56 protein-coding genes and 2 pseudogenes (2 of these 58 only partly in view) are annotated in these 54,964 nt (G+C 65.1%); 15 read left to right on the top strand and 43 right to left on the bottom strand.

Annotated features, from left to right (window positions below; translation table 11 throughout):
- A protein-coding gene (locus AC1D3B_RS29745; protein WP_478194266.1) for an acyl-CoA dehydrogenase family protein crosses the window boundary here: on the bottom strand, nucleotides 1-525 show its 5' portion. 636 nt of this gene lie to the left of the window's left edge; the window shows 525 of its 1,161 coding nt (coding positions 1-525); the start codon lies at nucleotides 523-525; the stop codon falls past the left edge of the window.
- Between the two features lie 230 nt (nucleotides 526-755).
- Here AC1D3B_RS29745 and AC1D3B_RS29740 point away from each other — a divergent pair, with 230 nt between their 5' ends.
- From AC1D3B_RS29740 to AC1D3B_RS29730, 3 genes are all read left to right on the top strand, one after another.
- Complete coding sequence (locus AC1D3B_RS29740) at nucleotides 756-1,937, top strand: hypothetical protein (protein WP_478194265.1); 1,182 nt, start codon at nucleotides 756-758, stop codon at nucleotides 1,935-1,937.
- A 34-nt stretch (nucleotides 1,938-1,971) separates the two neighbouring features.
- A complete protein-coding gene (locus AC1D3B_RS29735) occupies nucleotides 1,972-2,703 on the top strand; it encodes an oxygen-binding di-iron domain-containing protein (RefSeq protein ID WP_478194264.1) in 732 nt (243 codons plus the stop codon).
- A gap of 89 nt (nucleotides 2,704-2,792) precedes the next feature.
- Nucleotides 2,793-2,993 (top strand): hypothetical protein, encoded by a 201-nt coding sequence (locus tag AC1D3B_RS29730; RefSeq protein WP_478194263.1) that lies wholly within the window; start codon nucleotides 2,793-2,795, stop codon nucleotides 2,991-2,993.
- 368 nt (nucleotides 2,994-3,361) lie between these two features.
- Here AC1D3B_RS29730 and AC1D3B_RS29725 read toward each other — a convergent pair whose 3' ends face one another.
- Nucleotides 3,362-3,907, bottom strand: coding sequence for a DUF2867 domain-containing protein (locus AC1D3B_RS29725; RefSeq protein WP_478194262.1), 546 nt, complete (start codon nucleotides 3,905-3,907; stop codon nucleotides 3,362-3,364).
- 255 nt (nucleotides 3,908-4,162) lie between these two features.
- Nucleotides 4,163-4,288, bottom strand: a complete 126-nt coding sequence (locus tag AC1D3B_RS29720; RefSeq protein WP_478194300.1) for a hypothetical protein — start codon at nucleotides 4,286-4,288, stop codon at nucleotides 4,163-4,165.
- A gap of 114 nt (nucleotides 4,289-4,402) precedes the next feature.
- On the opposite strand from AC1D3B_RS29720, the gene AC1D3B_RS29715 reads away from it, so the two are divergent.
- The 6 genes from AC1D3B_RS29715 to AC1D3B_RS29690 all read left to right on the top strand — a co-directional run bounded on the left by AC1D3B_RS29715 (nucleotide 4,403) and on the right by AC1D3B_RS29690 (nucleotide 9,367).
- Nucleotides 4,403-5,617 (top strand): lanthionine synthetase C family protein, encoded by a 1,215-nt coding sequence (locus AC1D3B_RS29715; protein WP_478194261.1) that lies wholly within the window; start codon nucleotides 4,403-4,405, stop codon nucleotides 5,615-5,617.
- A gap of 68 nt (nucleotides 5,618-5,685) precedes the next feature.
- A complete protein-coding gene (locus AC1D3B_RS29710) occupies nucleotides 5,686-6,012 on the top strand; it encodes an ArsR/SmtB family transcription factor (RefSeq protein ID WP_478194260.1) in 327 nt (108 codons plus the stop codon).
- Between the two features lie 52 nt (nucleotides 6,013-6,064).
- Nucleotides 6,065-6,790: an aquaporin gene (locus tag AC1D3B_RS29705; protein WP_478194259.1), complete on the top strand. Its 726-nt coding sequence runs from the start codon at nucleotides 6,065-6,067 to the stop codon at nucleotides 6,788-6,790.
- Nucleotides 6,787-7,209 (top strand): arsenate reductase (glutaredoxin), encoded by a 423-nt coding sequence (arsC, locus tag AC1D3B_RS29700; RefSeq protein WP_478194258.1) that lies wholly within the window; start codon nucleotides 6,787-6,789, stop codon nucleotides 7,207-7,209. Before AC1D3B_RS29705 ends, arsC begins: the two co-directional genes overlap by 4 nt.
- On the top strand, nucleotides 7,202-7,924 hold the full coding sequence (arsH, locus tag AC1D3B_RS29695; RefSeq protein WP_478194257.1) for an arsenical resistance protein ArsH: 723 nt from the start codon (nucleotides 7,202-7,204) through the stop codon (nucleotides 7,922-7,924). The genes arsC and arsH overlap by 8 nt, the downstream gene beginning before the upstream one ends.
- Before the next feature lie 201 nt (nucleotides 7,925-8,125).
- Nucleotides 8,126-9,367 (top strand): D-alanyl-D-alanine carboxypeptidase family protein, encoded by a 1,242-nt coding sequence (locus AC1D3B_RS29690; protein ID WP_478194256.1) that lies wholly within the window; start codon nucleotides 8,126-8,128, stop codon nucleotides 9,365-9,367.
- Between the two features lie 20 nt (nucleotides 9,368-9,387).
- Here AC1D3B_RS29690 and AC1D3B_RS29685 read toward each other — a convergent pair whose 3' ends face one another.
- The 3 genes and pseudogenes from AC1D3B_RS29685 to AC1D3B_RS29675 all read right to left on the bottom strand — a co-directional run bounded on the left by AC1D3B_RS29685 (nucleotide 9,388) and on the right by AC1D3B_RS29675 (nucleotide 12,636).
- The gene (locus AC1D3B_RS29685) at nucleotides 9,388-10,047 is read right to left on the bottom strand and encodes an ABC transporter ATP-binding protein (protein ID WP_478194255.1); all 660 of its coding nucleotides are present in this window, start codon (nucleotides 10,045-10,047) and stop codon (nucleotides 9,388-9,390) included.
- A gap of 41 nt (nucleotides 10,048-10,088) precedes the next feature.
- Complete coding sequence (locus tag AC1D3B_RS29680; protein ID WP_478194299.1) at nucleotides 10,089-11,342, bottom strand: DUF2252 domain-containing protein; 1,254 nt, start codon at nucleotides 11,340-11,342, stop codon at nucleotides 10,089-10,091.
- A 327-nt stretch (nucleotides 11,343-11,669) separates the two neighbouring features.
- A pseudogene (locus AC1D3B_RS29675) lies at nucleotides 11,670-12,636 on the bottom strand (AraC-like ligand-binding domain-containing protein).
- A gap of 140 nt (nucleotides 12,637-12,776) precedes the next feature.
- Between AC1D3B_RS29675 and AC1D3B_RS29670 the strand changes: the two are divergent.
- Nucleotides 12,777-13,820, top strand: coding sequence for a carbon-nitrogen hydrolase family protein (locus AC1D3B_RS29670; protein WP_478194254.1), 1,044 nt, complete (start codon nucleotides 12,777-12,779; stop codon nucleotides 13,818-13,820).
- Between the two features lie 7 nt (nucleotides 13,821-13,827).
- On the opposite strand, the gene AC1D3B_RS29665 is transcribed toward AC1D3B_RS29670, so the two are convergent.
- The 24 genes and pseudogenes from AC1D3B_RS29665 to AC1D3B_RS29550 all read right to left on the bottom strand — a co-directional run bounded on the left by AC1D3B_RS29665 (nucleotide 13,828) and on the right by AC1D3B_RS29550 (nucleotide 39,313).
- Nucleotides 13,828-14,139, bottom strand: coding sequence for a helix-turn-helix domain-containing protein (locus AC1D3B_RS29665; RefSeq protein ID WP_478194253.1), 312 nt, complete (start codon nucleotides 14,137-14,139; stop codon nucleotides 13,828-13,830).
- Nucleotides 14,132-14,485 carry a type II toxin-antitoxin system RelE/ParE family toxin gene (locus AC1D3B_RS29660; protein ID WP_478194298.1) on the bottom strand — a complete coding sequence of 118 codons (354 nt, stop codon included), beginning with the start codon at nucleotides 14,483-14,485 and terminating at the stop codon, nucleotides 14,132-14,134. Before AC1D3B_RS29660 ends, AC1D3B_RS29665 begins: the two co-directional genes overlap by 8 nt.
- A 99-nt stretch (nucleotides 14,486-14,584) precedes the next feature.
- Nucleotides 14,585-15,019 carry an acyl-CoA thioesterase gene (locus AC1D3B_RS29655; RefSeq protein WP_478194297.1) on the bottom strand — a complete coding sequence of 145 codons (435 nt, stop codon included), beginning with the start codon at nucleotides 15,017-15,019 and terminating at the stop codon, nucleotides 14,585-14,587.
- A gap of 5 nt (nucleotides 15,020-15,024) precedes the next feature.
- Nucleotides 15,025-15,561, bottom strand: a complete 537-nt coding sequence (locus AC1D3B_RS29650) for a MarR family winged helix-turn-helix transcriptional regulator (protein WP_478194296.1) — start codon at nucleotides 15,559-15,561, stop codon at nucleotides 15,025-15,027.
- The gene (locus AC1D3B_RS29645; protein ID WP_478194252.1) at nucleotides 15,561-16,334 is read right to left on the bottom strand and encodes an SDR family NAD(P)-dependent oxidoreductase; all 774 of its coding nucleotides are present in this window, start codon (nucleotides 16,332-16,334) and stop codon (nucleotides 15,561-15,563) included. The genes AC1D3B_RS29650 and AC1D3B_RS29645 overlap by 1 nt, the downstream gene beginning before the upstream one ends.
- 31 nt (nucleotides 16,335-16,365) lie before the next feature.
- On the bottom strand, nucleotides 16,366-18,000 hold the full coding sequence (locus tag AC1D3B_RS29640) for an ATP-dependent acyl-CoA ligase (RefSeq protein ID WP_478194251.1): 1,635 nt from the start codon (nucleotides 17,998-18,000) through the stop codon (nucleotides 16,366-16,368).
- Nucleotides 17,990-18,721, bottom strand: a complete 732-nt coding sequence (locus AC1D3B_RS29635; RefSeq protein ID WP_478194250.1) for an ABC transporter ATP-binding protein — start codon at nucleotides 18,719-18,721, stop codon at nucleotides 17,990-17,992. Before AC1D3B_RS29635 ends, AC1D3B_RS29640 begins: the two co-directional genes overlap by 11 nt.
- 34 nt (nucleotides 18,722-18,755) lie before the next feature.
- Nucleotides 18,756-20,540, bottom strand: coding sequence for a branched-chain amino acid ABC transporter ATP-binding protein/permease (locus AC1D3B_RS29630; RefSeq protein ID WP_478194249.1), 1,785 nt, complete (start codon nucleotides 20,538-20,540; stop codon nucleotides 18,756-18,758).
- Between the two features lie 59 nt (nucleotides 20,541-20,599).
- The gene (locus tag AC1D3B_RS29625; RefSeq protein ID WP_478194248.1) at nucleotides 20,600-21,655 is read right to left on the bottom strand and encodes a branched-chain amino acid ABC transporter permease; all 1,056 of its coding nucleotides are present in this window, start codon (nucleotides 21,653-21,655) and stop codon (nucleotides 20,600-20,602) included.
- Between the two features lie 58 nt (nucleotides 21,656-21,713).
- Nucleotides 21,714-22,871 carry an ABC transporter substrate-binding protein gene (locus AC1D3B_RS29620; protein WP_478194247.1) on the bottom strand — a complete coding sequence of 386 codons (1,158 nt, stop codon included), beginning with the start codon at nucleotides 22,869-22,871 and terminating at the stop codon, nucleotides 21,714-21,716.
- Between the two features lie 41 nt (nucleotides 22,872-22,912).
- Nucleotides 22,913-23,383, bottom strand: a complete 471-nt coding sequence (locus tag AC1D3B_RS29615; protein WP_478194246.1) for an aromatic-ring-hydroxylating dioxygenase subunit beta — start codon at nucleotides 23,381-23,383, stop codon at nucleotides 22,913-22,915.
- Nucleotides 23,380-24,705, bottom strand: a complete 1,326-nt coding sequence (locus AC1D3B_RS29610) for an aromatic ring-hydroxylating dioxygenase subunit alpha (protein WP_478194245.1) — start codon at nucleotides 24,703-24,705, stop codon at nucleotides 23,380-23,382. The genes AC1D3B_RS29615 and AC1D3B_RS29610 overlap by 4 nt, the downstream gene beginning before the upstream one ends.
- A 27-nt stretch (nucleotides 24,706-24,732) precedes the next feature.
- Nucleotides 24,733-25,875 carry an ABC transporter substrate-binding protein gene (locus AC1D3B_RS29605; RefSeq protein ID WP_478194244.1) on the bottom strand — a complete coding sequence of 381 codons (1,143 nt, stop codon included), beginning with the start codon at nucleotides 25,873-25,875 and terminating at the stop codon, nucleotides 24,733-24,735.
- Between the two features lie 115 nt (nucleotides 25,876-25,990).
- On the bottom strand, nucleotides 25,991-27,148 hold the full coding sequence (locus AC1D3B_RS29600) for an ABC transporter substrate-binding protein (RefSeq protein WP_478194243.1): 1,158 nt from the start codon (nucleotides 27,146-27,148) through the stop codon (nucleotides 25,991-25,993).
- Nucleotides 27,149-27,275: 127 nt separating this feature from the next.
- Nucleotides 27,276-28,007, bottom strand: coding sequence for an SDR family NAD(P)-dependent oxidoreductase (locus tag AC1D3B_RS29595; RefSeq protein WP_478194242.1), 732 nt, complete (start codon nucleotides 28,005-28,007; stop codon nucleotides 27,276-27,278).
- Nucleotides 28,004-28,819, bottom strand: coding sequence for a cyclase family protein (locus tag AC1D3B_RS29590; protein ID WP_478194241.1), 816 nt, complete (start codon nucleotides 28,817-28,819; stop codon nucleotides 28,004-28,006). The genes AC1D3B_RS29595 and AC1D3B_RS29590 overlap by 4 nt, the downstream gene beginning before the upstream one ends.
- Before the next feature lie 16 nt (nucleotides 28,820-28,835).
- Nucleotides 28,836-30,010: pseudogene (locus AC1D3B_RS29585) on the bottom strand (SDR family NAD(P)-dependent oxidoreductase).
- Complete coding sequence (locus AC1D3B_RS29580) at nucleotides 30,007-31,179, bottom strand: thiolase family protein (protein ID WP_478194240.1); 1,173 nt, start codon at nucleotides 31,177-31,179, stop codon at nucleotides 30,007-30,009. The pseudogene AC1D3B_RS29585 and the gene AC1D3B_RS29580 overlap by 4 nt, the downstream one beginning before the upstream one ends.
- Nucleotides 31,176-32,798, bottom strand: coding sequence for an AMP-binding protein (locus tag AC1D3B_RS29575; protein ID WP_478194239.1), 1,623 nt, complete (start codon nucleotides 32,796-32,798; stop codon nucleotides 31,176-31,178). The genes AC1D3B_RS29580 and AC1D3B_RS29575 overlap by 4 nt, the downstream gene beginning before the upstream one ends.
- 7 nt (nucleotides 32,799-32,805) lie before the next feature.
- Nucleotides 32,806-33,291 (bottom strand): aromatic-ring-hydroxylating dioxygenase subunit beta, encoded by a 486-nt coding sequence (locus AC1D3B_RS29570; protein ID WP_478194238.1) that lies wholly within the window; start codon nucleotides 33,289-33,291, stop codon nucleotides 32,806-32,808.
- On the bottom strand, nucleotides 33,291-34,604 hold the full coding sequence (locus tag AC1D3B_RS29565) for an aromatic ring-hydroxylating dioxygenase subunit alpha (RefSeq protein WP_478194237.1): 1,314 nt from the start codon (nucleotides 34,602-34,604) through the stop codon (nucleotides 33,291-33,293). Before AC1D3B_RS29565 ends, AC1D3B_RS29570 begins: the two co-directional genes overlap by 1 nt.
- Nucleotides 34,605-34,617: 13 nt before the next feature.
- Nucleotides 34,618-35,610 carry a PDR/VanB family oxidoreductase gene (locus AC1D3B_RS29560; RefSeq protein ID WP_478194236.1) on the bottom strand — a complete coding sequence of 331 codons (993 nt, stop codon included), beginning with the start codon at nucleotides 35,608-35,610 and terminating at the stop codon, nucleotides 34,618-34,620.
- 15 nt (nucleotides 35,611-35,625) lie between these two features.
- Nucleotides 35,626-37,119: an indolepyruvate oxidoreductase subunit beta family protein gene (locus AC1D3B_RS29555; RefSeq protein ID WP_478194235.1), complete on the bottom strand. Its 1,494-nt coding sequence runs from the start codon at nucleotides 37,117-37,119 to the stop codon at nucleotides 35,626-35,628.
- Between the two features lie 10 nt (nucleotides 37,120-37,129).
- The gene (locus AC1D3B_RS29550; protein WP_478194234.1) at nucleotides 37,130-39,313 is read right to left on the bottom strand and encodes a thiamine pyrophosphate-dependent enzyme; all 2,184 of its coding nucleotides are present in this window, start codon (nucleotides 39,311-39,313) and stop codon (nucleotides 37,130-37,132) included.
- 84 nt (nucleotides 39,314-39,397) lie between these two features.
- Here AC1D3B_RS29550 and AC1D3B_RS29545 point away from each other — a divergent pair, with 84 nt between their 5' ends.
- Nucleotides 39,398-39,937, top strand: coding sequence for a MarR family winged helix-turn-helix transcriptional regulator (locus AC1D3B_RS29545; RefSeq protein ID WP_478194233.1), 540 nt, complete (start codon nucleotides 39,398-39,400; stop codon nucleotides 39,935-39,937).
- Between the two features lie 4 nt (nucleotides 39,938-39,941).
- On the opposite strand, the gene AC1D3B_RS29540 is transcribed toward AC1D3B_RS29545, so the two are convergent.
- The 6 genes from AC1D3B_RS29540 to orn all read right to left on the bottom strand — a co-directional run bounded on the left by AC1D3B_RS29540 (nucleotide 39,942) and on the right by orn (nucleotide 46,611).
- The gene (locus AC1D3B_RS29540) at nucleotides 39,942-40,886 is read right to left on the bottom strand and encodes a quinone oxidoreductase family protein (RefSeq protein ID WP_478194232.1); all 945 of its coding nucleotides are present in this window, start codon (nucleotides 40,884-40,886) and stop codon (nucleotides 39,942-39,944) included.
- Nucleotides 40,883-41,683 (bottom strand): alpha/beta fold hydrolase, encoded by an 801-nt coding sequence (locus AC1D3B_RS29535; RefSeq protein WP_478194231.1) that lies wholly within the window; start codon nucleotides 41,681-41,683, stop codon nucleotides 40,883-40,885. The genes AC1D3B_RS29540 and AC1D3B_RS29535 overlap by 4 nt, the downstream gene beginning before the upstream one ends.
- A complete protein-coding gene (locus tag AC1D3B_RS29530) occupies nucleotides 41,680-42,678 on the bottom strand; it encodes a 3-hydroxybutyryl-CoA dehydrogenase (protein ID WP_478194230.1) in 999 nt (332 codons plus the stop codon). Before AC1D3B_RS29530 ends, AC1D3B_RS29535 begins: the two co-directional genes overlap by 4 nt.
- Nucleotides 42,668-43,741 (bottom strand): NAD/NADP octopine/nopaline dehydrogenase family protein, encoded by a 1,074-nt coding sequence (locus tag AC1D3B_RS29525; protein WP_478194229.1) that lies wholly within the window; start codon nucleotides 43,739-43,741, stop codon nucleotides 42,668-42,670. Before AC1D3B_RS29525 ends, AC1D3B_RS29530 begins: the two co-directional genes overlap by 11 nt.
- A 237-nt stretch (nucleotides 43,742-43,978) precedes the next feature.
- Nucleotides 43,979-45,811: a DEAD/DEAH box helicase gene (locus AC1D3B_RS29520; protein WP_478194228.1), complete on the bottom strand. Its 1,833-nt coding sequence runs from the start codon at nucleotides 45,809-45,811 to the stop codon at nucleotides 43,979-43,981.
- Nucleotides 45,812-46,014: 203 nt separating this feature from the next.
- Nucleotides 46,015-46,611 (bottom strand): oligoribonuclease, encoded by a 597-nt coding sequence (gene orn / locus AC1D3B_RS29515; protein ID WP_478194227.1) that lies wholly within the window; start codon nucleotides 46,609-46,611, stop codon nucleotides 46,015-46,017.
- Nucleotides 46,612-46,725: 114 nt separating this feature from the next.
- Between orn and AC1D3B_RS29510 the strand changes: the two genes are divergently transcribed.
- The 3 genes from AC1D3B_RS29510 to rsgA are packed head-to-tail and all read left to right on the top strand — an operon-like array spanning nucleotide 46,726 to nucleotide 49,312.
- Nucleotides 46,726-48,003 carry a M48 family metallopeptidase gene (locus tag AC1D3B_RS29510; RefSeq protein ID WP_478194226.1) on the top strand — a complete coding sequence of 426 codons (1,278 nt, stop codon included), beginning with the start codon at nucleotides 46,726-46,728 and terminating at the stop codon, nucleotides 48,001-48,003.
- A gap of 11 nt (nucleotides 48,004-48,014) precedes the next feature.
- Nucleotides 48,015-48,353 carry a 4a-hydroxytetrahydrobiopterin dehydratase gene (locus AC1D3B_RS29505; RefSeq protein WP_478194225.1) on the top strand — a complete coding sequence of 113 codons (339 nt, stop codon included), beginning with the start codon at nucleotides 48,015-48,017 and terminating at the stop codon, nucleotides 48,351-48,353.
- A 17-nt stretch (nucleotides 48,354-48,370) separates the two neighbouring features.
- The gene (gene rsgA, locus AC1D3B_RS29500) at nucleotides 48,371-49,312 is read left to right on the top strand and encodes a ribosome small subunit-dependent GTPase A (RefSeq protein ID WP_478194224.1); all 942 of its coding nucleotides are present in this window, start codon (nucleotides 48,371-48,373) and stop codon (nucleotides 49,310-49,312) included.
- A gap of 103 nt (nucleotides 49,313-49,415) precedes the next feature.
- Here the strand turns inward: rsgA and hisC are convergent, their stop codons facing one another.
- The 7 genes from hisC to rpsP form a co-directional block, all read right to left on the bottom strand.
- A complete protein-coding gene (gene hisC / locus AC1D3B_RS29495) occupies nucleotides 49,416-50,501 on the bottom strand; it encodes a histidinol-phosphate transaminase (protein WP_478194223.1) in 1,086 nt (361 codons plus the stop codon).
- 20 nt (nucleotides 50,502-50,521) lie between these two features.
- A complete protein-coding gene (locus AC1D3B_RS29490; RefSeq protein WP_478194222.1) occupies nucleotides 50,522-51,520 on the bottom strand; it encodes a CobD/CbiB family protein in 999 nt (332 codons plus the stop codon).
- A 67-nt stretch (nucleotides 51,521-51,587) separates the two neighbouring features.
- The gene (locus tag AC1D3B_RS29485) at nucleotides 51,588-52,301 is read right to left on the bottom strand and encodes a CoA pyrophosphatase (protein WP_478194221.1); all 714 of its coding nucleotides are present in this window, start codon (nucleotides 52,299-52,301) and stop codon (nucleotides 51,588-51,590) included.
- Nucleotides 52,302-52,467: 166 nt separating this feature from the next.
- Nucleotides 52,468-52,851 (bottom strand): 50S ribosomal protein L19, encoded by a 384-nt coding sequence (gene rplS, locus AC1D3B_RS29480; RefSeq protein ID WP_435515767.1) that lies wholly within the window; start codon nucleotides 52,849-52,851, stop codon nucleotides 52,468-52,470.
- A gap of 100 nt (nucleotides 52,852-52,951) precedes the next feature.
- Nucleotides 52,952-53,698, bottom strand: a complete 747-nt coding sequence (gene trmD, locus AC1D3B_RS29475) for a tRNA (guanosine(37)-N1)-methyltransferase TrmD (protein WP_478194220.1) — start codon at nucleotides 53,696-53,698, stop codon at nucleotides 52,952-52,954.
- A gap of 22 nt (nucleotides 53,699-53,720) precedes the next feature.
- A complete protein-coding gene (rimM, locus tag AC1D3B_RS29470; RefSeq protein WP_478194219.1) occupies nucleotides 53,721-54,275 on the bottom strand; it encodes a ribosome maturation factor RimM in 555 nt (184 codons plus the stop codon).
- A 14-nt stretch (nucleotides 54,276-54,289) separates the two neighbouring features.
- Nucleotides 54,290-54,553 carry a 30S ribosomal protein S16 gene (gene rpsP, locus AC1D3B_RS29465; protein ID WP_028248676.1) on the bottom strand — a complete coding sequence of 88 codons (264 nt, stop codon included), beginning with the start codon at nucleotides 54,551-54,553 and terminating at the stop codon, nucleotides 54,290-54,292.
- A gap of 164 nt (nucleotides 54,554-54,717) precedes the next feature.
- Between rpsP and AC1D3B_RS29460 the strand changes: the two genes are divergently transcribed.
- Nucleotides 54,718-54,964, top strand: the 5' end (the start) of a protein-coding gene (locus tag AC1D3B_RS29460) for an N-acetyltransferase family protein (protein ID WP_478194218.1). 275 nt of this gene lie beyond the right edge of the window; only the first 247 of its 522 coding nucleotides appear in the window; it begins with the start codon at nucleotides 54,718-54,720; its stop codon lies beyond the right edge, outside the window.

Here is a 54,964-nt window from a genome sequence, read left to right as displayed (position 1 = left end):
GTCGGCCAGGGGCGTGGTGCGCGCCAGCAGGATCATGAGGTCCGAGTGCTGGATGCGCGAGATCCAGACCTTCTGGCCGTTGATGACATAGCGATCGCCCTTCTTCACCGCCGTCGTCTTGATCCTGGTGGTGTCGGTGCCGGTGGAGGGCTCGGTCACGCCCATCGACTGCAGCCGCAGATCGCCGCTTGCGATCTTCGGCAGGTATTGCTGCTTCTGCGCCTCGGAGCCATGACGCAGCAGCGTGCCCATGTTGTACATCTGGCCGTGGCAGGCGCCCGAATTGCCGCCTGCGCGGTTGATCTCTTCCATGATCACGGAGGCCTCGGTCAGGCCCAGGCCGGAGCCGCCGTAGGCCTGCGGAATCAGCGCGGCCATCCAGCCGGCCCTGGTCAGGGCATCGACGAACTCGGCCGGATAGGCGCGTGCCTCGTCGACCTTGCGGAAGTATTCGTTCGGAAACTGCGCGCACAGGTCGCGCACCGCATCGCGGATGTCCTGGTGACGGGGGTTGGAGTCGCTCATGAGAGTGGGTCCGGTTGGCAGGGCCGCGCTTCATTCCATTCGGGCAGTGGCCTGCATGAGCAGGGCGCCCTGTGCGTCCTCGGCCCATAGCGTGACGGTGCCGTCCGACCGGGGCGCATGGCCGCAAACTCGCAATTTCCGCGCAACTTGACGACAGACGAAGGCAGAATAGTAGCCATAAAGTATCCATTTCTGCTCAGGATTCACGCTAACAACTCGGAGGGATCGCCATGAATGTTCGCGCAAGCATGTTCAATCGCCGCTTCTGGCCTCTGCTGGTCGCCGGCGCGTTGTCGGCGACCAGCGCTCTTGCCGATGTCATCTGGATCGGACAGCCGACGGTTCGCGACTACATGGCCTACAACGTCCAGAAGGCGATCGAGGGTTACGCGCAGATGCGGGAGCAGATGGCGCAGTTCGAGGCGCAGATTGCAGACGCGCGACGCGCCTACTTCGCCGCCTCGGGATCGGCTCGGGGCCCGGCGGGAGACAAGTTCGGCCAGATGTTGTTCGAGAAGGACCTGATGATCGCGTGGCCGAAGGTGATGGGCAACGACGATCAGGCGCAACTGATCACAAGCGTCATGGCCCTGGCAAACAATGGTCGCCCACCCGACGGTGGCATCCCGCCCAGCGCCAGGCGGGCCTTCAATCAATGGGTCTCCGCGATGCGCATGAGTGCTGGCGGAGGCTTCGGCTCGACCCCCGACCCGGTCAAGGCGGCGCGTGCCCTGCAAAGCAGCGACAGCTTGAAGGAATACGAGGCCTATCGTCGCCTTCGCGATCAAGCCGAGTGGGACGAAGTCGAGGCCCAGCGCACGGGCGGCGCACGCAAGTTGCTCAGCCCCGGCACGACCGTCTCTCCGCGCGCCTATTTCGGCGAGACCCCCTTTGCGCAGAACTTCGACGCCCGGGTGGCCAGGCTTCCGAACAAGATCCTTCAATGCCTGTATGCGGGTCGGCAGGTCGACGGCTCGGTCTTCCACTTCTGGAAGGGCCAGGCCCCTGACGAGATCGCCTTCCTCATGGCCATGAACATGAGCGCTTTCACTGGCTTGAAGGATCACGCCCTCGACGAATGCCCGCCGGACAGTCGACAGGCAAGCGCGATCGCCTCGTCGCCCGCCAAGGTGGTCATCACGCCGCAGATGGCGAAGGACGCGAGAGCGCAGAAGAATTCGACGTATCTCGACCCTGCCCAAGCCGAGGCCAACCGGCAGAGAAACGAGGCCGCACGCTCGAAATCCGCTGAAAGAAAAGCGCTGCAGGACGAGAAGGGTGCGATGTTCAAGGCGTGCTCTGACGAGATGCGGGCCAACATCGTTCCCGCGCAGCAGGCCCGGGACAACAATGCCATCCGGGCGGTCCACGCGAGGTACATGGAATGCACGAGCATCGCGCGCGCCCGATGACGCGAACGGTCACTCGCAACGAACGGAGGCACGCATGATCACGAATCCGCAATCAGGCACCAACGTGCAGGAAATCGCGGCGGGCATATTCCGCATCAACACGCCGCTGCCGCTGCCCGACGGCAACCTGTTCAGCTTCAACCAGTATCTCGTGGTGGACGACGAGCCACTGCTCTTCCACTCGGGGCCGCGCCAGCTTTTTCCGCTGGTCAGCGAGGCCATCGCCAGCGTGATGCCGCTCGATCGCCTCCGGTACATCGGGCTGTCCCATGTCGAGGCCGACGAGTGCGGCGCGATGAACCTGTTTCTGGCGGCTGCGCCGCAAGCGGTGCCGCTGTGCGGCAGCATCGCGGCCATGGTCTCGATGGGTGACCTGGCAGACCGTCCGCCGCGCGCGCTGGCGGATGGCGAGGAACTCGTGCTCGGCAGCCACACGATGCGGTGGTTCGACACGCCGCATCTTCCCCATGGCTGGGAATGCGGGCTGATGATGGATACGCGCACGCGCACCTTCTTCTGCGGCGACCTCTTCACTCAGCCGGGCAACAGCGAGAAGGCGCTGACGGATGCCGACATCCTGGGGCCGAGCGAGGCGTTTCGGCAGCAGATGGACTACTACGCGCATGCGCCGCGTACTGCCGAAATGCTGGCCGGGCTTGCGCAGCAGGAGCCCCGCACGCTGGCGTGCATGCACGGCAGTGCTTGGCAGGGTGATGGGGCATCGCTGTTGCGCCAGCTATCGGAGGCATTGACGGGAGCGCGTTGAGTCAGCCATGCCTGGCCGGTTGTGGCGGCCCGCTCGTTTCTGCCGAGCGACTGGCTTGCCTACGGCATTCGTGCGGATTGGACTGCTGCGTGGGCGATCTGCCGTCGGCGTTCGACTTCCGAGTCGACGACCGCGTGCAATGCCGTCAGTTCGGTGCGGGTGAAGATGCGCTGGGCGTCGCGCACGTCCTCCATGTGCATGAGGAAGCAGCGGACGCACGAGGCTGCGTGATACGCCTCTTGCAATGCGTCGAGCGCGTCAGCGGCCTGCGCGGCCAAAGTGGCGATTGAGGGAGCGTTGGGGAGGCGCGCGAGCGCGCAAGTAGGGCATGCCAAGAATGGCCTCCAAGGGGTGCGGTTTGCAAAAGCCACCGCTACCGAGACCAATCGGAGGCGGCGGCTCGAACAGGTTGGTCTACCGGGCACCCCTTGCGAGAACCGGCAGGGCGTGAGCCCTCCCGTCCGAGCCGCCTAAAAAAGTGACGCGAACGAAAAAGCCGCAGATCCCTGCGGAGTCCTGCGGCTTTCGTCGCAGGGGTGCCAACGGGAGACCAATCCCGATCACGCCCTTTTTGACGTGATGGGCGGGAGTATATCGGCGGTGTTTTCGCTGGCGGGTCGCATGGTCACCTGGCCATCGCAGATCAGACGAGTTGCCTCTACCTTGTGCCCGCCTTAGGCCAACCGATATGTGCAGCGCGACGAAGACTGGCTTTCACGACCTGGCGATGAAAAGGAGCGATGACCAATATGTAGGCCCGGCCCAAGAGGTTGTGGCAGTGGACGACGGTCGAAACAGTCAGTTGGCCACCGAGCGGTGAAGACAAGTCCGGCGTCCGGAGCACTGACAGCCTGAAATCAAGGTGCTTGTCGTCCTCGCCCAAGACAATCTCGGTTTCGCTTTTGCTGTAGACCTTGAAGATGCCGATACGGTCAGCGTTGGCTTCGCCGGAGAGAGTCGCAAGGTGTTTGGCGGTCTTCAGACCAAAGCACGCGACGATTGCATCTCGGACCTTGGTAAGCCATCCGATCCAAGATGGCTGCTGCAAAATGAGGAATCGCCACAGGACATCCGGATCGCCAGAGGTGCCAAAGGGAAGTTGAATCGCAAATGCGTCTGCGAGATTCGTTGATTCATAAACAGTAGCGACGGCAGACTGCGGGGGGAGAGCCACCGGCTTTACCAGCATGAGTTCGCTTGGCATGAATGGCGCTCCTGAGGCATCAGTGCGTAGGCTTGGATGGGCCGGCGAAGATCTCGGCAATCGTAGTCATGAAGAGTCTCCAGCGTCTGAGAGAGAAGCAGCTCCTGATTCTCACATTTTGTGCGTATCAGGATGAAGACGCTCGCCGGGCGACCCTAAAGCCGACACCGGACATGGACTGCACTTGGCCGCACGGCAGCCAGGAGCAGGGTGAAGCGCCAGAACCGCCTTCCGCGGCGAAGCTCACCTGAATGGTCATCTCGGCCTGAGAGCCATAGGTCTGAATCCAGCCAACAGACGCCACCCGGACACTTCATGCCACTCAATGGAGAATCCAAGCACGTCCCTGTAGTAGCCGGCCGACCGGCCCAAGTCCCGCACCGCGATCACAAAACGAGTTGTTCAAGCATGCAGGTCTCTCAGCGCCGCGAGGTCTCCGCGTAGCGAACTCCTTTTACTGTGGTCTCGGGCGGCGCTCCTTTGTAGACTTCGTTCATGGCTGCAATGCTCTTCATCCCGGACCGCCACGAACCCCTTGCCGCCGGCGCTTGGGACGAAGCAGTCGCTCGCAGGAAGATCGAGCAGATTGTCGAAGATGCAGAAGCTCGCTTCTCCCCTGAACTCCTCTGGCCGACCCATCCCAAAGACAGTTCGGATTGCTCGCCTTCCTACCTGCTCTATTGGGGCGCATGCGGCGTGTTCTGGGCTCTTCGCTATTTGGAAGTCCGAGGCGCCTGCCGCCTGAAGAGAAACTACGCTCCCTACGTGAAGTCGCTCCTCGCGCCCAATCGAAAGCAAATGGGCCACGAGGCCGAGAGCCCGTTTGGCAGCTACCTCATGGGAGATACGGGCATTCAGTTGCTTCAGCAGTGGCATGCCCCCTCGAGCGAGACATGCGCCGAACTCATCAAACTTGTGGAGGCCACGCGCGACCATCCTGCGCGGGAACTGATGTGGGGTGCGCCAGGCACACTGTTGGCCTCGCTGTTCCTGCATCAGCAGACGGGCGAGGCCGTCTGGGCCGACCTCTACCGCACGACCGCTCGGCACCTTTGGTCGCAACTCCACTGGTCAACGGAACATGGCTGTCATTACTGGACGCAAGACCTGTATGGCAACACCTGCACGTACCTCGATGCGGTTCACGGGTTCGCGGCAACGGCTTCCGTACTGATCAATGGACGCCATCTCCTCGCGCCGGAGACTTGGGCCGAGTGGGAAACGTGCATCGCCAACACCGTGCGCCAGACAGTCGAGTGCGACCAGGGTAAAGCAAACTGGCGTGCGAGACTCGATGGCTCACCCCTCGGCAAATCGCCCGGTCTGGTCCAGTTCTGCCACGGTGCTCCGGGATTCGTTATTTGTCTCGCGGACTTCCCGTCCGATGGCCTCGATGACCTGCTCGTGGCCGGCGGGGAGACTACATGGGCCGCGGGTCCGCTGCGCAAGGGGTCCAGCTTGTGCCATGGCACAGGAGGCAACGGCTACGCATTCCTGAAGCTGCATCGGCGATTTGGCGGAACCATGTGGCTCGAACGGGCGCGGGCTTTCGCAATGCACGGTATCCACCAGACTGAACGCGACCTTGCCCAGTTCGGCCACCTGCGCTATTCGCTATGGACGGGGGACCTGGGGTTTGCGGTGTATCTCTTGGACTGCATCGAAAGTACGGACCGATTTCCAACGCTTGATATCTTCTTTGAGGGCTAGCCAATGTTCCAGCGCGCGCCGAGATGCGTGGCTTGACCTGTGGTCATTATTTCTAGTATTCTCGAATCATGGAATCGAAAGAGGTTGTTCAAGCGTTGGCAGCTTTGGCTCACCCATTGCGGCTAGAGATTTTCCGGGCCTTGGTGGTCACTGGGCAAAGCGGGCTCACGCCAGGGGTCATCCAGGAAGCATTGAGCGTTGCTCCCGCGACGCTCTCCTTTCACCTGAAGGAGCTGTCGAACTCTGGCTTGGTGACGCAGGAGCGAGCCAGTCGCTACCTTGTCTACCGAGCCGCATACGACAACATGAACGCGCTGCTCGGCTACCTCACCGACAACTGCTGCCAAGGGGCCGCCTGTGCGGTAGAGACGCCAGGTCTTGCCTGCAAATGCTGAACGATGCCGAATTGCGGAACCTCGGCGTCACCTCAAAGAAAGGGTAAGCAGCGTGGGCGACATCTCTCGGAAGCTGTTTGCCGAAGCCCTCGGCACAGCGCTTCTGCTCACCGTGGTCATCGGCTCGGGCATCATGGCCGAGCGACTGGCGGGCGGCAACGTTGCCATTGCCCTGCTGGCCAATACCCTGGCCACGATTGGCGGCCTGTACATCCTCATCGAGGCGCTCGGACCCGTGAGCGGCGCGCATTTCAATCCGGCCGTGTCGCTCGTCATGTCAGCCCGCGGCGCAATGCCTCGCTCTCTCGTGGCACCTTATGTCGTCGCGCAACTGGCTGGCGCAATGCTTGGCGCGTGGCTTGCGCACGCGATGTTCGACACCACCATTTTTCAATTCTCGACCAAAGTCCGCAGCGGGACTGGTCAGTGGATCGCCGAGGCGGTCGCGACTGCAGGCTTGCTGCTGGTGATTCTGCGCGCTCCGCCGAACCGCGTAGCGGCCATGGTGGCCTGCTACATCGGTGCGGCGTACTGGTTCACGGCTTCGACGTCATTTGCCAACCCTGCGGCCGCATTTGGCCGGATGTTCAGCGACAGTTTTTCCGGCATCGCTCCCTCCAGCGTTCCGGGCTTCGTGATTGCCGAGCTTGTCGGTGCCGGCATTGGCGTCGCCATTCACCGTGCGCTTGGCGCGGCAGCGGCTAAAGCCCCGCCGCCTCGGTTGCACGAACCTTCGACGCCAGCTATCACAGATGGCGCCCACCACCCATTGCAATGAGCAGCATCACCATCTTCCACAACCCCGACTGCGGGACTTCTCGCAACACCCTGGCATTGATTCGCCATAGCGGTGTCGAGCCGAATGTCATCGAGTACCTCAAGACTCCCCCTTCGACCGCGCAGCTGAAGCACCTTGTCGACGCGATGGGAATTCCCGTTCGCGAGGTCCTTCGGCAGAAGGGAACTCCCTATGCCGAGCTGAAGCTCGACGACCTGAAGTGGTCGGAGGAGGAACTGCTCGACTTCATGGTGGCGTATCCCATCCTCATCAATCGGCCCATCGTGGTCACGCCGCTGGGTACCAAGCTGTGCCGTCCCTCGGAAGCGGTCCTTGAGATTCTTCCATGCCCGAAACTGCCTCCGTTCACCAAGGAGGACGGAGAAATCGTTGTCGACAATGGGGTGCGCCGTGCTTGAGAACCGGTCCACCTTCCCGGCGCTCAGCGCGGAAATGTTCGACGTCCCGACGCAAGACCGCCTGGTCGCACGACGGCCGTCCCTCCATCGACCGCGTTTCCTGATGCTCTATGGTTCCCTGCGTGAGCGCTCATACAGCCGACTGCTGACGCTCGAAGCCGCGCGCCTTCTCGAGGCCATGGGTGGCGAAGTGAGCGTGTTCAACCCAACGGGATTGCCCCTTCCCGACAGCGCGCCCGACACAGACCCGAAGGTCCAGGAGCTGCGCAAACTGGCCGAGTGGGCCGAAGGCATGGTGTGGACCTCGCCCGAACGGCACGGCGCGATGACCGGCATCATGAAGGCGCAGATTGACTGGATTCCACTGGCCTTGGGAGCCGTTAGGCCCACGCAAGGAAAGACACTTGCCGTCATGGAGGTCTCGGGCGGCTCGCAATCGTTCAATGCCGTGAACCAATTGCGCGTACTCGGCCGATGGATGCGCATGCTGACGATTCCCAACCAGTCGTCCGTGGCCAAGGCTTTCCTCGAGTTCGACGAGGCGGGCCGAATGAAGCCTTCCAGCTACTACGACCGGGTCGTGGATGTGATGGAAGAGCTTTTCAAGTTCACGCTACTCACCCGCGACATCAGGCCCTATTTGGTAGACCGATACAGCGAGCGCAAGGAAAGCGCTGAAGAGCTGTCCAACAGGGTGAATCAACGGGCCGTCTAGCCAAGGCCCGTACCGCGACCCCTGATAAAAAGTCACTGAGTCCGTTGAGGGAGCAGCGAATGTCGGCAGTTGGCCGATAGAACCTTGCGACGGATGTCTGCCTCCGGCCGACTGAACTTGCACTCCAATCTTCGATTCTCTATGCACGATCGAAAATCGACGCCTGATCCGCGACAATCTGCGCTCTGCCCCTGAACACCCATGCAACCCAAAACTTTCTCCCTCCTCCCGCTCGCCTTCGCAATCGCCGCGGGCGCCCTGGCTCCCAGCTCGGTGTCCTTCGCAGCCTCCCACGCCGCCAAGCGCGCACCCCATACCAAGCCCGCCGCCGAAGCACCTGCCGCGGCGCCAGCCGCTGGACAGACCGCTGTCGCCGGCGGCGTGCCAGCGATCCCCGCCAAGGCATGGCTGTTGATGGACTTCGACTCCGGCGAGGTGCTCGCCTCGGCCAACCCCGACGAACCGCTGCCCCCAGCGTCACTGACCAAGATGATGACCAGCTTCCTGGTCGAACAGGCCATTCGCTCGGGCAAGCTCAAGAAAGAGGATCTTGTTTCGGTCAGTCAGACCGCCTGGTGCCGTGGCTCGAGCACCGAGTCGTGCATGTACCTGCCGCTGAACAGCCAGGCCACGGTGATCGACATCCTCCGCGGCATCATCGTCCAGTCGGGCAACGACGCGTCCAAGGCGATCGCCGAGCATATGGCCGGCTCCGAGGAGGGCTTCGCCAAGCTCATGAATGCCGAAGCCCAGCGCCTCGGGATGAAGAACACGCATTTTGTGAACGCGACGGGTCTGCCCGACCCGGATCACAAGGCATCTGCGCGGGACCTCGCGATCCTGGCGCGGGCGATCATCCGCGACAGCGCCGACTTCTACCCGATCTACGCGGAGCGCGAGTTCAAGTTCAACAATATCAAGCAGGGAAATCGCAATGCCCTGCTCTACACCGATCCGACGGTTGACGGCCTGAAGACCGGCCACACCCAGGAGGCGGGCTACTGCCTCGTCACTTCGTCCAAGCGCAACGGGATGCGCCTCATCACGGTGATTCTCAACACCAACAGCGCGCAGGCGCGTGCCGACGAGACGCGCCAGCTGCTCGGCTGGGGTTTCAGCAACTTCGAGAAGGCCACCCCCATTCAGCCGAACACGGTCGTCACGAAGGCCAAGATCAGCTTTGGCAAGGCCGACACTGTTGATGCGGCTCTGGGGTCACCATGGACGGTGACGGTGCCGCGCGGCCAGCAAGTGAGCACCTCGGTGCAGGTCAAGCCAGACCTGCAGGCGCCAGTGACCAAGGGTGCGGTGATCGGCAAGGTGGTCGCGGAATCGAACGGCAAGCCGGTGGGAGAAGCGCCGCTGGTCGCGCAGGCCGACGTGGAACGCTCGGGGTTGATGCTGCGTGCGTGGCAGCACGCGGCCAAGTTGTTTGGCAAATGAACCTGCGAGGCCATCCTTCCCTACTGGCGAGGGCCTGCACCCGAACGTAGCGGCAGTTCGATCGAACCGGAAAGCGGGATTGAATCGATTCGCGCGGCGCTTGCGACGACGATGGCCCGGTCGGGCTCCTCGGCAAGGCGATCGAGCGCGCGCCACAGGAAGCGGATCGAGCCGGCGTCGAGGCCGCCCGTGGGTTCATCGAGCAACGTGAGTGGGCGTCCCGACGCGAGCGCAGCCGCCAACCAGGCCTTGCGCCTGGAGCCGGTCGAAAGCATGTACATCGGCTTGTCGAGATGCAGGGCCAAGGAGAATCCCTCGATGAAGGTTCTCCACCTTTCCTCACTGAAGCGTGCATCGCCGGCCTTGAGCGACGCCGCGCACTCGAGCGCGGTGACCTTGTCGAATGCGTCGGTCGTCGGGTCGCAGAAGAATACGTTTCGTCGATAGGCCTCGGGCTCGAGGTCAAGGCGTGCACCGGCGACGGTCAGCCGGCCCTCGGCGGGTAACGAGCCCGCAATCAATCGAAGGACCGTCGACTTTCCACTGCCGGTGTCGCCGTACAGCAGCGTGACCCCGGCGCGGATGGACGCGCTCCATCCTGCGGCGAGCGCCGGTTCCCCTGGGTGCGCGAAGCGCAAGTCCTTGATGTCGAGAATGGGGGCGAGTGCCGTTGGGTTCATGCCGCAACCCTACAGCAACGCCACGCCAGGGCTTTTCAAGCCTAGGCGACTTCGACCCGCCCGCTGCGCGCCGCCGCAGCGAACGCATCATGGTCACGCACAGTTTGCTCCGCATAGGCGGTGGCGAAGCGCACCAGGGCGTCGTCGAAGGATTCCGACTTTCCGAGGTAGCCGGCGATCATGGCCGCATCGCCCGACTTGGCGTGTGCCAGCGCAAGGGCCCAGCCGCAGACGCCGCAATATTCGGAGAACGCAGCCGGCGGGGTCTGGCCCATTTCCAGTTCGATGCCGCCCTTCATGTCGCGCAACTGGCGAACGTAGAAATCCGTGCCGTCGAGTTGACCCCAGCCCAGGAAGATGTCGGGCGAGCCCTGGATGAGCCGCTGCCCCACCACCACCCGCTGTCCCTCGTTCAGGGGCCCCTTGCCCGATCCGGGCCAGGGCACATAGGGCGACAGCACCGAGGGCTGCGCCTCCTTGATCTGCAGGAAGAGCGGGTCGTCCTCGTCCCGTCCCTGCATCAGCACCACCCAACAGCGCGTGCCGACGCTGCCCACGCCCACCACCTTCATGGCCACATCGAGCACCCTGTAGCGCGACAGCAGGAAGCGTCGCTCGGGCGCGAGCGAATCGAGATAGGCCGCCAGGAAATGGCCCAGCGCGTCCTCCACCGGCCGCCCCGACGAGGTGTGGGTGACGCGCACGATGAAAGGGTGCTGCTCGACGATCCGGTGCTGGTCGTCCACGAGGTCGGTCATCTTGTCGAGCACCTGCAGGTGGTTGCGCTTGCGTGCCTTGTCGAGCAGGTTGGAGGCGCCATCGCGCAACCAGTAGGGAAGCGCCTCCAGCAGTCTTGCGCTGTGGATCGTGTCGTACCAGATTTCGAGCAGACCCATTCCCGCGTAGCGCCGCATTCGCTGCCGGTAGGAGACGGCAGCGGAGCGTACCGCGGCTTCACGAGCTTCGCGGTCGCCGCCCAGGTGCCGCGACGCGAGGTACGCACTGGCCGCGAGGCGCTTCATGTCCCACTCCCAGGGGCCGGGCTGGGTCTCGTCGAAATCATTGATGGCGAAGACCAGCTGCCGCTCGGCCGACGCGAACACGCCGAAGTTGGCGACGTGCATGTCGCCGCAGGCCTGCACGCGCAAGCCTGTCGTCGGGCTCGGCGCGAGATCGGCGGCCATCACGGCGGCGGATCCCCGCAGGAATGCGAACGGCGATTGCAGCATGCGGGCGTGGCGAACCGGCACCAGTTGGGGCAGCCGTGTCGTGGCCTGGGCGAGCAGGATGCCCACGGGGTCGACGCCGGAGGGGCGCTCGAAGGCGCCATGGCTCGTACGGGGAACGCGGTCGCGCAAGGCCTTGCCGGCGGCCATGCGCTCTTCGACAGTGGGCTTCGGCGCGATGAACGCGTTCGACAGGTCCTGCGCCCGTGCCGCGTCTTCGGGTTCCGCCTCGGGCTTCCTCGTGCGTGCCATGAATGCTCCGGTTTCCTTGCCGGGCTTCATTCTGGGTTGCATTCGACCCGAAGGAAAGGCAGCGGAATAGCGCGTCTCAGCGGGTGTAGCTCATGAGCAAGGATCCTCCGATCGAAGGATGTGCGCGGCTCGGTCAACCATCGGTCAATGCGCGGCTTGCTGGCGCCACTCGCGCGGCGAGCAACCGAATCGTTCGCGAAAGGCGCGGCTGAAGTGCGCTGCGTCGCTGAATCCACGACCGTAGGCGACATCGCCGACCGTGCGGCCGGCCACGCGCGGGTCGAGCAGGTCGCGGCTGCAAGCCTCGAGCCGCCGCTCCCAGATGTACTGCGAGGGTGTCAGCGGCTCCGTCTTGAACACGCGATGGACCTGGCTCACCGACATCCCGAGTTCCGCGGCGAGCGTGCCCACGGACAGCGAAGGATCGTCCAGCCGCGCCTCCACGCGCCGCTTGATCCGCGCGAGATGAAAGGCCGTCAGGTTGCTCAGCGCCGGTGAACGCGCGGCCGGGAGCGTCTGCAGGCCGGCCACGAGGATGCTCAGCACGCCGTTCGCGACGGCGAGCGCCGATGCGGGCTGCAGCGCGTCGATGTCCTCGCGCAGCGTGCGGATCATCCCGAGCAGCAGATGGCCGGCGCCCTCGCGCCCGGACACCGTGGTGGCGGTCAGCGTCTGCGTTTCGCGCAGTTCGCTGCGCAGGCGTTCGCCAGGCAGCTTGAGCACGATCTGCTCGAAGGCATCGTCGAACAGCAACTGGTAGGGCCGCGTGCTGTCGTAGAGCGCGAAGTCGCCCACCGACAGCACCGCGTCGCGTCCGTCCTGCCGAACCACGCCCCGGCCCCGGGGCCTGGATGCTGACCAGGAAGTAATCGTCCGAGGAGCGCGCAATGTGGCTCGGCGTTCGGATGACTTTCTGCGGACCCGAGGTGACCACCGACACGTCGAGGCTCGGCAGCGTGTGCTGCTGGATGCTGCCGTCGAAATCGCCGCCCGTGCCGCTCGTCTGCACCGGATCGCACCCGAGCTGCACGTAGACGTTGCAGATCATGTCCGTCCAGTAGGCGAGCCGCTGCTCGCGCGGAACAACGTCGGTGCTGAGCAGTTGGGCCATGCAGATCCTTCCGAAGTGCGGACGCGCGGTTTGCAACGCTGGATCAAGAACGCCGCGAAACCCGGACAAGGGGCTTTCAGGCGGCGAACTTACGCTTCAAGCAACCCGCGTGCCACCGCGCTAACCCGAAGGAGTCCACCATGCCCAGCAAGACACATCCCCGCCTCAAGGTCGCCGCCGTGCAGGCCGCGCCCGTCTTTCTCGACCTCGACGGCACCATCGACAAGACCATCGACCTGATGGCGCAGGCCGCCGGCCAAGGCGTACAGCTGATCGCCTTTCCGGAAACCTGGGTGCCCGGCTATCCCTGGTGGATCTGGCTCGATTCCCCGGCATGGGGCATGCAGTACGTGCAGCGCTACCACGACAACTCGCTGGTCGTCGGATCGGCGGAGTTCGACCGCATCCGCGACGCTGCCCGCAGGCACAAGATCTGGGTCTCGCTCGGCTACAGCGAAAAGGCCGGCGGGAGCCTCTACATCGCGCAGGCGCTGATCGACGACCAGGGCAACACGCTGCAGACGCGGCGCAAGCTCAAGCCGACGCACGTCGAACGCACCGTGTTCGGCGAAGGCGACGGCTCCGACCTGAGCGTGGTCGAGACGGCGATCGGCAACGTCGGGTCGCTGTCGTGCTGGGAGCACCTGCAGCCGCTCAGCAAGTACGCGATGTACTCGCAGAACGAGCAGATCCATTGCGGCGCCTGGCCGAGCTTTTCGCTCTACCGCGGCGCGGCCTATGCGCTGGGCGCCGAGGTCAACAACGCAGCGAGCCAGGTCTATGCCGCCGAGGGGCAGTGCTTCGTGGTCGCGCCCTGCGCCACGGTTTCGAAGGCGATGCACGAGATGCTGTGCACCGATCCCGGCAAGCAGCAGATGCTGCTGGCGGGCGGTGGCTTCGCGCGCATCTACGGGCCGGACGGGTCGCCGCTCGGCACGAACCTGCCTGAAGACCAGGAAGGCCTGGTCGTCGCGGATATCGATCTCGGCATGATCTCGCTCGCCAAGGCGGCGGGCGATCCGGCGGGGCACTATTCGCGGCCGGATGTGACGCGGCTGTGGCTCAACAAGACGCGGCGGGAGCCTGTGGTGGTGCAGGGGCAGGCGGACGTGGAGGCAGTTGCCTTCGATGTCGCCGTGCCGGCCGACATAGCCGCAGCGGTGCGCCAGACAGTCGTGGCCTGAATCGCGATTAGCGCGCCAACACGAACGGGTGCACCAGGATCTCGGCATCGGGAAAAGATGCGACGAGCTTCAGCTCGCCGCCGAGCGCTTTGACGTATTCGCGAAGCGTGCTCACGTACATGTCATCGCGACGCTCCAGCTTGGAAACGGCAGCCTGCTCGACACTCATGGCCCTGGCGACTTCGACCTGCGTCACGTGCCGCGACTTGCGAAGTTCCCGCAGTTGCATTTCAAGCAGCATGGCCTCGGCACGAGCCGCCGCACGGGCTTGCGCCTCTGTCGACATCTTGGCCCGAAGTTCGCCGAATTTTCTAGCCATTGGTCAGCCCCTCCTTTCTCAGCGCCTCGATGTGAGTGTCGTAAAGCCTGTCAGCAATCGGCACTTGCACGTCGTACCAGCGATCATTGCCCGTCTTGTCGCCACCGATGAGCAGAATCGCGCATCGACGTGGATCGAATGCATAGAGAACCCGATACGGCCGCCCTTCATGCTGCACCCTCAACTCTCGCATATGGGTGTGCCGTGACCTTTCGATTCCCGACGTGTGAGGGAACCCAAGGTTGGGTCCCTTCTCTTCGAGAAGTCGCACGGACGAGTCGATGGACTCCTGCTCCGTTTCTGAAAGACCTGCCCACCATTCGCCGAGCTCGTCGGTGTACTCAATCTCTCATTGAGCCAAAATTATTCCCCCTGAACAATATTCCGTCAAGTGCATATTTTTGCACTTCATGACCATCGGCAGATCCTCATCCGCCGACCGTATTCAATCTTCGCTTTGTCCCGCTCTTCTGCGCAGGATCGCTTGTCGCAGCGCCTCCGGAATCTCCACCGCGCGATGTGTCTCGAGCGAGGTCGTGACCAGCACCTGCTGCATGCGCATGCGCGTTTCTCCCTGGTGGTCGAAGCAATGCAATCCCAGCGTCAGGGAGCGCGTGCCCAGCCGTTCGACCGTGAGCCCGAGGATCACGCGGTCGCCCAGCCGGCTCACCGCGCGGAAGTCGGCCTCCAGTCGCACCGTCGGCAGGCCGATGCGCTGCTCGGCGATCAGCTTGTGATAGCCGATGCCGAGCTCTTCATTCACCCAGTCTTCCACCAGGCCGTTGAACATGACGAAGTACTGCGGGTAGAAGACGATGCCCGCAGGATCGCAATCGGAAAAGCGGATCAGCCGCTCGCGACGGAATTCCGCCGTTTTCATTTCGCTCACGGACGCTCCTCCGCCGGCGGCTCGCTGCGCATGACATGCACGCGGAGCTGGCCGAGCTGGCTGTGCAACTGGCGCACGGTCTTCATGTCGAGCCCGGAGAACATCTCCATGATCCATTGCTCATGCTCCGTGGCCATTGCCTCGAAGCTGCGACGGCCCTTTGGCGTGAGGCTCACGATCCACGCACGGCGATCGTCGGGGCTCGGCGCGCGCGTCACCACGCCCTCGCGTTCCAGTTCGTCGGTGAGGCCGGTGACGTTGCCGCCGGTCACCATCAGGTAGCGCGACAGCACGCGCATCTTGAGCCCGTCGCGGTAGCGGTAGAGCTGCGCCATGTAGTCGAAGCGCGCCAGGGTGATGTCGAATCGCTCGCGCAGTCGCTTGCGGATCTCGGCCTCGATCTGCGTCGTGCTCGCCAGCATGCGCAGCCAGAGCTTGAGGACCGCGTGGTCGTCATGGCCGGCGCGGGCCTCGTGGCCGAGTTCCTCGGCGTCGCTCAGCGCTGCATGCGAAGGGTCGTTGCCGATGTCCATCATGTGACTTCTCCTCCCGAAACCGAGATCGACTGCCCGTTCATCGAAGCGGCCCCCTCGCCGCACAGCCAGCGCACCGCGTCGGCCACCTCGGACGGCTGCACGATGCGCTTCTGCGGATTGACGACGGCGAATTCCGCCAGCGCGTCCGCCTCACTGCGCCCGGTTTTGCCGACCACATTGGCCACGCTGGCGCGCAGGATGTCGGTGTCGGTGTAGCCCGGGCACACTGCGTTGACCGTGATGCCCTTGCGCGCCACTTCGAGTGCGAGCGAGCGGGTCAGGCCGATCACGCCATGCTTTGCCGCCGTGTAGGCCGCCACGTAGGCATAGCCCTTCTGCCCCGCCGTGCTCGCGATGTTGACGATGCGGCCCCAGCCCAGTTCAAGCATGTCGGGCAAGGCCGCCTGCGCGCACAGGAAGCTGCCGGTGAGATTGACCGCCAGCATGCGCTGCCAGAGTTCCACCGAGGTCTTGAGAAAAGGCGCGCTCTCCGCCTGGCCTGCATTGTTGACGAGGATCGCCACCGGCCCCGAGGCCGCGCGTGCGGCATCGAAGGCAGCGCGCACCGAGTCGGCGTCGCTCACGTCGGCGACGACCACCCCGTGGCCGGTGCCTGCCAGTTCGTCCTGCACGCGCTCCAGGGCCGCGCGGTCGCGGCCGAGCAGGCTGACTTTCGCGCCCTCGGCCGCAAGGGTCCGCACGATCTCTGCGCCGATGCCGCGTGCGGCGCCTGTGACGACGGCATGCCGCCCATTCAGTGCTTGTCTCATGGCTTTGAAATTGGTTGACAACTAAATAATTTTACTCGCGTGGATCTGGCGGCCGGTGCGGGACTTTTGCCGCAGTGCGGCCTGTGGGGCGGCGATCCCACGTCAACGACGTCACGCCGCGCTCGCGCAGCTTGTACTTCTGCACCTTGCCGTTCTCGGTGCGCGGCAGGTCGGCCAGCAGGTCGATGTAGCGCGGCACGGCGAAGTAAGGCAGGCGCGCTTCGCAGAACTGTGCGAGTTCGTCCGGGTCGATGTGTCGATCGGGCCGGGCCACGAGTGCGGCCATCACCTCGTCTTCCGCCAGTTCGGAGCGAACCGGATAGACCGCGCATGACGCCACGCACGGATGGCTCAGAAGCACCTGTTCGACCTCGAAGGAGGAGATGTTCTCGCCACGACGCCGGATCGCATCCTTGATCCGGTCGACGAAGCGGAAGGCGCCATCCGCATCGCGCACCACACGGTCGCCGGTGTGGAACCAAAGATTGCGCCACGCTTCGACCGTCTTTTCGGGCATGTTGAAGTACCCGCTCGCGAAGGCGTAGGGCTCGTCTGCGCGAAGCAGCAGTTCGCCGGCTTCACCGGGCGGCAGTTCGACATCGTCCTCGTCCGCGACACGCGCATCGAAGCCGGGTCGCAGCCAGCCCATCACGCCTGCGCGTGGCGAATCGGGTGCGGTGGCGATCGCAAAGTTGGTCTCGGTGGAGCCATAGCCTTCGAGTAGGCGCACGCCGGTGCGTGCCATGAAGGCCTGTCCCGCCGCAGCGGGCACGCCGGGGCCGAGGCCGATGCGGACGCGATGATCACGCTCCCCCGGCCCTTCGGGCTGCGCCAGCAGGATCGGCACCATCGCGCCGAGCAGGTAGACGACGGTCGCGCCGCTGGCACGCATCGAAGGCCAGAAGCCCGAAGCCGAGAAGCGCGACTCGAACACGACTTCGCAACCCGTGACCGCGGCCTGCGCGAAGGTGTTGAGCGCGTTGATGTGGAAGAGCGGCAGCGTGGTGCACAGCACGTCGTCGGGGCCGACGCCGAGAACCTCCGCGCTGTTCACGCCCCACCAGAAGTACTGCGCGTGCGGGCAGATCACGCCCTTGGCCGGCCCGGTCGTACCGGACGTGTAGAGGATCGCGAGCGGATCGCCCGGTTGCACCGTGGCAGCCGGGATCGCCGCCGCGCCGCTGGGGTACGGCGTCGCGCGCAGGCTTTCGGGCACCTGCCAGATCGACGCGTCCTGCACTTCGCCAACGACCCAGACCTCGCGCAGTTTCGTGCGACTGAAATCTGCCGTCTGCAACCGGTCGAGGAACGCGGCCTCGACCACCAGCAGCTTGGCTTCGCTGTTGGCGAGGAAGTATTCGATCTGCGGGCCCATCGATGCGGTGTTGATCGGCACCACCGCCGCACCGATCCAGCCCGCACCGAAGAACACTTCGAGAAATTCGATGCGGTTGCCGCACATCACGGCGACCCGGTCGCCGCGCTCTACACCAGCCTCCGCCAGTGCCGCCGCGCGCACACCCCCCGCCTGGGCCGCATCGCCATGAGACCACTCACGCCCCGCGATGCGAAGCAGCGGTCGCCCGCCGAACATTGCAGCCTGGCGTTGGAGCAGCGCAGGCAGCGTGCGTTCCGCAGGCGGTAGCGCGCGGGCCTCAGTCGTCATCGTGGGTGTCTCCGCCGAGGTAGGTGGCCTGGACGCGCGGATCGCTGGCGAGATCCTGCGATGCGCCCGACAGCGCGATCTCGCCGGTCTCCAGCACGTAGCCGTGGTCCGAGCTTTCGAGGGCGGCGCGGGCGTTCTGCTCGACGAGCAGGATCGACACGCCGTCCTCGCGCAGCTTGCGCACGATGGTGAGGATGTCGCGCACGATCAGCGGCGCAAGCCCCAGGCTGGGCTCGTCGAGCATCAGCAGGCGCGGCGCGGACATCAGCGCACGGCCCACGGCCAGCATCTGGCGTTCGCCACCGGAGAGCGTGTCGGCACGCTGTGCACGGCGTTCGGCCAACCGGGGAAAGCGGTCGTAGACGGATTGCAGGCGGCGCTTCAACGCATCGCTGCGCAGGCGCCGGGAGAAGGCGCCGAGCTGCAGGTTGTCGAGCACACTCAGCTCGCCGAACAGCTCGCGCTTCTCGGGTACAAGGCACAGTCCGCGTTCCACACGGGCTTCGACATCGAGGCCATGAAGGTCTTCGCCTTCGAATCGCAAGACCCCCTTGCACGAGAGCAACCCCATCGCGGCGGCCAGGAGCGTGGTCTTGCCCGCGCCATTGGGCCCGATCACCGAAATGATCTGGCCGTGCTCCAGATTGAGCGTGACACCGCGCACGGCATCGACCTGCCCGTAAGAGACATGCAGGTCGCCGATTTCCAGCATCGCGCTCATTGGTTCACCCCCAGGCTTGTCAGCTGTGCGGCGCTCATACGACGCTCCCGAGATACGCAGCCTGCACGCGCTCATCGGCGCGCACGGCCGAAGGCACGCCTTCGACGAGCTTGGAGCCGAAGTTCATCACCACCAGCCGGTCCACCAGTTTCATCACGAAGTCCATGTCATGTTCGACGATGAGGATGGTCACGCCCTCCTCCCGCAGTTTGCGCAGCAGATCGCCGAGCGCCATCTTTTCCTTGCGGCGCAGGCCGGCGGCGGGCTCGTCGAGCACCAGCAGCACCGGGTCGGCGGCCAGCGCACGTGCGATCTCCAGGATGCGCTGCGTGCCGAGCGGCAGGCTGCCCGCCAGCTCGTGGGCGCGATCGCCGAGACCGATGCGGTCGAGCTGGCGCTGCGCTTCCTGCAGGATCTGGCGTTCCTCGGTGCGGTCCAGGCGGAGGCCGGCCTTGAGCACGCCCGTGGTGGTCCGCGAATGTGCGCCGAGCGCCACGTTGTCGAGCAGGCTCATGTGCGGCCGCAGCTTCACGTGCTGGAAGGTGCGCGCCAGGCCGAGCCGCGCGACCTTGCGCTGCGGCAGGCCGGCGATGTCCTGGCCGAGGAAGCGTACCTGCCCGGCCGTCATCGGCAGCGTACAGGTCAGCAGGTTGAACATGGTCGACTTGCCGGCGCCGTTCGGCCCGATCAGGCCGACGATCTCGCCGGCCTTCACATCGAAGCTCACGTCGTTGACAGCCACGAGCCCGCCGAAGCGCTTCACGGCGCCCGTGACCGACAGGATCGGCGATCCACGATCCGGCAGCGTGCGGTGCGGCAGCGGCTCTACCGGCGTCGAGGGCTCGCGCGACGGCGGCGCGGCGAAGCGACCGCGCGTCCAGCGCCGCACGAAGCCCATCAGGCCGCCACGCGCGAAGTGCAGCAGCAGGATGAAGAGCGCCGCGAAGGCCACCGCTTCGAGCTGGCCGGCACGTTGCGTGAGCATCGGCAACACGTCCTGCAGGCCATTCTTCAGGATCAGCACCAGCGCCGAGCCGACCAGCGCGCCCGCAAGCTGGCCGAGCCCACCGGCCACAGCCATCAGCAGGTACTCGATGCTTGCACGCACGTCGAAGGGCGACGGGCTGACGAATCGGTTCATGTGCGCATAGAGCCAGCCCGCAAGTCCGGCGAACAGCGCGGCGGTGACGAAGAGCGACAGCCGCACGCGGTACGCATCCTCGCCCACGCTCGCGAGCAGCGTCGCACCGCCGCGCAGGCTGCGGATGGCGCGGCCCGGCCGCGATTCGAGCAGGTTGCGGCTGAACAGGAAGGCCAGCCCGACCAGCGCCCAGATCAGGTAGTAGATCGCGCGTGGGTCCGCGAGTGACCAGCCGCCGATCTTAAGTGCCGGGATGTTGGAGAGACCCGTGTGCCGGCCCAGCGCATCGACGTTGCCGAACAGCATTGCGATCGACAGCCCCCACGCGATGGTGCTGAGCGGCAGGAAGTGCCCGCCCAGGCGCAACGTAAGCATGCCGATGGCGAGTGCCGAAAGCCCGGTCAGCAGCAAGGCGAACAGCAGCCCGAGCCACGGCGACAGCCCCTGCGCCGTGGTGAGCCAGGCCGTCGCATAGGCGGCAATGCCGACGAAGGCCGCCTGCCCGAAGGAGGTGGCGCCGCCGATGCCGGTGAGCAGCACCAGACCGAGCGCGACCAGTGCGCCGATGCCGATGTCGTTCAGCAGCGAGACGGTGAAGTTGCCGGCCAGTGCGGGCGCAATGGCCAGCGCCACCACCACAAGGCCGATCCAGAGTCCTCGTTGGGCGAGGCGGCTCATTGAATAACCTCCGTGCTTTCGCACTGCGGTGCGAGCGCCTTCGGGCGGCCGGGCGGCGCTCATTGGTCCACCTCGTCTTCTTCCTCTTCGGAGTGCACGCTGAGGAAGGAGCGCAGCATCAGCACCGGTATCAGCAGACTGAACACGATCACATCTTTCAGCGCCCCGCTCCAGAACGAAGCGAAGCTTTCGACCACGCCCACCGCGAGCGCGCCGACAGCCGTCATCGGATAGCTCACCAGCCCGCCGATGATCGCGGCGACGAAGGCCTTGAGGCCGATGATGAAGCCCGAGTCGTAATACATGGTGGTCACGGGTGCGATGAGCACGCCGATCAGGCCGGCCAGCAACGAAGCGCTGCCATAGGCCAGCAAGGCGGTGCGCGCCGGCCGGATGCCTACCAGCCGCGCACCCACGCGATTGACGGCCGTGGCGCGCAGCGCCTTGCCCGCGACCGTGCGCTCGAACACGAGAAAGAAGAGCCCGCTCAGCACGATCGCCGAGCCGACCATGAGCACGACCTGGCCGCTCACCGAGAAGCCGTCACCCAGCGGAATGGTTCCGCTGGCGAGCGGCGTGGTGCGCGAACCTTCGGGCCCGAAGAACAGCAGGCCGAGACCCGACAACAGGAAGTGCAGTGCGAGCGACACGATCAGCAGCACCAGCACCGACGCGTCGGCGATCGGCTGGAACACGACGCGTGCCAGCAGCGGCGCGATGGGCACCACCAGCAAAACCGTCACGGCGATCTGCACCGCCGCCGGCATGCCGGGCCGAGCGACCGCCCACGCCAGCGCGCACGGCAGCAGTGGAAGCACGCCCCAGGCGAAGATGGCCTTGGGCACTTTCTTCGCCTCGCCGCGCCGGATGAGGCTACCGACCTCGGTCATCACCGCCAGCGCGGCCAGCACGATCACCAGCCCGATCGTGGGCGGAAGGCGTCCGGTCTCGAAGGCCGCCAGCGTCAGCGCGGCGAAGGCCGCGATGTCGCCGAAGGGCACGAACACCACCCGCGTGACGGAAAAAATCAGCACCAGTCCCAGCCCGGCGAGCAGATAGACCGCGCCATTGGCGAGCCCGTCGATGCCCAGGATGAGCGCCACGTCCCATGTCATTGAAAAGTCCTTTGCGTAGTCTTCGGATCGGCGGGGCCCACAGACCCCGCGCGCAGGCTCAGGGAGCTAGCTTCCACTGGCCGTTGTCTAGCTTGACGATGACGCGAGCACGCTCGTCCACGCCGTAGAGGTTGCCCGGCTTGAAGTTGTAGACGCCGTGGGTGCCGACGACTTCCTTGGTGCTTGCGATCGCATCGCGCAATGAGAGCCTGAACTCGGGCGTGCCCGGCTCGCCCTTGGCGCGCGCGGCAGCGTCGGTGAACACCAGCCAGCCGTCGAAGGAGTAGGCCGAGAAGGCATCGCTGGTCGGCGCGTTGTTGACCTTCTGGAACACCGCGCGGAAGTCCATCGCGATCTTCTTGGTCGGGTACTCGGCCGGCAGTTGCTCGGCCACGATCACCGGGCCGGTCGGCATCAGCGCACCCTGGCCGGAGGCACCGACCACGCGCACGAAGTCCGGGTTGATGAGCCCATGCTGGCCGTACACCGGACCCTTGAAGCCACGCTCGGTCAGCGCGAGGAAGGGCAGCGCGCCCGGCGTGCCGGCACCGCCGGTCATCACCGCATCGGGCTTCATGGCGACCAGCTTCAGCACCTGGCCGGTGACGGAGGCATCGGCGCGCGCATAGCGCTCGTTGCCGAGTACCTTGATGCCGGCCTCGGGGGCGGACTTCATCAGCGCGTTGTAGACCAGGTCGCCCCAGGCGTCGGAGAAGCCGATGTAGCCGACAGTCTTGATGCCGTCCTTCTTCATGCGCTGGACGACCGCGTCGATCATGAGTTGCGTCGGTTGCGCAACGGTGAACACCCAGGCGTTCTCCGCCGGGTCGAGCTGGATCGGCGTCAGGCCGATCATCGGCACCTTGGCATCGCGGCCGACCTGCGCCATGGCGATGGCGGCGGGCACGCCGGAGGTACCCATGAGGATGTCGACCTTGTCCTCTTCGACCAGCTTGCGCGCATTGCGGCCGGCGGTGGTCGGGTCCGAGCCATCGTCGAGCACGATGAGCTGGATCTTGCGGCCATTGACCTCGGGCTTGTACGCCAGCGCCGCCTGCATGCCCTTGGCATACGGCACGCCGAGCGATGAGTTGGGGCCGGAGAGCGAAACGCTCAGGCCGACTTTGAGGTCAGCCGCGAACGCGCTCATCGCAAGGCTGGCACCGAGTGCGGTGGCCAGCGCGGTGCGTGTCAAGGTCTGCATCAAGCTCTTCATGTCGTGACTCCTGGTGGGGGTGAAATGGTTGAGCGGGTCGCTCAGATGAACAATTGAATGGCGGGCAATGCACGCCCGGCGTTGAGAAGGTCGACGCGTTTCTGGCGGATGGCCCAGCCTTGCGGGATGCGCACGAGCCGATGACGGTAGGTCCCGGCGAGCAGGACCTGGTCCTCGCCGCGGGCCTCGACATAGATGAAGGGCGTGCGCAGCGTGACTTCGCCGCTGGCCTCGTCTTCGGGCTCGACGGCGGAACGTTGCAACACGTGCTGGCAGTGGCTCGCCGGATGCTGCGAATGCGCGCGCGGATTCTTCAGGCGGTCGACGCGCAACTGCAGCAGCAGGCGGTCTTCGTACGCCAGGGAGTTGTGCGAATAGGGATCGGCCTGCGCGGCACCCAGCAGCGGCACCCAGTAGTGACCGTCGTCGGTAAACAGCGCCAGCCAGTCGTCGAAACGGCGAGCGTCCAGCAGTGCGGCCTCGGCGGCGATGAAGTCTTCCGGCTCCATCACGCCACCGTCTCCATGCCGGACGTCATGAATTTCGCCCAGGCGCGGAACTGGTTGCGCATCAGCAGCTCGTTGGTGCCGTTGGTCGTGATCGAGGCTTGTTGGAGTTCGGCCGGATCGAAATTGCGATGCAGGCTGACCCACTCGTTGCCTTCGGCGCGCAGACCCTGCTGCATGCTCTCGAAGAGATGCACGTCGTCGTGGGCGACAACCGACATCGGCGAGAAGACGAGGCGGTTGTAGTTCATCGCGCGTTCGAAGAGCAGGTCGGGCGCACCTGCCGCGCGAAAGCTCCAGGCCTCGATCAGCGTGCGGTTGGCGGCGAGCGGACGGATCACGCGGATCGCTTGAGGCGAGCCCTTCACCGACAGGCTGGGAAAGAAGACGGAGTTCTGCGGCGAGCGCTGGAGGATCTCCGCCGCGCGCTCGTCGCCGTGTGCGGCGCGCATCGCTTCCTCGTACTCAGGCAACTGCGCGTAGTTCGAGTGGATGCTGAAGTTGACGCCGAGCACGCTGTGTCCGTTGGCGAAGACACGGCCGCCCATCTTGTCGAAGAAGTCGTAGCCGGAACCGAAGGGCAGGATCTGCTCCATGGCCATCGGCTTGGGCGCATCGGGCGCATGGCCCTGCCAGAGCGCATCGGCCGCCTGCGTGGCCGACTCATGGGTCGACATCGGATGCACCGTGTCGTTGATGTTCTCGAGGTACATCTTCCAGTTGCAATGGATGATGTTGCGCATCACGCCGCCTCCGACGGTCAGGCTGCCCTCGGGCGAGCGATCGACCATGTTGTCGATGGCGTGCAGCACCTCGCCGAAGTAGGTCTCGAAGTCCGGGCCTTCATCGCTCAGGCGCGCGAAGACGAACTCGCGGTAGACGTGGACATTCCTGATCGGCGTGAGCCCCTGTCCCGACTCGCACTCCTTCAGTCGCGTGCCCTCGTAGCCGCTCTTGAGCGGAATGGCGAGCGGCGCGCCGTCGAGCTTGTAGGTCCAGGCGTGGTACGGGCAGCGGAAGAACTTGCCGGTATTGCCGCACTCGTCGGTGACGAGCCGGCTGCCCTTGTGCGCGCAGCGGTTGTAGAACACACGGACCGCTCCGTCGGGCTGGCGCACCATCATCACCGGGCGCCCTGCGAGGTCGAGCGACCAGAAGTCGCCGGCGTTGGGCACCTGGCTCGCGTGCCCGACGTACAGCCAGGTGTTGGCGAAGAACTGCTCCTGCTCCAACGCGAAAAGCTCATCGCTCAGGTAGACGTCGCGATGCACGCGGTCGTCCTGCACCAGCGCGCGTATTGCGTCGGGACGATTTCGATAGGTGTTCATCGCGGGTCTGCCTGGCGTTGCGTCAGGTCAGGGAACCAGCTTCCACTGGCCCTTTTCGCTGCGCACGATCACCACCGCGCGCTCGTCGGAACCGTAGCGGTTGTCGGGCTTGAAGTTGTAGATGCCGTGCGTGCCGGTCAGCTCCTTCGTGCTCACGATGGCGTCGCGAAGCGCCGTGCGGTACTGCGGCGTGCCCGGCTCGCCCTTGGTGCGCGAGGCCGCATCGGCAAGCAGCAGGTAGGCGTCGTAGGTGTAGGACGAGAAGGCGTCGTTCGGCAGTGCGCCGTTGGCCTTCTTGTAGGCATCGCGGAATGCGAGCGAAACCTTCTTGATCGGGTTGCTGTCGGGCAGTTGGTCGGCGACCAGCACCGGGCCGCTCGGCACTTGCAGTCCTTCGATCGAGGCACCACCCACGCGCACGAAGTCGGCGTTGATGAGACCGTGCGTGCCGTAGATCTGTCCCTTGTAGCCACGGTCGGCGAGCGCGAGATACGGCAACGCGCCCGGCGTGCCGGAGTTGCCGGCGAACACCGCATCGGGGCGGGCCGAGATGATCTTCAGCACCTGGCCGGCGACGGAGGAATCGCTGCGCGCATAGCGCTCGTTCGCGACGACCTTGATGCCGGCGGCTTCGGCGCTCTTCACCAGCGAGTCGTAGGCGAGGTCGCCCAGCGCGTCGGAGAAGCCGATGAAGGCGACCGTCTTGACGCCAGACTTCTTCATGCGCTCGACGACCGCGGCGACCATCAGCGGGAAGGGCTGCGATACCGTCACGGTCCACGCACCCTCGGGGCCGGGGATGGTCACGGGCGTGGGCGAGATCAGCGGCGTGTTGAGCTCGCGCGCCACCGCTGCGATGGCCATCGCGCCCGGGACGCCCGAGGTGCCGATGAGCACATCAACCTTGTCCTCGACCACGAGCTTGCGCGCGTTGCGTCCGGCCGTCGTCGGGTCGGAGGCGTCGTCGAGCACGATCAGCTCGACCTTGTGGCCGGCCAGCATGGGATGCTCGGCGATGGCGGCGCGGATGCCTTTCTCGTAGGGAATGCCGAGTGCCGAGACCGGACCCGACAGCGAGCTGATGAAGCCGACCTTCAGGTCCGCTGCAAGCGCCTGTGTGGTCGCGAGGGCAATGGCCGATACGCCGAAGAACGCGGTAAGTCTTTTCATGATCCAGATCGTTGCGTGAGTTTTTCAGGGATACCGCGGAACCGGCTCCGCCGGGCCGCAGGTATCGCCCCCTGGAAGGGGGTGGAGAGCGACACGAAGTGCGCGAGCCTGGGGGTCAAGGAACAAGTTTCCATTGGCCTTTTTCGAGCTTTACGATGACGCGCGAGCGTTCATCGGAGCCGTAGCGGTTGTCGGGCTTGAAGTTGTAGACGCTGTGCGTGCCGACCAACTCCTTGGTGGAGACGATCGAATCGCGCAGCGCGACGCGGTAGGCCGGCGTGCCCGGCTCACCCTTCGTGCGCGCAGCGGCGTCGAGGAACAGCAGCCACGCATCGAAGGAGTACGCCGAGAACGCATCGGTCGGCGGCGCGCCGTTCGCCTTTTGATAGGCCGCACGGAAATCCATCGAGACCTTGCGGATCGGGTTGGAGTCGGGCAACTGCTCGGCGACGATCACGGGCCCGGTGGGCGCCAGCAGGCCTTCGACCGATGCGCCACCGACGCGCACGAAGTCCGGATTGATGAGCGCATGCATGCCGTAGATCTGGCCCTTGTAGCCGCGCTCGGCCAATGCGAGATAGGGCAGCGCACCGGGTGTGCCCGAGGTGCCGGTGATCACCGCGTCGGGGCGCAGCGCCACGATCTTCAGCACCTGCCCGGTCACCGACGAATCGCCGCGCGCATAGCGCTCGTTCGACACGATCTTGATGCCGGCCGGCTCGGCGCTCTTCTGCAGCGCGTCGTAGACCAGGTCGCCCCATGCATCGGAGAAGCCGATGTAGCCGACCGTCTTCACGCCCGACTGCTTCATGCGTTCGACCACGGCGCTCACCATCAGCGGTGCGGGCTGCGGGAGCGTGACCATCCATGCGCCTTCGTCGCCAGGAAGGTTGGCGTTGGCGATGGAGATCAGGGGCGTCTTGGTTTCGCGTGCGACGGCTGCGATCGCCAGCGCGCCGGGCGAGCCGGCCGTGCCGATGATGACGTCGACCTTGTCCTCGTCGATGAGCTTGCGGGCGTTGCGCGCAGCCGTGGATGGATCCGACGCGTCGTCGAGCTGCACCAGCTGGATCTTGCGACCGTTCAACTCCGACTTGTAGGCGACCGCGGCCTTGATGCCCTTGTCGTAGGGAATGCCCAGCGACGACACTGGGCCCGACAGCGAGGTGATGAAGCCCACCTTGAGATCGGCCGCCCATGCGCTCGCGGTGGACAGGGCGCTGAGGCCAGCGGCAATGCCCGCCAGGGCACAGATTCGGGTCAGGACTTTCATGCAAACCTCCAGGGGGCAAACAAGCACATGATTTATGAACTATTTAGGTGTCAAGAATGCTAGCGAGACATGGGCGTAGCGACAAGGGAGAGAACGATGAGTTTGGGAAGATGAATGCGACGCACCGCTAGAGGGCCAGGCTGCCCACGCTGGTGCCGCCGCACACGTACAGGACTTGCCCCGTGATGAAGCTGCTCGCAGGGTCGGCAAAGAAACGCACGGCCCGTGCCACGTCCGCCGATTCGCCGAGCCGCTTGACGGGCACCGACGCGGCGAGTGCGCGTTCCTTCTCGCTGCCTGCGTCGACGACGTCATAGAACATATCGGTGCGGATTGGCCCGGGCGCGACCACGTTGACCGTGATGCCGTCGCCCGCCAGTTCGAGCGCCCAGGTGCGCGCCATGCCCAGCATGCCGGCCTTGGTCGCCGAGTAGTTGGTGCGAGTGGCGAGACCGAGCGCCGCGCGCGACGACAGCAGCACGACACGTCCGAAGTGCTGCGCGCGCATCGTGGGCAGTGCCGCCTGCACCAGCTGGATCGCGCAGCCCAGGTGCAGGTCGACCAGGGCATCGAGATCGTCGAGCTTGACGTCGGCCAGCAGCGCGGGACGAATCACGCCGGCGTTGTGGACCAGCGTCGTCACCTCGAAGCGGCGCACGAGCTCGGCCACTGCTTGTGCCGTGGCCGCGCGATCCGCGAGATCGACTTCGATGCTGTGCAACTTCGGATGATCGATGCCGGACGGCCGTCGAGCCAGCGAGACGACTTCGTAACCCTGCGCGAGCAGGTCTTCGCAAATCGCCTTGCCAATGCCCGCGCTGCCACCGGTGACGGCGGCGACCTTCGATGTTGCGCTCATGCCTGACCTCCGACCAGCGCAAGCACGCGCAAGGGGCTGCCACTGCCTTTCTCTATCTTGAGCGGCGGGCAGATCAACACCGCACCCGCGGGCGGAAGCAAGTCGAGATTGCTGAGGCACTGGAGGCCATAGCGCCCCGCGCCGTGCATGTAGTAGTGGCACGGATACGGCGGCCGCAGGTGGTAGCCCTGGCCGGCATCCGTGCCGATGGCCTCGGACCCGAAGCCGAGAACGTCACGTTGCTCGACGAGGAAGCGCACGGCTTCCGTGCTCGGGCCCGGCGTGTGCTGGCCCGTCTCGTCGAAGTTCTGATAGGCCTCAGGGTCCTGGCGCTTGGACCAGTCGGTGCGCATCAGCACCCAGGCGCCCTTCGGAATGCGGCCGTGACGCGCCTCATAGTCCTCGATGTCTGCGATGGTGAGCAGGTAGTCGGGGTCGTCCTTCACCTGCGGCGAGCAATCGATGACACAGGCCGGCGCGACGAAGTGCTGCACGGGAATCGTGTCCACCGAGTTGTTCGGCAGGTCACGCCCGGAGATCCAGTGGATCGGCGCATCGAAGTGCGTGCCCGTGTGTTCGCCGCAGGAGAAGTTGTTCCAGTACCAGCCCGGGCCACGCTCGTCGTACTTCGACACTTCCTCGATGCGGAAGGGCCAGCACTGGCCCATCTCGGGCGGCAGCGCGATTTGCGGGAACTCGGGCGTGAGGGTCTGCGTGAGGTCGATGACGCGGATACGGCCGGTCGACATGGCGCTCACCAGGCCGCCGAGGATCTCGGCGGTGGACATCAGTTCGGTTGTTGCTGTGCTCATCGTGTTGCTCCAGATCTCACCCACCTGCTGCCAGTTCGCGTTCGAGGATTTTTGGGTTGTCGCGCCACCGTTCCAGCCACTCCTGGGCCACATCGCCGGGGTACACGTCCTCCACGCCGTCGCGCAGCGCCTTGACGATCGCATTGGCCAGGGTGCTCGCGCCCAGCTTGGGCGGCGGCGTGTGCTGATTCCATTCGTCGTCGATGGGACCGGGGAACAGGTTGATCACGCGGATGCCGGTGGGCCGCATTTCCGCGCGCAGGCATTGAGCGAGCGAGTGCGCTGCGGCCTTCGATGCGCTGAAGGTGCCGTGCGGCGGGAAGTTGCTCAGCGCATAGATCGACAGCAGGTTCACCCAGGCCGTCGCACCGGTCACGCCATCGGCCGAGCGACCCTTGAGCGCCGGACCGAACTCCTGCGCGAGGCGCAGCAGGCCGAAGTAGTTGATGTCCATCTCGGCCTTGGCCACGTCGGTGCCGCGCCGGGCGCCAATGCCGAAGCTGCGGTGCACCTCGGCGTTGTTGACCACGATGTCCACCTTGCCGCCGATCTCGCCGGCCAGTTCGCTCACCGAGCGGCCGTTGGTCAGGTCCAGCGGCACCAGCGTGACCTGCGGCAACGCAGTGATGTCCTCCAGGCCGCCCATCTTCTTCCAGGGCTCGGCATGGCCGACCCACACGATGTCGGCGCCCGCCTTGACCAGCGCACGCACGATGGCCTGGCCCACTTCGGTCTTGCCATCGGTCACGAGCACCTTGCGGAACTTCGGGTCGCTCGTCATTTCTCTCCCCGCGCGCCGACCCGCACGCGCGTCGGCGCATCGCCGACCTCGCCGTGGAGGTGGACCATCAGCGTCGGGCCGGCATCGAGATGCACCAGGCCCAGCCGCCACGGCAGCCGCTCGCGAAAGAACAGGTCGTTGCTGTGATGCAGCGTGGTGCTGCTGAGCAGTTCGCCTTCGCCGTTCTGCTCGCGCCAGTGCAGCCGGGGCGACAGGCACTTGTGGCAGGCCTCGCGCGGCGGGTATTGCACGGTGCCGCAGTCCTCGCAGGTCTGCAGTTCGAATCGGCCTTCGGCAGCGGCGGCGGTGATGCCGAGCGCCACGCGCCCGCGCGCCCACGGCGGCAGGTTCATCTGCCGAGTGCGAAGGACCGGGTTCTTGCGCTTGGGGCGCATCAAGGGCATGGTCATGATGGTCTGCCGAGAATGACGGCGCCAGTGCACAGGCAGCGGTCGTAGGTGACCATGCCGAAGCCGGCGACCAGCCCCAGTTGCGCATCGGGCACGGTGCGCGGTCCTGCGGTGTCGGTGAGCTGGCGGATGGTTTCGGTCATGCCGAGGAACCCGCCCGCTGCGCCAGCCTGTCCGGCGGAAAGCTGGCCGCCGCTGGTGTTGTTGGGAAAGCTGCCGTCGTTCGTCATCGTGTGCGATTGCACGAAGGCCGAGCCCTCGCCCTTCTCGCAAAAGCCAAGATCCTCGAACTGCATCATCACGATCACGGGATAGTCGTCGTAGGTCTGCACGAAGTCGATGTCCGCGGGCGCCACGGCTGCCTGGGCGTAGAGATCGTCGCGGTCCATCCGCCAGCCGCCGCGGATCATCACCGGGTCTTCGGAATAGGCGTTGTGCCGCTCGATAGCGCCGCGGATCACCACATGGGCCAGGCCCAGGTCACGTGCGCGTTCCTCGCTCATCACGAGGAAGGCTTCCGCGCCGGCGCAGGGCATCACGCAATCGAACAGGTGGATCGGGTCCGAGATAGGCCGGGCGTCGATGTATTCGTCGAGCGTCAGCGGCTTCTTGAACATCGCGTTCGGATTCTTGAGCGCATTGCTGCGCTGGTCGACACAGATGCGGCCGAAGTCCTCGCGGGTGGCACCGAAGGTCCGCATGTAGTGCGCGGTGATGAAGGCGAAGATGGAATTGGGGCCGCCCGATCCGTAGGGATAGGTCGCATCGCGGGCGAAGTTGCTGAAGCTGCCCAGCGTCTGCCGGAAGGAGTCGACATGGTTGGTGTCGGCCGCGACGCACGCGACCACATCGGCATCGCCCGACTGCACCGCACGTGCCGCGCGCCGCAGACACATCACGCCCGATGCGCCGCCGGTGGGCATGTGGTCGAGCCAGCGCGGCGACAGGCCGAGATGCTGTGTTACGCCGACAGCGGTGTCCGGCGCGAGCGAGAAGCTGCTGACGCAGAGGCCGTCGATCTGCTCCTTCTTCACGCCGCTGGCCTTGACGAGCGCCTCGATCGCCTGGCCGAGGAACCAGTGCGCGGTGCGCGTGGAGTAGCGCACGTAGGGCACGGTGACCGGCACGGCGACTGCCACGCCTTCGTAGGAAAGCCGTCTCCTGGTCATGCCTGCCTCTTCTTCATCGAGCGCGTGTCGATGCAGTGCGGCTGTCCGGGCAAGGCCTGCGCCAGTTCGCGCAACTGGCCGCGCTGGATCTTCTGCGAGGCGGTCAGCGGGAGCGCGTCGACGAAAGCGATGTAGCCCGGCGCCTTGTAATAGGCCAGTTGCGCCAGCGCATGCTCGACGATGCTGGCGGCGACCTGGGCGGGCGACGATGTGTCGACGTCATCGCGCATGACGATGCAGGCCAGCACCTCATCACCGCGCACGGTGTCGGGCGTCGCTGCGACGGCGGACGTCTTCACGGCCGGATGCTGGTTGAGAACGCTCTCGACTTCGACCGCGGAAATGTTCTCGCCGCTGCGGCGGATCACGTTCTTCTTGCGATCGACGAAGTAGTAGTTGCCGTCCACGTCGCGCCGCACCATATCGCCGGTATGGAACCAACCGTCGGCCCAGGCTTCGCGCGTGGCTTCCTCGTCCTTGAGATAACCGGAGAAGAAGTAGCGCTTTGGGTCGGAACCCGAGGAACGGACCAGCAGTTCGCCCGGCGAGCCGTCGGCGGCATCGCGGCCTTCGTCGTCCACGAGCCGGATCTCGACGAAGTCCTCGCGACGTCCGAAGCAACTCGTGCCGACGTGGCGCGGTTCGTGGTTGGCCATCACGCAGGCGGCAGCGCCGGTCTCCGTCATCGCCCAGGCTTCGACCAGGGGGAAGCCGAAGCGCGACTCGAAGGGTGCGTGGTTCTTGCGGTCCACGCCGGCGCCGAAGCCCCAGCGGATCGAATGCTCGCGGTCCGAATCCATCGCTGGCGCAGACAGCAGCATGGCGGGCATGACACCAAGGTAGTGCGCGATGGTGGCGCCGCTTTCTCGCGCGCTCTGCAGCCACGACTTCGGATGGAAGCGGTCGAGTTGCACCAGGCAACCGCCGGCGACGAGCACCACCATGGTCGAGAACGCCATCGCATTCACATGGTTGAGCGGCAGCGGCGTGATGATGCGCTCGGCATCGGAGCGGACGGGACACAGGTCGCCGAGTTCCGCGTACCACTGGCCGGCGCGCAGGAAGTACTCGTTGCCCAGCATGCAGCCCTTCGGACGGCCGGTGGTGCCCGAGGTGTAGAGCAGCGCACATTCGCTCGCGAGCCCGATTGGCTCCGCGGCTCGGGGCACCTTGGTCTTGGAGGACGGCACTGCATCGTCAGGGCCCATCGTCTCGAAGGCGATGCCTGCGGTCTCTGCGGCGGCGCGCAGATCTGCCGCGCGATGCGGCAGCGTCACGGCCAGGCCGATTTCGCTGTGACCGATGAGGTAGCTCAACTCGGCGGAACGCATCTCTGCATTGATCGGCACCACGCTCACACCGAGCGCATTGAGCGCGAACCAGTGGAAGAGGAATGCCGGCCGGTTCTCGAGCAACAGGCCCACGCGATGGCCATGGCCGTAGCCTGCCTGGGCGTAGGCAAGCCGAAGTCGCTCGACTTCGCCCGCAGCCTTGTCCCAAGAGATGGCGCCGGGCCCGATGCCGTAGGCGGCTGCGGTGACCGACTCGGTGAAGAGGAACTCGGCCTCCGGCGTGCGCCGCGCGCTGGCGCTGAAGGCGTCGTGAACGGTTGCGTTCATGGTGGCCCTAGATGAAGAGCTGCACGGCCGGCAGGGCCGCGTCGCAGTTGAGCAGGTTCACGCGCTTCAGCGTCATGCGCAGTGCACCGCTGTCCACCGTGAGGTGATGGAAGAAGGTGCCGACATAGAACTGCAACTCGTCGCCCTGCGACTCGGTGTAGTGGAATTCGGTGCGCACGACGAAGCGATTGGCATCCACGTCGAATTCCTCGACCGTCGGCACCTGCAGGAGATGGTGGCAACGGCTGGGCGGCTGCTGAGAGAACGCCCGCGGGCTCTTGAGACGCTCGATGCGCAGATCGCGCAGCAGCTTGTCCTCGTAGAGGTGCGAGGTGTGATTGATGCCGTCTTCCTGGTCTGGAATGAGCGGCACCCAGTAGAAGGCGTCATCGGTGAAGAGCGCGTTCCATTCCTCGTAGCGCTTCGCGTCGAGCAGGCGCGATTCGTTGACCACGAAGTCGATCAGGTCCTGGCGGGTCACCGTGGCCTGCATCACATCGTCTCCGTCATGTAGCGGGCCCAGGTGCGGTATTGGTTGCGCATCGGTAGCTCGCTGGTGCCGAGCGTCGTGATCTCGCCGCCGGCCGTCTCAGAGGGGTCGTAGTTGCGGTGCAGGCTGACCCACTCGTTGCCGCTCGCATGCAGCCCCGCCTGGATGCCGCGATAGGCCTGCAGGTCGTCGTGCCCCACGACCGAGAAGGGCGAGTTGATGAGCCGGTTGTACATGGTCGTGCGTTGCAGCAGTTCCGGCGGCGCACCCTTGAGGCGGAAGGTCCAGCTCTCTACCAGCGTCTTGTCGACCGAGATCGGCCGCACCACGCGGATCGCCTGGATTGCGCCCTTGATGGTGAGGTTCGGGTAGTACACGGTGTTGTGCCGCGCCATGCCGAGAATCTGCGCAGTCCGCTCCTCGCCGTACTTCGCCTTCATCGCGTTGTCGTAGTCGGGGATCGCCTTGTACTTGCTGTGGATGCTGAAGTTGACGCCGGTGAAACTGTGGCCGTTGTCGTAGGTGCGCACCCCCATGTCCTCGAAGAACTTGTAGTCCGACATGAAGGGCACGAACTGCTCGATGGCCATCGGCTTCGGTTCGTCGGCCGGCTTGTCGGCCCACATGGTCTTGGCGGTACCGGCGGAAGACTCGTGCGCCACCATCGGGTGCATGGTGTCGTTGAGGTTCTCGACGAACATCTTCCAGTTGCACTGGTGCATGAAGCGCAGGCAGCCGCCGGCGATTTCGAGTTCGCCCTCCGGCGAGCGGTCCGCCATGTTGTCGATGGAGCTCAGCGAATCGCCGAAGAACGCCTCGAAGTCCGGGCCGACGTCATTGATCTTGATGAAGATGAAGCCGCGGTAGCTGCGCACGTTCTTCAGCGTGGTCAGGCCTTTGGCCGATTCGCACTCGTGCAGTTGCGTGCCTTCGTAGCCATTCTTCAGCGGGATCGAGAGCAGCGAGCCGTCGGTCTTGAAGGTCCACGCGTGGTACGGGCAGCGAAAGAACTTGCCGGTGTTGCCGCAGGGTGCGGTTACCAGGCGTGATCCCTTGTGCGCGCAGCGGTTCATCATGGCGCGCACCGAGCCATCGGTGTGGCGCACGATGATCAGGGGACGGCCCGCGATCTCGGTGTTCAGGTAGTCGCCGGACTTCGGGATCTGGCTCTCGTGGCCCGCGTAGTTCCAGGTGTTCGCGAAGAAGTGTTCCTGCTCCAGTTCGAACAGTTCGGCGCTCGTATAGAGGTCTCGATGCACACGGTCGGGCTGCACCAGCGCGCGCACGGCTTCGGGATTGCCTCGGTAGGAAGTCATGTTCGTGTCTCCTTCAGATGTCCAGCACCAGCCGCTGGCCCTTGATGCGCGAGATGCAGATCTGCATCACGTTGCCTTCGGCCTTTTCTCGCGCGGTCAGCACGTAGTCGCGATGGTCGATGTCGCCTTCGAGCACCGGCGTCGCACACACGCCGCATTCGCCTCGCTTGCAATCGAACATCGGATCGCAGCCGTGCTCGATCAGGCAGTCGAGGACGCTCTGGTCCGCGGGTACGGTGAATCGCTGGCCGGACTGGGCGAGTTCGACCTCGAAGGCGTGGTCGCCCTCTTCCACCACGGGCGTGGTGAAGAGTTCGAAGTGCACGCGGTCGTGCGTCCAGCCGCGCGCCTGCGTTTGCGCCAGCACGGCGTCGAGCATGACCTTGGGGCCGCACACGTAGAGGCGGTCGCCCGCGGGGATGCCGTCGAGCAGCGCACCGATGTCGAAGGGGCGGCCACGCTCGATGTCCGAATGAACCACGAGGTCGTCGTTCAACACCGATTGCAGTTCGGGCAGGAAGGCCATCAGCTCGCGACTGCGGCCGGCGTAGTGCATGCGCACCGGCAGGCCTTCGGCGCGGCGGCGAGTTGCCATGCTGGCAAGCGGCGTCACGCCGATGCCGCCTGCGAGCAGCACGGTCCCGCCGGGGCCGGTGTGCAGGGGAAAGTCGTTCTTCGGCACTTCGATGGTGACGAGATCGCCATCACGCAGGCGCTCGTGCATGAAGCGCGAGCCGCCGCGGCCGTCGTCTTCCTTGCGCACCGCGATGGCATAGGCGGTCGGCGCGTCGGTGGCATCGGTCTGCGTCGCGAAATTGATCAGCGAGTAGTGGCGCCAGTCCTTCTTGCCATCGGGCAGTTCGACCTGGACCCGAATGTGCGCGCCGGCGGTATAGCCGGGCAGAACACCGCCGTCGACGGCAGCCAGGCGAAAGGTCTTGATCAGCGGATTCAACGCGCGCGCCTCGACGACGCGCAATTGCAAGGTGGCGGGCTGGGCGGACATGGGCAGGGTTCCGGTTCAGGCGAGCGCGTGCTGTGCAAGTGCGGCGCGCAGTTTGTGGCCGTGTTCGTCGGCCAGGGCCGCGTCACGCAGTTCGCGCAAGGTGGCGGGCGCGATGGCGGACCCTGCACGTTGCAAGGCATCCATCACGGTGTCGTAATTGCGCAGGCCGCGCTCGTGGGTGTCGCTGTAGCCCTTGACGAGGCGCTGGCACTGGGCAACCTCGACCGCGAGCGCGGGGTTGCCCGCGGCGATGTCGGCGATGCGCTTCAGCCATTCCTCGATGCGACGGTTTTCGTCGGCGTAGCGCAGGGTCGAACGGCGCCAGCGCTTCATCGCGGCGACGGTGCTGAGCATGAGGTAGCCATGCAGCGAACTGGTCTGGATCACGCGGCCCTTCTGCGTGAGGCGCTCGACCAGCTTGCGCGGCAAGGTCGAGTTCATCAGCCAGCGGCCGAAGCCGGCAGGCAGGGTCTCGCAGATTTCCTGCAGGCGCGGGTGCATGTATTCGTTGATGGCGAGCACCTGGCCGTCTTCCACGCGCGCTTCGCCGCGCACGCGATCGAAGCGTGAAGAGCGCGTCTTGAGCGCGGCGACGCGGGCGGTGTCTTCGTAGGACATCCACAGTGCGAGATGGCGCGCGGTTTCGCGCAGCAGCCGGCCATCGTCGTTGCTCTGCAATGCGTCGATCGCGGCCATGCGGTCGAGGTAGAGTCCGGCGTAGTCGACATCCTGGTAGTCGATCAGCCTGCGCACCCCTTCGAGCAACAGAGGCTGCGCGGAGGCCGGGAAGTCGCGCTGCACGCGCTCGACCAGTGCACGCACGGCGGGATGACGCGGCTGTGGTGCCGGTGCCTCGGCCATGGGGACCTCCGGTTCCAACGCGCCCTCCGCACGCGCAAAGGCCCCGCCGAAGGCCTTCAGGCTCGGCTTGACGCCGACGCCGCCGCGCTCGATGGTCGCTTCGAACTGGGCGCGGCCGAACGGCAGCACGCCAGAGCCGGCGAGCGCACCGAAGAGCACGGCGCTGATCACGCTGCCGGAGGCTTCCGCCGCCTGCGCCATGTCGAAACGGATGAAGCGCTTGGCTGCGCGTTCGGCATGTGCCAGCAGTTCCGCGCTGTCGACGCGGCCATCGCCCATGGCGCTCTTCTCGGCGATCGAGTAGACGCGGTGGGTCGAGGCGATGAAGGTGGTGCGGTCGCGCGTGACCAGTCCACGCTGCACGGCACGGCCGGCTTCCATCAGTTCCGATGCGAGGACGATATCGACATCGCCCGGCAGCGGCATCAGCGCCAGGACGGGCTTGCCGCCATCGGCCTCGGCCTGCGCCTCCGGGTAGAGCTCGACGTAGTAGATGGTCGCGCCGGTGCGCTGGGCAACGCCCGGCACGGAGGTGGTCTGGGCAACGTAGCCATTGGCCTCGCCCATGTCGACGATCCAGTCGGCCAGGACGCCACCACCCTCGCCGCCCATGGCGAGGATTGCAATCTTGATGGGTTGTTGTCGCATGTGATTCCGTTCAGAACGCGTAGGCCGCGCGGCGCTTGGCCTCGCCGCGTTGCAGCCAGCCGATCACACGCGTGCGAAAGCGTTCGCGCATCAGGTCCCAGCGGCTTGGATTGCTGACGATCTGCGCCTTGTAGAACGAGGGGCAGAGCACGGCGGCGTGCGAGACCTCGCCGCACACGCCGCAGCCGACGCAGGTGTCGAGCACGGTTGCGACCGGATCCGTGCGCAGCGGATCAGGGTTGGGCTTGATCGACAGCGAGGGGCAACCCGACAGCCGGATGCACGAGTGGTCGCCGGTGCAGGTGTCGGAGTCGACGCCGAATTTCTCGCGCACCATGCGCTTGCCGCTGGCGATGGCCTTGCGCACCATTGGCTTTTCGCGGCGCTGCTTGTTGAGCATGCACTCGGATTGGGCGATGAGGACCTTGGGGCCCTTCTCCTGCGTGGTCAGCGCATCCTTGAGCACATCGCGCATGCCGGCGACGTCATAGGTGCGGCGCATGGTCTTCACCCACTTGACGCCGACGCCACGCACTGCGCGCTCGATCTCATGGCCGGTGCTGCGCGTCGGGTTGAGCGCGTTGGACGAAAGGATGTCCTGCCCGCCGGTTGCCGAGGTGTAGTTGTTGTCGACGACGATGGTGAGGTTGTCGCTGCGGTTGAACACCGCGTTCGCGACGCCGCTCGTCAGCCCGTTGTGCCAGAAGCCGCCGTCGCCCATCATCGAGATCGCACGCTTGCCCGCCGGCACGTTCAGCGCTGCGGCGCCCGCGCCACCGAGGCCGTAGCCCATGGTGGTGTTGCCGATGTTGAACGGCGGCAGGATCGAGAACAGGTGACAGCCGATGTCCGCGCTGACGTGGTGCGGGCCCAGTTCGCGTTCGACCAGCTTCATCGCGCTGAAGATCGGGCGCTCGGGGCAACCGGTGCAGAAGCCGGGCGGGCGGGCATGCACGCTGTCACCCAGCGGCTTCGCGGGTTCCGGCGCGGCATCGACGCCGATCTCCGCGACTTCGGTGAGGGGAATGATCTTGCGCACCGCCGCAGGCACGGGCAGCGGCTGGAGGCGGCCGTAGCGCTCGCAGAAGGCGCGCGCGCCCTTGAGCAGCTCCGCAGCCGTGTACTCGCCGGCGACCGGCAGCATGTCCTTGCCGTGCAAGGCAGTCGTCGAGCCGGCCTGGCGCAGGATGGTCGCGAGGTTCTGCTCGATGAAGTTGGGCTGGCCTTCTTCCACGATCAGGACGGCGCGCTTGCCTTCGCAGAAGCGCAGCACTTCGCTCGGGATCACCGGGTAGGCGACGTTCATCACATAGAGCGGCACCTTCGTGTTGCCGTAGACGTCGGCCAGTTCCAGCCTTTCGAGCGCACGGATGAACGTGTTGTAGCTGCCGCCCTGCACGATGATGCCGATGTCGTCGGCGTCTTCCGAGAAGAACTCGTTCAGCTGGCGCTCCTCGATGAAACGCACCGCGGCGGGCCAGCGGTCCTTCACCTTCTCCTGCTCGTGCAGGAAGCTCGCGGGCGGCAGCACGATGCGGCTGACGTCGCGCTGCGGGTTCTCCATCGCTTCCTTGATCGTGAATTTCGGACGGCGGTTGTCGCCTGCGATGAATTGCCCGTGGACGTGGCAGGCGCGAATGCGCAACTGCAGCATCACCGGCGTGTTGCTCGCCTCGGAGAGGTCGAAGCCCTGTTTCACCGCGTCGACGATGCTCGGCAGGTTCGGGCGCGGGTCGAGCAGCCACATCTGCGACTTCATCGCGAAGGCGTGGCTGCGCTCCTGCATGATCGACGAGCCTTCGCCGTAGTCCTCGCCGACGATGATCAGCGCGCCGCCCGTCACGCCGCCCGAGGCCAGGTTGGCCAGCGCGTCGGAGGCCACGTTGGTGCCCACGGTGGCCTTGAAGGTCACCGCGCCGCGCAACGGATAGTTGACGGAGGCCGCGAGCGTGGCAGCGGCCGTGGCCTCGCTCGCGCTGTTCTCGAATCGGATGCCGTGTTCGGCGAGGATGTCCTGTGCGTCGGCCAGGACGTCCATCAGGTGCGAGATGGGCGCCCCCTGGTAGCCGGCCACGTAGGAAACCCCGGACTCGAGCAATGCCTTGGTGACTGCCAGAATGCCTTCACCCCGGAAGACCTCGCCGCCCTTCAGGCGCAGCTTCTTGACCTCTTCGACGAATGATCTCTCAGCCATGGCGGCCCTTTCTTGTCTGGAATCGTGGGGTTCCTCTCGAAACCTCGGCCTCTATAATGTTTAGTACTGAATGTATTCACAATCATGAATAACCCTAGCCAAGCAAGCAGCGTGCCCGCCGAGGGCCAGGGACCGTTCACCGACGAAGCGCCCGCCGAAACGCTTCGCTTCGTCGACGATTACCTGCCCGCGCTGCTCGCGCAGGCCAGTCAGCTCATTTCCTCCGAGTTCCACCGGGTCGCGCGCCAGCACGGGTTTTCGGTGTCCGAATGGCGGGTGATGGCATCGCTGGCGGGCGGCGAGGCCATCAGCATCGGCCAGTTGGCGCAGGTGACCGTGACCAAGCAACCCACGGTGACGCGGCTGCTGGACCGGATGGAGGCACGTGAACAGGTCGAGCGGCTGCCCCATGAGAGTGATCGCCGCGTCACTCTGGTGCGCATCACGCGCAAAGGTGCGAAGGCGGTGGAGCATCTGATGGAACTGGCGCGCGAGCACGAGATGCGCGTGCTCGAACCCTTCGGGCTTCAGCGCGCAGAGGAACTCAAGAGCACGCTGCGGCACATCATCCAACTGCACGCACGCGCGCCGGGCGAGGCGCCGGACACGGACGCGGACGACTAGGCCGTCAGCGCGACGGCACCAGCACGGCGCGGCCACGATGGTTGCGCTGGCCGATCCACTCCATTGCAGTGGCTGCTTCCTCGAGCGCAAAGGTTTGTACGTCGAGCTTCAGTCGGCCGTCGGCCAGGCGGGCCAGCAAGTCGGGCGCAGCCGCTCGGCCCGCCGCTTCACGACGGAACATGTTCAGCGGCAACAGCGCAACGTCTCGCTGCAGGAAGTGGGCGATGTCCAGCGCGAGCGAATTGCCCGCGGTGTAGCCAACGAGCACGGCGCGGCCGCCGGGCCGAACGCGGGTCAGCGCAGCGGCGAGGATCGGTCCGCCGACCGTGTCGACCAGCAGATCGACAGACACGGATTCCAATGCGGTCGACAGGTCGCCGTGCAGGACGACGATCTTCGCGGCCACCGGCATGGTGGCGGCCTGCTCGATGCGGCTCACGGCCACGGTCACTTCGGCACCGGCATCGAGCGCGAGTTGCACGACGAGTGATCCGACCGCGCCGGTGGCGCCGGTCACCAGAATGCTTTCACCGGCGCGGAGTCGGGCGACGTCCTTCAGCGCCACCCAGGCGGAAGTGCACGGCGAGAAGAAGGCCGAGCCGATGGTCGACGGCACCGCATCCGGTAACAAGCCCAGAGCTTCGTCGGGCGCATCGATGAATTCGCACCAGGTGCCATCGAACAGCGTGCCGAGTCCGCTCCCGCGCAGCCATACGCGCTGGCCCTCCGCATGACTCGCGCCAGCAATGACGACGCCAGCCGCCTCCACGCCCGGCGTATAGGGAAACGGCGGATGTTTCAGGAAGCTGCCGCGCCAAACGGTGCGGTCGATGTGGCCGACTGTGGTCGCTTCCATGCGGACGATGGTGCGGCCCGCACGGCGTTGGGGCTTGGCGATTTCTTCCAATGCGGGCTCCGCATTGAAGGCGTGCACGCGCACGGCTTTCATGGGAGGGTCTCCAGGAACGCGAGCACGGCGTGTGCGAAGGGGCCGGGCATCTGGTCGGGCAAGGGCACCATTCCGCCTTCGATGTCGACGATGCGCGCGTTCGAGAGGTGCTCGCACAGTTCGGCGGCGTGCGGCGAGGCGAAAGGGTCTTCAGTGGCTCGCAGGATGAGCGTGGGAAGCACGACGCGATGAATGCTGTCTTCCATCCTGTATGCCGCGACGGCACGATGACCGTCTTCGGGGCCGCCACTGGCCTTGAGGGCATCGAGAACGAAGGCCTCAAGCAGGTCAGGACGATCCACTGGATAGAACCCTTGCCGCCGCTGCCACAGCGCCGCCAGGTGGCTGCCGTCTCCGCTGGGCTCGACCTCGTCGATAGGCGGTCGCCCTGCGCGTGCGCGACGGAAGGCTTCATCGGTGAAGGGCGTGGACGACAGCACCAGGCCGCGCACGCGACGGGGGAAGCTCGCGGCCAGCTCGACCGCGATGACGCCCCCGGTGTGATGTCCCACCACGTCCGCGCGCCCAATGCGCAGCGCGTCCAGCAGTTCGCAGGCCACGCGCGCCCACTGCTCGATGCTGGCCGGAACATCGCCGGCGTCGGAATCACCGAATCCGGCGGTGTCCATCGCGATCGCGCGATAGCGTGCACCGAGCAAAGGCAGCACTTCGCGGTACTCGGCCCAACTGCGCGGCGACTGATGCAACAGCAGGACGGCCGGCGCATGCGCATCACCGCACTCTGCGTAGTGGACCTGGCCCACCGACAGGTCGGCGAATGCGCGTCGGATCTTCATTTGCGCGACTCGTCGGCGGGCGGTTGCCAGAGGCCGGCGTGCTTGAGCATGCCAAGTGTTCGGGAGAGCACGTCGCGCCGGTAGGCTCCGACATCGCGTCCCTCGTACTCGTAGAAGCCGCTGCCGCTCTTCAGGCCCAGCCGGCCTTCCTCGACCATGCGATCCACGATGGCTGGCGCGGTATAGCGTGCGCGATCGATCGATGCCGCCATCTCGCGGCTTGCGTGATGCAGGATGTCGCAACCGCCGAAGTCGATGAACTCGACCACGCCGAGGGCCGCGAATCGCAGCCCGAGGCCGTAGCGCGTGGCCTTGTCGATCTCTTCCGCCGTGGCAGCGCCCTCCTCGATCATGCGGGCGGCTTCGTTCATCACCAGCGCCTGCAGGCGCGGCACGATGTAGCCGGGGGACGCACCGCACACGACGGGCAGCTTGCCGATCGCCTTCATCAAGGCCTTGGTGCGCTCGAGGACCGCGGGATCGGTGCCGGGATGGCAGCTGAGCTCGACCACCGGGATCACGTAGGCCGGATTGAGCCAATGCATGTTGAGGAAGCGCTCGGGCCGGTGCACCAGCGCTGCCAGTTGCGTCACGAGGATGCTGCTGGTGGTCGAGGTGAGGATCGCGTCTTCGCGGCAGTGGCGATTGATGTGGTCGAACGCATCGCGCTTGGCTTCGAGCGTCTCGGGGACGCCCTCGAAGACCAGTTCGGCGGCGCCGAGTGCGGCAGGTGCATCGGCTGCCTTGACGAAGTCGACCCGCTCGGCGATGGCCTGGACCTGTACGCCATCGATCACGCCGAGTTGGGAAAGGCTCGACAGGCTGGCTTCGATTTCTGCCCGGGCTTCTTCGCGCAGCTTCTGCCAGGCCGCGTCCGAGCGCGGGCGCAGATCGACCAGCGAGATGCGGTGGCCCGCGTAGGCGAAGGCGATGGCGATGCCACGCCCCATCCGGCCCGCGCCCACCGCCGCGAAGCGGGGAAGGTCATTCCCCATCGTGCAGCCTTTGCTTGAGTTGCGCTGGCGTCAGGCCGGCAAGGCCTAGTGTTTCCAGTGTGCGCGGGCCCTTGCGCAGGTCGCGGCCGAGGAAGCCGCCGACGATCGCCAGCAGGCCATGCGCAATCGGCGCGTCCACACCAACGAAGCGGGCCGCCGAGGCGAGGAAGGCGAGCCCGAGTTCGGTGTCTTCGGTGATGTACCTGTGCGCATAGAGGTCGATGTTCTCGCGCCAGTCACCGGATTTGACCAGCTGCTTGTGCGCGTCGCCGTACATCCATTGGTCGTTGTTGTAGTGATCGGCCAGCGGGTAGTGCGGCGCGCCCTGTCCCAGGGCCTCGCGCACGGCGATGCGTTCCAGGTCCAGCCGGTCGGTCACATCGCGCACGGCGCGCTGAGTGCCTTCGTTGTGGATGTCCCAGCGCTCGAAATGCTGCAGCGGCGCGGCGTTCATCACCATCAGCGGCGGGTGGATGACCGGGCCTGCGTTCATCAGCGCGCCCGACAGCGCATCGCCGCAACCATGCACGCTGGGATAGGCCTTGCGGATGACCTCGATCGCGTCGCGCTCCTTGCGCGCCGGATACACGCCGGTCGGCAGGCGGATGGCGCGGATGGTCACGTTGACTTCGCGCTCGCCGTGCTTGCGGGCGAGGTAGGGCAATGTGCCTGTTTCAGCCCATGCGACATCGGCGTGATTGCCAGCCGCCTTCACGATCCGGGCCATGACGAAGCTGCCGAACGTACCTGGCGGGAGAAACACGACTTGGCCATCGACCAGATGCGGAGCCATCGCGTGGGCGATGTCTTCCTGCGCGATGGCCGGCGTAGGGATGACGATCAACTCGGCACCCCGCATTGCGGTTCCGATGTCGGCGGTGGCGAGCGCGATCCGCACGTCTCGCGCACCGGCAGCATCCTTCAGGGTGATGGAGCCGGCCTTGGCGACCGGTTCCAGTGCGTCCGCATCGCGGCGCCAGAGACGCACTTCATGATCAGCTTCGGACAGATCCGCGGCAGCCGCGTAGGCACCGTGGCCGCCGCCGAGAATTGCGATTTTCATAGGTCGACAGTCGAAAGAATGAGGTGGATGAACCGGCGGCCAGCGTGGCCCCGGAGGACTTAAGTCATCAATACATTACTTTTCAACTGTTCAAGTGTCAACTAAAAAGGAAGCGTATTCGCGTTTCCCACTAGAGAGCGCCCGGACTGTACAACCCGTGCCCGCAACGAACAAAGCCCGCATTTCGTTGGAAATGCGGGCTTGTGGAATGGGATGCGGCCTCAAGGCCGCTTACGTTCAGCGGCTGGGCTTGAAGCCACGCTTCTGGGCGTCGCGCGGCACGAAGACCTTGCCGCCGCCCGCGTGGCCGCGAGGCGCAAAGCCGTCGCCGCGGGTACCGGCACCAGCGCCGCCTCGCGGCGCACTGTCACCCCAACCCGGCTTGCGGCCGTAGCCACCTTCGTCACGGCCGCCGCCGAAATTGGCGTTGCCCAGGTTCTGGAAGCTACGCGGCGCGCCGGCGCCCGGGGCGCGCGAATTGCGATCGTTGAAGCCACTGGCGCCGGCATAGCCGCCGCCACCGAATCCGCCGCCATTGCTGCCACGATGAGCGCCAGCACCGCCGCCGAACTTGCGATCGCGCGAGTGGTTGTCACGGCCACGACCGCCGAAGTCGCCTTGCGGACGCGATTGCGGCGAACGCTGTTGCGGCTCGAGCCCCGGAATCACTTCCGACTTGAATTGTTGGCGGCTGTACGACTCGATGTCGAAGATCCTGCGGCGATCGCGAAATTCGGCGAAGGTCACGGCGATGCCGTCACGCCCTGCCCGGCCGGTGCGGCCGATGCGGTGGGTGTAATCCTCGGCCTTCATCGGAAGGCCGAAGTTGAACACGTGCGTGATGGTCGGCACGTCGATGCCCCGCGCAGCCACGTCGGTGGCAACGAGGATCTGGACCTGACCCTGGCGCAGCGCCATCAGGCGGCGATTGCGCAGGCCCTGGCTCAGCGCACCGTGCAGCGCCACGGCGCTGAAGCCGTCCTGCTGCAGATCGTTGGCGAGACCGTCGCATTCGACTTGCGTGCTTGCGAACACGATGGCCTGATTGATGGTGGTGTCACGCAGCCAGTGGTCGAGCAACTTGCGCTTGTGCTGCATGTTGTCGGCCCAGAACAGCACCTGCTTGATATTGGCGTGCTTTTCCTGCGGGCTGTCGATCGTCACGCGCTGCGGCTCGCGCATCACGCGCGTTGCCAACTGCTGAATGCGGGGCGCGAAGGTCGCGCTGAACATCATGGTCTGCTGGCGCTCGATGGTGAGTTGGTTGACCTCGGCAAGGTCGTCCGAGAAGCCGAGGTCGAGCATGCGGTCGGCCTCGTCGACGACGAGGAACTTGACCTGGTCGAGCTTGATTTGCATCGAGCGCTGCAGGTCGAGCAGGCGGCCCGGCGTCGCGACGACCAGGTCGGCGTTCTGGAGCCGGGCGATCTGCAACTGGTAGGGCATGCCGCCCACCACGTTGGCGATACGCAGGCCGCGGCAGTGCTTGACCAGATCGATGGCGTCGTGCGCGACCTGTTGCGCGAGTTCGCGCGTAGGGCACAGGATCAGCGCGCCGGGGGTGGCCGCCTTGAAGTGGCGCGCGTTGGTTGGGTCCTTGCGCTTCGGCTTCTTCGGGGGCGCTTCGCCACGGGCGGCGGCCTCGGCGGCAAGGCGCTGGAACTCGGCTTTGGCTGCGGCCTCGGCTTCGGCCTGGCGCTGCAGCAAGGTGTGCAGAACGGGCAGCAGGAACGCGGCGGTCTTGCCACTGCCGGTCTGGCTCGACACCATCAGATCAACGAAGCGCGTGGCGCCATCGGCTTGGCCGCTGGATGTCATGGCGCGCGGAATCACCTGTTCCTGCACGGTGGTGGGTTGCGTGAAGCCGAGATCTTCGACCGCGGCGATCAGTTCGGGCGCGAGACCCAGCTTGATGAAGCCATTCGGCAGCTTGGGCTCCACGGCCTCGACGGCATCGAGCGCCTCGAAAGCGGGAGCAGCGTTGGAAGAAGATTGGAGTTCGCCCGAAACGGCGAATTCATCGGATTTCACAGGCGCGAACTCGCCCTGCGCTTCAAAAGCGTCGGTCATTAAAAAATCTCATACGCGAGCACAGCCGTGGGCGGTGCTCCGTCGGGTGGTGAAAAACATCAACCATCCAACGACGTTCAGCAATGACTTTCGTCTTTGCCGCGGCCCGTTCGTTCGGGCGCGATGTGCAAGATAGGGAGATGCAAGAAAACGCTGTGCAATACAGCGAAGCCATCGATTATCGCATGGCTCGGGGTTTTTACCTAATCTTGAATTCGAAGAAAGGTCTCGCGGTAATGCTCGAGTTCCTCGATCGATTCATGGACGTCGGCGAGCGCAGTGTGGGCCTGCTGCTTCTTGAACGCGTTGTAGGCCGATGGCTTCCAGCGCTTGGCAAGCTCCTTGAGCGTGCTGACATCCAGGTTGCGATAGTGGAAATACGCTTCCAGCCTCGGCATGTACTTCACGAGGAAGCGTCGGTCCTGCCCGATGGTGTTCCCGCACATCGGCGAGCCGCTTTTCGGGATGTAGCGCGAGATGAACTCGAGCAACTGTTGCTCGGCCGTCGCTTCGTCGAGCGAAGAAGCTTTCACCTTCTCGATCAGCCCGCTGCGCCCGTGCGTGCCCTTGTTCCAGGCGTCCATCCCATCGAGCACTTCATCGCTCTGGTGGATGACCAGCACGGGTCCATCGATGCGCGGCGTCAGGCCGGGGCCGGTCACGACGACCGCGATTTCGAGCAGGCGTTCCTTTTCAGGATCGAGACCGCTCATCTCGCAGTCCAGCCAAACGAGGTTCTGGTCGCTCTTCTTCAGTGTGGCTGCAGGGGCGGGCGCCGCGGGTTCGGTGGATTCAGGCATTCGACGATTGTCGTCGATGACCCTCCGGACGGCCGGGCTTCCGACGCTGGAAGCGCCCTTTCCGACGATAGGGCGACCGCCGAGCCTCAGGGCCCCGGGCTAAACTCGACCGCCATGCCAGCTCCCTTCTCCTCCTCCCTCGCCTTCACCCTGGCCTTTGCCGTCGCGCTGGTGGCCGGCTTGGTGGTGAAGTTCTGGCTCGCCAGTCGGCAGGTTCGCCACGTGGCGCGCCATCGCGATTCGGTGCCTGCGCTCTTCGAGCAAGCCATCACGCTCGCCGCTCACCAGAAGGCCGCGGACTACACGATGGCGAAGAGCCGCTTCGGCCTTGTCGAAATGGCCTGGGGCGCAGCGGTATTGCTGGGATGGACCTTGCTCGGCGGTCTGGACCTCCTGAACAAGCTGCTGCTGGACTGGATGGGCGGCGGCATGTGGCAGCAACTCGCCCTGCTCGCCGCTTTCGCGCTGGTCGGCGGCTTGCTGGAACTGCCGTTCACGCTTTGGCAAACCTTCAGGCTGGAGGAACGCTTCGGATTCAACAAGATGACCTGGCGGCTCTGGTTGGCCGATGCCATCAAGGGCATGCTGCTGGGTGCGCTGATCGGACTTCCGATCGCGGCGCTGATCCTCTGGCTCATGGGCGCTGCCGGTGCCCTGTGGTGGCTGTGGGCCTGGGGAGCATGGATGGCGTTCAATCTGCTGCTGATGCTCGTCTACCCGACCTTCATTGCGCCGATCTTCAACAAGTTCCAGCCATTGGACGATGCTGCGCTCAAAGAGCGCGTCAATGCGCTCATGCAGCGCTGCGGCTTTGCGGCCAAGGGACTCTTCGTGATGGACGGCAGCACGCGCAGCGCGCACGCAAATGCGTACTTCACCGGCTTCGGCGCCAGCAAGCGCGTGGTGTTCTATGACACGCTCCTGCGCCAGCTCAACGCCGGCGAGGTGGAGGCCGTGCTGGCCCACGAACTGGGTCATTTCAAGCACCGGCACGTCATGAAGCGCATGGCGGCGATGTTCGCGCTGAGCCTGGCCGGCTTTGCCTTGCTGGGTTGGCTGTCGACCCATGTGTGGTTCTACACGGGCTTGGGCGTGCAACCCAACATGGCGGCCCCGAACGATGCACTCGCGATCCTGCTCTTCATGCTGGCGGTGCCGGTCTTCGGCTTCTTCGTCGCACCGTTGCCTGTGCTCATCTCGCGCAGGCACGAGTTCGAGGCCGACGCCTACGCGATCGCGCAGACCAACGGCGCGGACCTGAGGGCAGCACTGCTCAAGCTCTACAAGGACAACGCGTCGACGCTCACGCCGGATCCAGTGTTCGTCAAGTTCTACTACTCGCATCCCCCCGCCTCAGAGCGCCTGGCGCGCATGGCCACGGCCTCATCCTGAAAGCCCACACGATGAATAGCATGCTGAAATCCAAGGACTGGAAAACCCAGGCGCGCCGTGCATTGAGCGCCACCGAAATCGTGGCAAGCCTGGCAAGGCTCGAAGGCTGGAAGCTCACTGGCGATGGGGCAAACGTCGCCATCGAGAAGACTTTCACCTTCGCCGACTATTTCGAGACTATCTCCTTCGTAAATGCTCTCGCGTGGGTGGCGCATCGGCAGAACCACCACCCGGACCTCTCGGTGCACTACAACCGCTGTGTGGTGCGCTTCAACACGCACGATGTAGACGGCATTTCGTCGACCGACTTCGACTGCGCCGCGCAGGCGGACGCCTTGATTGCGGACTGAGCCCATGGAACGCGCCCTTGGCTAAGCAGCGCGGCGGCACGGCCAGCGGTGTGGCGCTGCGCGACGGGCTTGTTGTCGCAGGTCACGGTCGCCACTGCCTCGTCGAGACGCCAGACGGCGATCGGCTGATCTGCCATCCGCGCGGCAAGAAGAGTCATGCCGTGGTGGGCGACCGCATCCAGTGGCAGGCAAGCGAGGACGAGGGCACGATCGAAAAGGTGCTGCCGCGAAAGAACCTGTTCTATCGGCAGGACGAGATCCGCACGAAGTCGTTCGCGGCCAACCTCGACCAGGTGCTCATCCTGATAGCGGCGGAGCCCGAGTTCTCGGAGACGCAACTGACGCGGGCGCTCATCGCTGCCTCGGCGGAACGCATCACACCCATCATCGCGCTCAACAAGAGCGACCTCGCGGTACCTTTCGAGCGGGCCTGGGCACGCCTCGCGCCCTACCGTCGCATGAGCTACGAGGTCGTGCCTCTGGCGCTCACGGCCGCCGACCAGGCGAATCGCGCGACGCTGACGACCATGCTGTCCGGCAACACCACGCTGGTGCTCGGCCCCTCGGGCGCTGGAAAGAGCACATTGATCAACCTTCTCGTGCCTGGCGCAACAGCGCTGACAGGCGAGATCTCGCAAGCCCTCAACTCCGGCAAGCACACCACGACCAGCACGACCTGGTACTGGGTCGACGCGACGCGAAGCACCTCGCTGATCGACTCTCCCGGCTTCCAGGAATTCGGGCTGCATCACATCGAGGCCATGCAATTGGCGCGCCTGATGCCTGACATCGCCGAGCACGCCAGGGACTGCAAGTTCTACAACTGCACGCACCTTCACGAACCAGGGTGTGGCGTGATCGCGCAGGTGGATTCATCCTCCCATCCGGGAGCGATCAGCGCTTCGCGCTACCGAATCTACGGCGAGCTCTTCGCCGAGCTCAGCCAGCCGAAGTATTGAACTCACCCCCAGCCTCGCCCACTTCGTGTGGCTCGGGCACCCCCTTCCCGGGGCAACCCCTGCGGCCCGGCGGAGCCGGTTCCGCGGGTTTCCGGGCTGGATCCTAGCGTGCGTCCAGGATTTCGGTCAGCGCTTCGACCAGGGCCGTGCACTGGTCTCGCGTGCCGACGGTGATACGCAGGTACTGCGCAATGCGTGGCTGCCTGAAATGACGTACGAGAACTGCCCGCGCCCGTAGCGAGGCAGCGAGTTCACCGGCGTCCTGCGCCGGGTGCCGGACGAAAAGGAAGTTGGCCTGCGACGGGAGCACTTCGAATCCCAGGTCTTCCAATTGCAACGCCAAGCCTTCGCGCGTGTCGACAACGTCGTCGCGCGTCCTGGCGAACCATGCTTCGTCTTCGAATGCAGCGATGGCGCCCGCCGACGCAAGCCGATCGATCGGGTAGGAATTGAAGCTGTTCTTGACGCGCTCGAGCGCCTCGATCAAGTGTGCTTGCGCGCAGGCGAATCCGACGCGCAAGCCGGCGAGTGAGCGCGATTTGGACAGTGTCTGGATGATCAGAAGATTCGGATGGTCGGCGATCAGCGGCAGGGCACTCTCGCCGCCGAAATCGACATAGGCCTCGTCGACAAGAACAACGCGATCGGGGCAGGCCCTCAGCAATGCCTCGATGCGGGACAGCGGCATGCCGATGCCCGTCGGCGCATTCGGGTTCGCTATGACGATGCCAGCGCAACCGGTGGCTGCGCGCGCGGCCAGTGCCCGGTCGTCGATGCGCAGAGCATCATCCACAGGCTGCAGGTCGCAAGCGATGCCGTAGAGTTGGGCGTAGACGCGATAGAAACTGTACGTGACGTCGGGGATCAGCAGAGGCTCGGCTTGCTGGAAGAAGGCAAAGAATGCGTGGGCGAGGATCTCGTCCGAACCGTTGCCCACGAACACTTGATCGCTTTGCAAACCGTATCGCACCGCGATTGCTTCGCGCAGTGCGATGGATTCGGGGTCCGGATAGCGTTCCAGGGCGTTCTCGGCAGCGCGGCAGATGGCATCGATCACTCGCGGCGACGGTGGATGCGGATTCTCGTTGGTGTTGAGCTTGACCAGATTCGCGATCCGCGGCTGTTCGCCGGGTACATAGGGCTCGAGGGCGGCGATTCTCGGACTCCAGAAGCTTGGAGCGTTGGACAAGTCCGATCCCCCCAGCCGGCTCAACCCAGCAATCGCGCCAGCGTGAGCAGCGCGAGCAATACCATCCACATCACGACCGACCGCCATACGAGGCCAACCACGCTGCGCAGGTGCGCAGGCTCGGGTTCGCGTCCCGGCGTGCTGCCGCTATCCGGGCCACGACCGGCAAATGAATCGCCGGCTTGCGCGCGCGGCAGCGGATCGGTCGCAGGTACCGCGCTCAGCGTGCCGCCGCCGAGCCTGACATTCACGGCGCCGGAGGTTGCCGCGAGGATCACGCCGTCATTTTCGTTCGGGAAGCGCTGCGCATCGTTGCGCCAGCAGTCGATCGCCTCTTCGAAGCTGCCGACGACGGCGAAGCCCAGTGCGGTGATCCGCGCAGGCAACCAGTCGATCGCGCTCCATGCACGATCGGCGGCCTGCTGAACCCAGATGCTCGACGGCTGCGTCGACGCGCCGTTCTTGTGCGCCCAATAGCGGGACACAAATTCGCTCATCCGGTAGAACACCGCGCCCGCAGGCCCGAGGCCGATCGCGGCAAGAATCGAAAACCACGCAAGCACGCCAAACACGTGCCGATGCGCCGCGATCACGGAGTGCTCGATGACGTGCCGAACGATCTCGCTGCGAGGCAGATTGACTGCATCGACATGCTGCCAGTGTGCGAGCAGCGAACGTGCGAGCGCTTCATCGCCTTCGTCGAGCGCGTCGCGAATGCCGGTGAAGTGGTGGCTGAACTGCCGGAATCCCAATGTGACGTAGAGGATCGCGACGCTCCACAGCACCGCGAAGGGCAACCCGAGCGTGAGGATCAGGAGCCAGTGCACTGCCAACACGAGCACCGTCGGCACGAAGACTGCGAGCGACCATGCGACCCATCCGTGATTTGGCTTGCCGGCATCGAAGTTACGACTGGTCCAGCGGGTCCAGGCGAGCACACCGCCATATACCGGGTTGTGATACGCCAGTGGACGCACCTGCTCGATCAGCAACGCACACAGGATGGCAAAGAAGCTCATTGGAAGATTCTAGAACCCCAGGAACGCATGAATCCAAGCAACTCCCTGGGGAAACCCGCAGGTCAGGTCAAGCGCTCAGGAAGCGATAGAGATTGCGCAGCATGCCTGCTGTCGCGCCCCAGACGTAGCGCTCGTGGGCCCCGTCCTGATACGGCATCGACAGCCATTCGCGAGACATCTGCTCGTCGACCAACGTGTGGCGGCGATGATTCGCCGGGTTCATCAGGAAGCCGAGCGGTACCTCGAAAGCTTCCGCGACTTCATGGGGATTGATCGCCAGTTCGAAATCAGGCTGCACGAGCGCGACGACCGGCGTCACGATGAACGATGTGATGGTCGTGTACGTCGGAAGGCAGCCCAGCACTTCGATGTATGCCGCCGACAGGCCGACCTCTTCCCACGCCTCTCGCAGCGCGGCAGCGGCGATGTTGGCGTCCTCGGGGTCCACGCGGCCACCCGGAAATGCGACCTGTCCCGAGTGGTTCGACAGATTCGTAGTGCGCTCCGTCAGCAAAACCGTAGGCTCATGTCTCATCACGATGGGGATGAGCACGGCGGCCTGAGCCGGTGGCCGGTCCAACATTCGCGGCTCGCGGCGCATTTCGGGCGTCCATACCGGCGGCGTGGCGAACCGTGCGCGCAAGGCGCGCGCGCTGAGTAGATCAGGGGGCACTGCCGGCAAACTGACGTCGACCCCGCTCACCGGCACATCGCGTGGATCGAATGACGGCAACACCGGCTGGACGACGGCATTGATGGTTTCGACAGGAGAAGCGCGCATGGCCGATGGTGGGGTAGTCAAGAAAATGCTTACTGAGTTAAACGATGCAAGGACCGCGCGCGGATGACACGCAGCGCCAAAACAAAATCACGAATGCCTTCCTGATTGAGCCCCAATGCAAAAAGCCGCCTGGAATGGCGGCTTTTGCGCGACAAGCGGATGGTGCTTACTGAGCGGCCGACGCTGCCGACGACTTGCCCGGCAGCTTTTCCTTGATGCGGGCCGAACGACCGCTGCGTTCGCGGAGGTAGTACAGCTTGGCGCGGCGAACATCGCCGCGGCGCTTGACTTCGATGCTGGCGATCAGCGGGCTGTAGGTCTGGAACGTGCGTTCCACGCCTTCACCGCTGGAGATCTTGCGCACCGTGAAGCCGCTGTTGAGGCCGCGATTGCGCTTGGCGATCACGACGCCTTCGTAGGCCTGTACGCGCTTACGGTTGCCTTCGACGACGTTCACGCTGACGATGACCGTGTCACCAGGCATGAAATCGGGGATCTTCTTGCCGAGGCGGGCGATTTCTTCCTGCTCGAGGGTCTGGATGAGGTTCATGATTTCCTGATTTCGATCTTGCCCACGCTACACGAAAGGCGCCTTTTCAGTGGCACTTCGCGTGCCGGCACGGCCGGGCAGAGGATCGGGGAACCGACGATTATAGCTTTTTTTGAAGCGTTTTCTCATCCGCCGCGGTGAGCCTTCCGGACCTTCGCGCCGCATCGAGCAAATCTGGGCGCTTGTCGCGGGTGATCAGCAAGCGCTGGTCCCGGCGCCAGCGTTCGATCTGGACATGGTGGCCCGACATCAGGACCGACGGTACGCCTTCGCCTTGCCATTGCTCGGGACGCGTGTAGTGGGGACAGTCGAGCAAGCCATCGAGCGCGGGATTGAAGCTGTCTTGCACATGACTGGCTTCGTCCCCCAGCACACCGGGCTGCAGGCGCGCCACAGCATCCAACAGTGCCATGGCGGCAATCTCACCGCCAGAGAGCACGAAATCACCCAAGCTGATCTGGTGCGTGACTCTCGAATCGATAAGGCGCTGATCGATGCCTTCATAGCGACCACATACCAGGACCGCGCCCTCGCCAACCGACCAGTTCTCGACGGATTCATGCCGCAAGGTTTCGCCAATCGGTGAGAACAGTACGACCGGCGCAGATGCGCCACGCCCCGCCAACGCCGCATCGAGGCAAGCCGACAGTGGCTCCGCCATCATGACCATGCCAGGGCCACCACCGAAAGGACGGTCGTCGACTCGCCGATAGTTGCCTTCGGCATAGTCGCGCGGATTCCAGAGGACGACTTCGACCTGCTTCGATTCGTACGCACGGCGCGTTACGCCACTCGCGAAGAACGGTACGAACAGTTCGGGAAACAGTGTGAGAACGTCGAAGCGCATGAAGGCGCCGATTCGGCCCGTATCAGTAATCGGGTTGCCAGTCGACCGTGATCAGCCTGCCTGGCAGATCGACCTTGTCGATGAAAGCCGACACGAAGGGAACCATTCGGGCGACCGGATTGCCGTCTTCTACAGCGTCCAGGACCAGCGTCGTCTGCGGACCCGTGGCAAGCAATTCACGCACGCTACCGAGCGAAACGCCTTCGCGATTCACGACCGCGAGGCCTATCAGGTCGACCCAGTAGTACTCGTCGTCAGCTGCAGTTGGAAAACTTGACCGGGGCACGAAGACGCGCGCACCGCGAAGTGCCTCGGCCGCATTGCGGTCCGGCACGTCCTCGGAAGAGGCGACGATGCAATCGGAATGTTCCTTGGCTTCGCGGATAGCGAGCCTGAACGCGTGTCCTTTCGCCGCGCCCGGGGGCTGCAGGAACCAGCGCTTGGAAGAAAAAAGCGCCTCGGGTTGGGCGCTGTGGGGCAAGACCTTGAACCAGCCCTTGATGCCCCAAGCGTCGGCGATGCGCGCCACTTCGATCGCATCCGCCGGCAATTCGGCGGTTTCGAGGGTGGGCAGCATCGCTGGGCGGTGCCTTAGGCAGCCGCTTTGGGGGCAGCAGCCGCGGCCTGCTTGATGAGGCGGGTCACGGTCGGGGAGGCTTGCGCGCCAACGCTTTTCCAGTAGGTCAGGCGATCCTGCGCGATGCGGATGCTTTCTTCATTTTCCTTGGCGGTCGGGTTGTAGAAACCCAGGCGTTCGATGAAACGGCCATCGCGGCGAACGCGCTTGTCCGATACGACGATGTTGAAAAACGGACGGCCTTTGGAACCGCCGCGGGAAAGTCGAATGACGACCATGATTTATCCTTCGGGTGGTGCAGCAAACCCGCAAGGTTCGCCCACAGTGTTCTTCCAGCGTCGAGACACGCGACATGGCCACCCGGCCAGCGACACGCTGAAAAGCCCACGATTATAGCCCGCAGTCTCTTTTTCCAATCCTTGACCGCGCCAAGCACTCCCGAATGACCCTCATCCGACCCAGCCGCGACGAAGACGTCGCTGCCATCACGGCCATCTACGCCCACCACGTCCTGCACGGCACTGGCACCTTCGAGACCGAACCACCAACGGCCAGCGACATGGCCCATCGCCGGGCTGACGTCCTCACGAAGAACCTCCCCTACCTCGTCGCAGAGCGCGACGGCGAGTTGCTCGGCTTTGCCTACTGCAATTGGTTCAAGCCACGCCCCGCCTATCGCTTTTCAGCCG

The sequence above is a fragment of the Variovorax sp. P5_A3 genome, assembly GCF_056400665.1.
This window is presented reverse-complemented; position numbering and strand designations above follow the sequence as displayed.

Coding starts and splice junctions, on each gene's coding strand:
- AC1D3B_RS29740 (WP_478194265.1), top strand. CDS start 756: ATGAATGTTCGCGCAAGCATGTTCAATCGCCGCTTCTGGCCTCTGCTG.
- AC1D3B_RS29735 (WP_478194264.1), top strand. CDS start 1,972: ATGATCACGAATCCGCAATCAGGCACCAACGTGCAGGAAATCGCGGCG.
- AC1D3B_RS29725 (WP_478194262.1), bottom strand. CDS start 3,907: ATGCCAAGCGAACTCATGCTGGTAAAGCCGGTGGCTCTCCCCCCGCAG.
- AC1D3B_RS29715 (WP_478194261.1), top strand. CDS start 4,403: ATGGCTGCAATGCTCTTCATCCCGGACCGCCACGAACCCCTTGCCGCC.
- AC1D3B_RS29710 (WP_478194260.1), top strand. CDS start 5,686: ATGGAATCGAAAGAGGTTGTTCAAGCGTTGGCAGCTTTGGCTCACCCA.
- arsC (WP_478194258.1), top strand. CDS start 6,787: ATGAGCAGCATCACCATCTTCCACAACCCCGACTGCGGGACTTCTCGC.
- AC1D3B_RS29690 (WP_478194256.1), top strand. CDS start 8,126: ATGCAACCCAAAACTTTCTCCCTCCTCCCGCTCGCCTTCGCAATCGCC.
- AC1D3B_RS29685 (WP_478194255.1), bottom strand. CDS start 10,047: ATGAACCCAACGGCACTCGCCCCCATTCTCGACATCAAGGACTTGCGC.
- AC1D3B_RS29670 (WP_478194254.1), top strand. CDS start 12,777: ATGCCCAGCAAGACACATCCCCGCCTCAAGGTCGCCGCCGTGCAGGCC.
- AC1D3B_RS29665 (WP_478194253.1), bottom strand. CDS start 14,139: ATGGCTAGAAAATTCGGCGAACTTCGGGCCAAGATGTCGACAGAGGCG.
- AC1D3B_RS29655 (WP_478194297.1), bottom strand. CDS start 15,019: ATGAAAACGGCGGAATTCCGTCGCGAGCGGCTGATCCGCTTTTCCGAT.
- AC1D3B_RS29650 (WP_478194296.1), bottom strand. CDS start 15,561: ATGGACATCGGCAACGACCCTTCGCATGCAGCGCTGAGCGACGCCGAG.
- AC1D3B_RS29645 (WP_478194252.1), bottom strand. CDS start 16,334: ATGAGACAAGCACTGAATGGGCGGCATGCCGTCGTCACAGGCGCCGCA.
- AC1D3B_RS29640 (WP_478194251.1), bottom strand. CDS start 18,000: ATGACGACTGAGGCCCGCGCGCTACCGCCTGCGGAACGCACGCTGCCT.
- AC1D3B_RS29635 (WP_478194250.1), bottom strand. CDS start 18,721: ATGAGCGCGATGCTGGAAATCGGCGACCTGCATGTCTCTTACGGGCAG.
- AC1D3B_RS29630 (WP_478194249.1), bottom strand. CDS start 20,540: ATGAGCCGCCTCGCCCAACGAGGACTCTGGATCGGCCTTGTGGTGGTG.
- AC1D3B_RS29625 (WP_478194248.1), bottom strand. CDS start 21,655: ATGACATGGGACGTGGCGCTCATCCTGGGCATCGACGGGCTCGCCAAT.
- AC1D3B_RS29620 (WP_478194247.1), bottom strand. CDS start 22,871: ATGAAGAGCTTGATGCAGACCTTGACACGCACCGCGCTGGCCACCGCA.
- AC1D3B_RS29610 (WP_478194245.1), bottom strand. CDS start 24,705: ATGAACACCTATCGAAATCGTCCCGACGCAATACGCGCGCTGGTGCAG.
- AC1D3B_RS29605 (WP_478194244.1), bottom strand. CDS start 25,875: ATGAAAAGACTTACCGCGTTCTTCGGCGTATCGGCCATTGCCCTCGCG.
- AC1D3B_RS29600 (WP_478194243.1), bottom strand. CDS start 27,148: ATGAAAGTCCTGACCCGAATCTGTGCCCTGGCGGGCATTGCCGCTGGC.
- AC1D3B_RS29595 (WP_478194242.1), bottom strand. CDS start 28,007: ATGAGCGCAACATCGAAGGTCGCCGCCGTCACCGGTGGCAGCGCGGGC.
- AC1D3B_RS29590 (WP_478194241.1), bottom strand. CDS start 28,819: ATGAGCACAGCAACAACCGAACTGATGTCCACCGCCGAGATCCTCGGC.
- AC1D3B_RS29580 (WP_478194240.1), bottom strand. CDS start 31,179: ATGACCAGGAGACGGCTTTCCTACGAAGGCGTGGCAGTCGCCGTGCCG.
- AC1D3B_RS29575 (WP_478194239.1), bottom strand. CDS start 32,798: ATGAACGCAACCGTTCACGACGCCTTCAGCGCCAGCGCGCGGCGCACG.
- AC1D3B_RS29570 (WP_478194238.1), bottom strand. CDS start 33,291: ATGCAGGCCACGGTGACCCGCCAGGACCTGATCGACTTCGTGGTCAAC.
- AC1D3B_RS29565 (WP_478194237.1), bottom strand. CDS start 34,604: ATGACTTCCTACCGAGGCAATCCCGAAGCCGTGCGCGCGCTGGTGCAG.
- AC1D3B_RS29560 (WP_478194236.1), bottom strand. CDS start 35,610: ATGTCCGCCCAGCCCGCCACCTTGCAATTGCGCGTCGTCGAGGCGCGC.
- AC1D3B_RS29555 (WP_478194235.1), bottom strand. CDS start 37,119: ATGCGACAACAACCCATCAAGATTGCAATCCTCGCCATGGGCGGCGAG.
- AC1D3B_RS29550 (WP_478194234.1), bottom strand. CDS start 39,313: ATGGCTGAGAGATCATTCGTCGAAGAGGTCAAGAAGCTGCGCCTGAAG.
- AC1D3B_RS29545 (WP_478194233.1), top strand. CDS start 39,398: ATGAATAACCCTAGCCAAGCAAGCAGCGTGCCCGCCGAGGGCCAGGGA.
- AC1D3B_RS29540 (WP_478194232.1), bottom strand. CDS start 40,886: ATGAAAGCCGTGCGCGTGCACGCCTTCAATGCGGAGCCCGCATTGGAA.
- AC1D3B_RS29535 (WP_478194231.1), bottom strand. CDS start 41,683: ATGAAGATCCGACGCGCATTCGCCGACCTGTCGGTGGGCCAGGTCCAC.
- AC1D3B_RS29530 (WP_478194230.1), bottom strand. CDS start 42,678: ATGGGGAATGACCTTCCCCGCTTCGCGGCGGTGGGCGCGGGCCGGATG.
- AC1D3B_RS29525 (WP_478194229.1), bottom strand. CDS start 43,741: ATGAAAATCGCAATTCTCGGCGGCGGCCACGGTGCCTACGCGGCTGCC.
- AC1D3B_RS29520 (WP_478194228.1), bottom strand. CDS start 45,811: ATGACCGACGCTTTTGAAGCGCAGGGCGAGTTCGCGCCTGTGAAATCC.
- orn (WP_478194227.1), bottom strand. CDS start 46,611: ATGCCTGAATCCACCGAACCCGCGGCGCCCGCCCCTGCAGCCACACTG.
- AC1D3B_RS29510 (WP_478194226.1), top strand. CDS start 46,726: ATGCCAGCTCCCTTCTCCTCCTCCCTCGCCTTCACCCTGGCCTTTGCC.
- AC1D3B_RS29505 (WP_478194225.1), top strand. CDS start 48,015: ATGAATAGCATGCTGAAATCCAAGGACTGGAAAACCCAGGCGCGCCGT.
- AC1D3B_RS29490 (WP_478194222.1), bottom strand. CDS start 51,520: ATGAGCTTCTTTGCCATCCTGTGTGCGTTGCTGATCGAGCAGGTGCGT.
- AC1D3B_RS29485 (WP_478194221.1), bottom strand. CDS start 52,301: ATGCGCGCTTCTCCTGTCGAAACCATCAATGCCGTCGTCCAGCCGGTG.
- rplS (WP_435515767.1), bottom strand. CDS start 52,851: ATGAACCTCATCCAGACCCTCGAGCAGGAAGAAATCGCCCGCCTCGGC.
- trmD (WP_478194220.1), bottom strand. CDS start 53,698: ATGCGCTTCGACGTTCTCACACTGTTTCCCGAACTGTTCGTACCGTTC.
- rimM (WP_478194219.1), bottom strand. CDS start 54,275: ATGCTGCCCACCCTCGAAACCGCCGAATTGCCGGCGGATGCGATCGAA.
- rpsP (WP_028248676.1), bottom strand. CDS start 54,553: ATGGTCGTCATTCGACTTTCCCGCGGCGGTTCCAAAGGCCGTCCGTTT.